General features: G+C 59.7%; 42 protein-coding genes and 2 tRNA genes (2 of these 44 running past the window's edge). 7 read left to right on the plus strand and 37 right to left on the minus strand.

All coding sequences use genetic code 11. The features are described from left to right. From BN3789_RS07000 to BN3789_RS07025, 6 genes are all read right to left on the minus strand, one after another. Positions 1-5,703, minus strand: the 5' portion of a protein-coding gene (locus BN3789_RS07000; protein WP_161938983.1) for an S-layer homology domain-containing protein. It extends 1,317 nt beyond the left edge of the window; the window shows 5,703 of its 7,020 coding nt (coding positions 1-5,703); the start codon lies at positions 5,701-5,703; the stop codon falls past the left edge of the window. A gap of 314 nt (positions 5,704-6,017) precedes the next feature. Next, positions 6,018-7,499: an S-layer homology domain-containing protein gene (locus BN3789_RS07005; RefSeq protein WP_066832088.1), complete on the minus strand. Its 1,482-nt coding sequence runs from the start codon at positions 7,497-7,499 to the stop codon at positions 6,018-6,020. 276 nt (positions 7,500-7,775) lie between these two features. After that, complete coding sequence (locus BN3789_RS13240; RefSeq protein WP_079989165.1) at positions 7,776-8,981, minus strand: LuxR C-terminal-related transcriptional regulator; 1,206 nt, start codon at positions 8,979-8,981, stop codon at positions 7,776-7,778. A gap of 450 nt (positions 8,982-9,431) precedes the next feature. Beyond that, positions 9,432-9,504 (minus strand) — tRNA-Ala (locus BN3789_RS07015). 128 nt (positions 9,505-9,632) lie between these two features. After that, positions 9,633-10,946: a diguanylate cyclase gene (locus BN3789_RS07020; RefSeq protein WP_161938984.1), complete on the minus strand. Its 1,314-nt coding sequence runs from the start codon at positions 10,944-10,946 to the stop codon at positions 9,633-9,635. Between the two features lie 248 nt (positions 10,947-11,194). Continuing rightward, on the minus strand, positions 11,195-12,292 hold the full coding sequence (locus BN3789_RS07025; protein ID WP_066832090.1) for an isocitrate/isopropylmalate dehydrogenase family protein: 1,098 nt from the start codon (positions 12,290-12,292) through the stop codon (positions 11,195-11,197). Positions 12,293-12,616: 324 nt separating this feature from the next. On the opposite strand from BN3789_RS07025, the gene BN3789_RS07030 reads away from it, so the two are divergent. Next, positions 12,617-12,689, plus strand: a tRNA-Ala gene (locus BN3789_RS07030). A 387-nt stretch (positions 12,690-13,076) separates the two neighbouring features. Here the strand turns inward: BN3789_RS07030 and BN3789_RS07035 are convergent. From BN3789_RS07035 to rplS, 20 genes are all read right to left on the minus strand, one after another. Beyond that, positions 13,077-14,189 carry an IS110 family RNA-guided transposase gene (locus tag BN3789_RS07035; protein WP_066832091.1) on the minus strand — a complete coding sequence of 371 codons (1,113 nt, stop codon included), beginning with the start codon at positions 14,187-14,189 and terminating at the stop codon, positions 13,077-13,079. Between the two features lie 289 nt (positions 14,190-14,478). Then, the gene (locus tag BN3789_RS12700) at positions 14,479-16,710 is read right to left on the minus strand and encodes an S-layer homology domain-containing protein (RefSeq protein ID WP_154018722.1); all 2,232 of its coding nucleotides are present in this window, start codon (positions 16,708-16,710) and stop codon (positions 14,479-14,481) included. Between the two features lie 167 nt (positions 16,711-16,877). Next, complete coding sequence (locus tag BN3789_RS07055) at positions 16,878-17,447, minus strand: haloacid dehalogenase-like hydrolase (RefSeq protein ID WP_066832099.1); 570 nt, start codon at positions 17,445-17,447, stop codon at positions 16,878-16,880. Between the two features lie 145 nt (positions 17,448-17,592). Then, positions 17,593-19,296 carry a proline--tRNA ligase gene (locus BN3789_RS07060; protein WP_066832586.1) on the minus strand — a complete coding sequence of 568 codons (1,704 nt, stop codon included), beginning with the start codon at positions 19,294-19,296 and terminating at the stop codon, positions 17,593-17,595. Positions 19,297-19,429: 133 nt separating this feature from the next. Beyond that, positions 19,430-20,494: a flavodoxin-dependent (E)-4-hydroxy-3-methylbut-2-enyl-diphosphate synthase gene (gene ispG, locus BN3789_RS07065; RefSeq protein WP_066832101.1), complete on the minus strand. Its 1,065-nt coding sequence runs from the start codon at positions 20,492-20,494 to the stop codon at positions 19,430-19,432. 71 nt (positions 20,495-20,565) lie between these two features. Continuing rightward, positions 20,566-21,933 carry a M50 family metallopeptidase gene (locus BN3789_RS07070; protein WP_066832103.1) on the minus strand — a complete coding sequence of 456 codons (1,368 nt, stop codon included), beginning with the start codon at positions 21,931-21,933 and terminating at the stop codon, positions 20,566-20,568. A 26-nt stretch (positions 21,934-21,959) separates the two neighbouring features. Continuing rightward, a complete protein-coding gene (dxr, locus tag BN3789_RS07075) occupies positions 21,960-23,144 on the minus strand; it encodes a 1-deoxy-D-xylulose-5-phosphate reductoisomerase (protein ID WP_066832105.1) in 1,185 nt (394 codons plus the stop codon). Further along, positions 23,141-23,932: a phosphatidate cytidylyltransferase gene (locus tag BN3789_RS07080; RefSeq protein ID WP_079989193.1), complete on the minus strand. Its 792-nt coding sequence runs from the start codon at positions 23,930-23,932 to the stop codon at positions 23,141-23,143. The genes dxr and BN3789_RS07080 overlap by 4 nt, the downstream gene beginning before the upstream one ends. A gap of 119 nt (positions 23,933-24,051) precedes the next feature. Beyond that, on the minus strand, positions 24,052-24,840 hold the full coding sequence (locus BN3789_RS07085; protein WP_066832106.1) for an undecaprenyl pyrophosphate synthase: 789 nt from the start codon (positions 24,838-24,840) through the stop codon (positions 24,052-24,054). Then, complete coding sequence (gene frr, locus BN3789_RS07090) at positions 24,841-25,374, minus strand: ribosome recycling factor (RefSeq protein ID WP_066832108.1); 534 nt, start codon at positions 25,372-25,374, stop codon at positions 24,841-24,843. A gap of 2 nt (positions 25,375-25,376) precedes the next feature. Continuing rightward, positions 25,377-26,099, minus strand: a complete 723-nt coding sequence (pyrH, locus tag BN3789_RS07095) for a UMP kinase (protein ID WP_066832110.1) — start codon at positions 26,097-26,099, stop codon at positions 25,377-25,379. A gap of 119 nt (positions 26,100-26,218) precedes the next feature. Then, positions 26,219-27,097, minus strand: coding sequence for a translation elongation factor Ts (gene tsf / locus BN3789_RS07100; protein ID WP_066832112.1), 879 nt, complete (start codon positions 27,095-27,097; stop codon positions 26,219-26,221). A 51-nt stretch (positions 27,098-27,148) separates the two neighbouring features. Further along, on the minus strand, positions 27,149-27,925 hold the full coding sequence (gene rpsB, locus BN3789_RS07105; RefSeq protein WP_066832114.1) for a 30S ribosomal protein S2: 777 nt from the start codon (positions 27,923-27,925) through the stop codon (positions 27,149-27,151). Between the two features lie 267 nt (positions 27,926-28,192). Then, positions 28,193-29,113, minus strand: coding sequence for a tyrosine recombinase XerC (locus BN3789_RS07110; protein WP_066832116.1), 921 nt, complete (start codon positions 29,111-29,113; stop codon positions 28,193-28,195). Further along, positions 29,114-30,454, minus strand: a complete 1,341-nt coding sequence (gene trmFO / locus BN3789_RS07115; protein ID WP_066832118.1) for a methylenetetrahydrofolate--tRNA-(uracil(54)-C(5))-methyltransferase (FADH(2)-oxidizing) TrmFO — start codon at positions 30,452-30,454, stop codon at positions 29,114-29,116. It lies immediately after the preceding gene. Positions 30,455-30,505: 51 nt separating this feature from the next. Then, positions 30,506-31,435: a DNA-processing protein DprA gene (locus BN3789_RS07120; RefSeq protein WP_229254252.1), complete on the minus strand. Its 930-nt coding sequence runs from the start codon at positions 31,433-31,435 to the stop codon at positions 30,506-30,508. Further along, complete coding sequence (locus BN3789_RS07125; protein WP_066832126.1) at positions 31,419-32,948, minus strand: YifB family Mg chelatase-like AAA ATPase; 1,530 nt, start codon at positions 32,946-32,948, stop codon at positions 31,419-31,421. Before BN3789_RS07125 ends, BN3789_RS07120 begins: the two co-directional genes overlap by 17 nt. Continuing rightward, entirely contained in the window at positions 32,945-33,421 is a 477-nt protein-coding gene (locus BN3789_RS07130) for a YraN family protein (RefSeq protein ID WP_066832128.1), read from the minus strand. The genes BN3789_RS07125 and BN3789_RS07130 overlap by 4 nt, the downstream gene beginning before the upstream one ends. 176 nt (positions 33,422-33,597) lie before the next feature. Continuing rightward, the gene (locus tag BN3789_RS07135; protein WP_066832130.1) at positions 33,598-34,386 is read right to left on the minus strand and encodes a ribonuclease HII; all 789 of its coding nucleotides are present in this window, start codon (positions 34,384-34,386) and stop codon (positions 33,598-33,600) included. Between the two features lie 114 nt (positions 34,387-34,500). Continuing rightward, on the minus strand, positions 34,501-34,842 hold the full coding sequence (gene rplS, locus BN3789_RS07140; protein ID WP_066832135.1) for a 50S ribosomal protein L19: 342 nt from the start codon (positions 34,840-34,842) through the stop codon (positions 34,501-34,503). Between the two features lie 241 nt (positions 34,843-35,083). Here rplS and BN3789_RS07145 point away from each other — a divergent pair, with 241 nt between their 5' ends. The 4 genes from BN3789_RS07145 (at position 35,084) to BN3789_RS07160 (ending at position 42,204) form a co-directional block, all read left to right on the plus strand. Then, the gene (locus BN3789_RS07145; protein WP_066832137.1) at positions 35,084-37,633 is read left to right on the plus strand and encodes a hybrid sensor histidine kinase/response regulator; all 2,550 of its coding nucleotides are present in this window, start codon (positions 35,084-35,086) and stop codon (positions 37,631-37,633) included. Between the two features lie 180 nt (positions 37,634-37,813). After that, complete coding sequence (locus BN3789_RS07150) at positions 37,814-40,408, plus strand: hypothetical protein (protein ID WP_066832139.1); 2,595 nt, start codon at positions 37,814-37,816, stop codon at positions 40,406-40,408. 184 nt (positions 40,409-40,592) lie between these two features. Continuing rightward, positions 40,593-41,594: an IS1/IS1595 family N-terminal zinc-binding domain-containing protein gene (locus tag BN3789_RS07155; protein WP_066828416.1), complete on the plus strand. Its 1,002-nt coding sequence runs from the start codon at positions 40,593-40,595 to the stop codon at positions 41,592-41,594. Then, positions 41,575-42,204: an EAL domain-containing protein gene (locus tag BN3789_RS07160; RefSeq protein ID WP_079989168.1), complete on the plus strand. Its 630-nt coding sequence runs from the start codon at positions 41,575-41,577 to the stop codon at positions 42,202-42,204. The genes BN3789_RS07155 and BN3789_RS07160 overlap by 20 nt, the downstream gene beginning before the upstream one ends. Before the next feature lie 192 nt (positions 42,205-42,396). On the opposite strand, the gene BN3789_RS07165 is transcribed toward BN3789_RS07160, so the two are convergent. After that, positions 42,397-44,925: a chemotaxis protein CheB gene (locus BN3789_RS07165; protein ID WP_066832142.1), complete on the minus strand. Its 2,529-nt coding sequence runs from the start codon at positions 44,923-44,925 to the stop codon at positions 42,397-42,399. 384 nt (positions 44,926-45,309) lie between these two features. On the opposite strand from BN3789_RS07165, the gene BN3789_RS07170 reads away from it, so the two are divergent. After that, on the plus strand, positions 45,310-45,759 hold the full coding sequence (locus BN3789_RS07170; RefSeq protein ID WP_066832143.1) for a hypothetical protein: 450 nt from the start codon (positions 45,310-45,312) through the stop codon (positions 45,757-45,759). Between the two features lie 60 nt (positions 45,760-45,819). Here BN3789_RS07170 and BN3789_RS12375 read toward each other — a convergent pair whose 3' ends face one another. The 10 genes from BN3789_RS12375 to BN3789_RS07220 form a co-directional block, all read right to left on the minus strand. Further along, positions 45,820-47,625 (minus strand): S-layer homology domain-containing protein, encoded by a 1,806-nt coding sequence (locus BN3789_RS12375; RefSeq protein WP_079989170.1) that lies wholly within the window; start codon positions 47,623-47,625, stop codon positions 45,820-45,822. 38 nt (positions 47,626-47,663) lie between these two features. Next, entirely contained in the window at positions 47,664-49,076 is a 1,413-nt protein-coding gene (locus BN3789_RS07180) for a glycosyltransferase family 2 protein (RefSeq protein ID WP_079989171.1), read from the minus strand. Then, complete coding sequence (locus BN3789_RS07185; protein ID WP_066832146.1) at positions 49,073-50,284, minus strand: HEAT repeat domain-containing protein; 1,212 nt, start codon at positions 50,282-50,284, stop codon at positions 49,073-49,075. The genes BN3789_RS07180 and BN3789_RS07185 overlap by 4 nt, the downstream gene beginning before the upstream one ends. Then, positions 50,281-52,536 carry a glycoside hydrolase family 113 protein gene (locus BN3789_RS07190; protein ID WP_187119127.1) on the minus strand — a complete coding sequence of 752 codons (2,256 nt, stop codon included), beginning with the start codon at positions 52,534-52,536 and terminating at the stop codon, positions 50,281-50,283. The genes BN3789_RS07185 and BN3789_RS07190 overlap by 4 nt, the downstream gene beginning before the upstream one ends. Positions 52,537-52,545: 9 nt before the next feature. Then, positions 52,546-52,878 (minus strand): CotH kinase family protein, encoded by a 333-nt coding sequence (locus tag BN3789_RS12710; RefSeq protein ID WP_161938985.1) that lies wholly within the window; start codon positions 52,876-52,878, stop codon positions 52,546-52,548. A gap of 49 nt (positions 52,879-52,927) precedes the next feature. Then, positions 52,928-53,137, minus strand: a complete 210-nt coding sequence (locus BN3789_RS12715) for a hypothetical protein (RefSeq protein ID WP_147569601.1) — start codon at positions 53,135-53,137, stop codon at positions 52,928-52,930. Between the two features lie 35 nt (positions 53,138-53,172). Next, a complete protein-coding gene (locus BN3789_RS12720) occupies positions 53,173-53,934 on the minus strand; it encodes an IS1/IS1595 family N-terminal zinc-binding domain-containing protein (protein ID WP_161938986.1) in 762 nt (253 codons plus the stop codon). Between the two features lie 184 nt (positions 53,935-54,118). Then, positions 54,119-55,324 carry a CotH kinase family protein gene (locus tag BN3789_RS07210; protein ID WP_066832154.1) on the minus strand — a complete coding sequence of 402 codons (1,206 nt, stop codon included), beginning with the start codon at positions 55,322-55,324 and terminating at the stop codon, positions 54,119-54,121. 15 nt (positions 55,325-55,339) lie between these two features. Continuing rightward, the gene (locus BN3789_RS07215) at positions 55,340-56,023 is read right to left on the minus strand and encodes a DUF4956 domain-containing protein (RefSeq protein ID WP_066832162.1); all 684 of its coding nucleotides are present in this window, start codon (positions 56,021-56,023) and stop codon (positions 55,340-55,342) included. A gap of 12 nt (positions 56,024-56,035) precedes the next feature. Next, positions 56,036-56,731: a polyphosphate polymerase domain-containing protein gene (locus BN3789_RS07220; protein WP_087199144.1), complete on the minus strand. Its 696-nt coding sequence runs from the start codon at positions 56,729-56,731 to the stop codon at positions 56,036-56,038. 331 nt (positions 56,732-57,062) lie between these two features. On the opposite strand from BN3789_RS07220, the gene BN3789_RS07225 reads away from it, so the two are divergent. Beyond that, a protein-coding gene (locus BN3789_RS07225; RefSeq protein WP_066832172.1) for a GGDEF domain-containing protein crosses the window boundary here: on the plus strand, positions 57,063-57,671 show its 5' portion. Its footprint extends 504 nt past the window's final position; 609 of the gene's 1,113 nt are visible here — the first part of the coding sequence; the start codon lies at positions 57,063-57,065; its stop codon lies off the right edge, out of view.

The raw sequence follows: 57,671 nt of genomic DNA on the forward strand, positions 1-57,671 counted from the left end.
AGGGGTCGTATCGTCGGCCGAGCGCACCGCGACACCGCCGCCGAACGTGGTGGCGGAGTTGCCAGAGATCTCTCCCCCGTACATGTTGAACGTGCCGCCACCGAATACGTAGACGCCTCCGCCGTAGCCCTCATCGCCCGTGGCCGTGTTGCCGGAAATCTGCCCGCCGTGCATGTGGAATGTGCCGTAGACGCCCACGCCTCCAGCATAGGTGTAGGTTTTGCCGTCCTGTGTGTACGAAAGGCCGGTTTTGCCACTGATGGTTCCGACGTGGGAGTAATCGCCCGTGGACGAACTGCCCGAATCGTACAGGTTGAGCGTCGAGCCCTCGGTGACGATGATCGCGCAGGTGTCGGAGTTAAGTGAGTATCCGTTAAGGTCGAGATTGACAGTCGCGGCTTGCGAGTCGGTACCGATATACAAGGCGTTGGTCATAAGCTCGACGTTATGCTGTTGCGCGATGTTGGCGACTGACAGGTCTTCGGTAAGCTTGTACGTACCTGTTTTGAGCGATACGGCATCGATGCTTCCTTGGGCATCATCGAACGCTTTGTCGAGCTGGCCGTTCAAGTCCTTGTCGTCGACGTCCCCTCCCGTTTCCTTTTGCTTGAATGAAGCCGTTACGGTGACATCGGATGCGGGCATCTGGAAGGTGAAACTGCCGTCATCCTGTTTGGCCGGGGAGATGGCTGTCCCATCCTCAGCGGAAACGCTGACGGATTCAAGTTCATAGCCTTCTTCCGGTGACGCTGTGACGGTTACGAGAGCGCCCTCTTGTGCTTGATCGGGGCTGACGGCGACCGTGCCGTGTTCGATGTCAGCAGCGACACTCACCGTAAATCGTTGTTGTTCTGGTTCGGGAAGTGTTACCGCAACCTCGTTGGAGACTGCCGAAGCATCGTGGTTGTACGAGGTCAGTTGCAACGTGTAGCTTGCTCCCTGGTCCAGGTTCGTGAGCAGATACTCTGATTGCGTCGACTCGATGTTGAAGGGGGAACCCTCGATGGGTTGGTCGGTGTCGGTTGCAACGGACAAAGAGTAACCGGTGATGGCGGCACCATTGTCTGTCGATTGTGTCCAGCTCACGTCGATAGTACCCGGCTCGGTCCCCGCAACGGCGCTGAGGATTGGCTCTGATGGCGTGATTGCGGTAAAGGTGACCACGATGTATACGTCAGCGTTGGGCATGGTGAAGCTATAGGAGCCATCCGTCCCGGGTGTCGCAGTGATCGTGTTACCGTCGCTCGTGATCGTGATCGAGCTCAATGCAAAGCCTTCGGACGATACGGGTTTCACGGTTACGGTTTGGCCGGCCGAGGCGGTCTGTGCAACGGATACCGTTCCGCCTTCGGCTTGCTCAACGTTGATGGCATGCGATTCGGGTTCAGGCTCCGTATAGGAGATCGCATACCAGGCGGGAGACCCCGTCGCAACAAAGGCGACGGCAGTATCGGATTTCGTCGCGTCGATCTTAGTGGCATCGCCCGTCTCAGGATCGATACGGTGCACAGAATAGGTACCGGTTTTGGTACCCGAGTCTCCAGGCAGCGTAAACGTGATGGTCTGGTCTGCGGCATCGGTGGCCGTGGTTCCTCCGATAGGATCGGTCGGCGTGAGCGCAAAGGCAGCCTCGAGCACCGTGTCGCCATTCTCCGCGATGCCGATTGCCTGCTCGATCAGCTCCTGCTGCTCATTGGTCAATGTGGACCGGACCCACAAGGTGCCATTTTCAGATTCGGCAAGCGCATCAACCATCTCAAGCTCGAGGTCGAGGAAGAGGTGATCCCCCTCACTAGGCTGCTGAGCCTCGACGCGGATGCTAGCGGACTCCCCTGCCTCCGTGGTCCAGAATTGCAGGTTGATGGCAGATTGATTTTGAGAGTCCATGCCGCAGTGTTTAAGAATTCTGCTCGCATCGTCTATTGTTTGCACAGAAGAGATGGTTGCGCCGTTCAGCAAGCTTGTCAGATCGTATTGGCGCGAAACGGATGGACCGGCAGGGACCACGATGCGTCCTGTTTCTTCTACCGCCTTTTTCGTTGTGATGTCACGAGTCGTCTCTGCGGCGAACGAGCCTTTCTTCCCGTCTGTTGCCTCTACGGCCTTGAGGCGCTTGTAGAGGGTGTACGATGTGTCAGGTTTAAGCCCTTCCCACGTGATGGTGATGCGGGTTTCATCAGAGGTCTGGCTTGCCGGTTCGACAGTGTTTTCTCCAAGCTTCAGCTCGTAGTCGGCACCGTCGCTCGCCCGGTCAACGATGCGGATGGAGTTGTACGAGATAGTCGGTCTGATGAGATCGTCAAGGGAGACCGAAGGACGATTCGGGATGTCGATCTGTGTTACGGCCTCGGTGTCGTTGCCGGCAGATTCGTAGCGGGCATAGAGGCTTTGCTGCCGCTCGGATGCACCTGAGATGTAGTTTGAGATCGACACGGTACGATCTGCGCCGAGAGCGAGCAGCTCGGTGCAAACCTCATTTGCATACAGGTTGACACCCTCAGGCACTGTGAGTGTTTCTGCGGCGTATCCGATGGTGAAGGCGCTCGGATCGGGCAGCAGGTTAGGCAGCGTGATGGTCGCCGTATTGGAATTAACGGTCTCAAGTTCTGTACCGCCGCCGGCTTTCCAATGTACTTGGAGGGTCACCTCGTAGGTTTGTCCGGGTACGAGAGCGGTGTTGTCTACAGTATTCATTTCGTAGATCGATTGATCGGCTGCGACGGTGGCAACCTCAATGGAGCTTCCCGTAGCGTCAGCCGGCTTGGCGATAATCGTATAACTATCGATAGCGGCGCCGTTAGTGTCGGCCAACGTCCACGAGAAGCCGACAGTAACCGACTCGTATCCTTCTCCGTCACGCCGTGCGCTGGCAGAGAGCGTGGGTGCCTCGGGCGCAGCAGCGGTCGTGGAGATATCGATGGAGGAAATGGCTGAACGGAAGTTTCCGGAACCAGAGTTACTAGCCTCGCGGCGTGCCTGGAGCGTGTAGGTTGTGGAGGGCTCGAGGTTGTCGAACGTGATGGCAAGGGCTCCATCTGCATCGATGCGTTTGACTTCTGCGCCATTCGCTAGCAGGCGATATGATACGTCTGAATCGCCGGTGAAGGAGATGCTTGTCGATGTGACCGTGGGTGTCAGCCCTTCAAGCGCAGGAGCTGCCGGGCGCGCGGGAATGTCGACTTCGGTCACGGACTGCAAATCGGTAGGATCCGCCGTCGCATACCGTGCATAGACGCTCGTTTGGGTGTCGCCGATCAGATCGGTGATGCTGATGCTGAGCTTGGAAGAGTTCTCGTTTAGCGGCTGGATGCACTCTTTATCTGAATAGAGGTCGACGCCGGCGGGGAACGACAGGGTTTCGTTCACATAATCGATGGTGAAGTCAGACTCGTTTGGAGACTCAGATACCGTCATGAAGGTGACCGGGGTGCTGAGTGCATTGCTTGTCGATTCTTTCTGGACAAAGACGTACGAAGACCCCGACTTCAGGTTACTGAACGTGGTGTTCGTCTGCCAAGCGGAGTTCTCCCCTACGAGTTGGTACTCATAGCCTGCTCCAGCGTCCTGAAGCGTGATGCTGGTCGTGGTGCGGCTTGCGAGCTTCGGGGCGGCAACCGCTGTTTCGCTCGATACAACCACCGCCTCGCTCGTGACGCTTCCCTTGAAGAAACCTTTGCCGGAAATAACGCAGTTGATGATGGCGTCCCTGTCGCTATTAGTCAGCGAGTAGGTGTTCATCACCGCGCCGTCGATGGGCTGCCCATTGCGATACCACGTAAACGTCAGGCCATTAAAAGATCCGTCATACGCAGTCTGCGCTGCTTGAGACGGTTTCAATCCGCTCAGGTCGACCTTAAGCGTCGTACCGGGTATGACGGAGCCCTCAAGGGCTGTGCCGCTGGCGTCCGTCAGCGCGATGCTGCCCGTAATGCCAACAGTGGGAGTAGCGTAGAAGCTCTCGACGCCCGATCCAGTAATGGCAAATTCTTTGTCGTTGGTGTCGACATTGGTCAGCGGTTCGCCAGCATAGTTCAGGGTTCCATTTTGAGCGTCGATGTCCGTTGTGGCCACAGACGCGTACCCGTAGCCGAGCTCACCGATCTTGCTTCCGTTTGAGGTCGTCACGGCCCCAGGAGTCTCCATTGCGTACGGCGCGTACGTTCCGGAGGCGTCTGCGAGCACCATCGTCGTCTGGACCACGTTGGTCTTGGGAGATGATACCGTGCCCGCATAGATGGCCATGGAACCCGACTTCGCGTTGATGATCGGTGTGCCGGAAATGGTGACCGAGCACTCATCGCGCAGACCGGAAGCCTCAACAATAGCGGTCTCCGCTTCTGACTCGCCGTTGATGCCGAAGAGATCCAGCATCGAACTGAGCAGGCTCAGGCTCGAAGTCCCTCCCCATGTGATATCTCCGGCGCCCACCTCAATCTCGACGCCGTCTTCAGGCACCTTGTTCGTATAAACTTTCGCCCCCGATCCGATGGCAGCGGATGCGATACTCGTCGCAGTGACGTTGCTCGAATCGGAGATGTAAATGCTGAGATGGCACGCGTCATCTATCTGTGTCGAACTGCTCGGATTGATCCACGGCATGCCGATGGCTGAGCCATACGTGCTTGCCGCCTCGACGACGCTGTTCTCGATTTTGATGGACGGGTTCTCGATGCCCATATCTTCATATCGGCCGTACAACGAATCGCTCGGGCCTATTGCCGCGGATCTTTTGCTCTTTGCATGAACCTCAGAGTCTTTGATGATGATCTCCTGGAAGGTACCTCCGAGGCATCCGGTGAGGTTCGCGTTGATTCCGTATACCGTGCTGCCCTCGATGCTGATGGTGTGCGAGTTGCCCAAGACCGCGGTTCCGGCGTTTCCCTCGAACACGTTCGCGTTGAACGCTATCGTCGAGTTCTTGATGGCGATGGACGACGTGGAGAATTCGTCCTGAGAATCATCGCTTCTCAAGTAGTCAAATGAGGTAATCGAGCTAATGCCGTCTATCGATGAATCTTCAATATGGATCTGGTTGGCGATGAAGTTCCGATAGTCGTTGCTTACATCAGTCTCTGTGCACTCGATCGCCGCATCGTGGACGGTGAGTTTGTCGCACGTAATCGAGCCATCGAGCGTAATGCTGCCTGACAAGGTCAAATCGATCTCGTCATTAATGAACCCGAGGTCGAGATGCGCGATCTGGCTGGCGGCGGAGATATTCAGGGAGTCATAGGCTGGGTCAACAACCAGCCGGTCAATCGCACACATGCCGTCGTATACCAGTGAGAGTGTGCCTGTCGCGTCTCTGAAGTTAATATTGGCGGAGTTGTTGAAATCTTTCAAGATGAGGCGGGTGTTACAACCTTCAACGGTAAGGGACACCCTATTCGTGACGTTCGGATTGCCTACGACCGTAACCGTTGAATCCGCAGCCTGCGGTCTGACAGTCACATACAGAGTGTCTTCGGAAAACTCATTGAGTTTTGTGAAGTCAAGGATCGAATCACCTTCGAGATCTGCAACGACTGAATTGACGTCGTCAGTTCGTGTAAACGAATACGTTGTGGTGCCCGAGACCCAGTCGGTTGAGACGGTGTACCCTTTGTCGGAGCCGTCTGCGGCAAACGCAAGGTTCGGAACACAGACGATCATCGTCAGCACAATGGCGAGCGTACGAATGATTCTGCGTATCGACATGCCCATTTCGTCATCCCCCTCGAACATGGTGATTGTCGGTAACATTTTCACGCCCACAACGCATTTGCGCATCACCCGTTTATCAATTGTTATGGGTGATGCTGTGAAAGGCGAAAAGGGGGTCAATGATACAAAGTGGGCAAAATGGCACGCTAACAGCTTCTACGGACCCCCTCTAGCGTGCTAAATCGCCCACTATGTGTCATTGACCCCCCTGTTGGCACGGGTATGGTTAAGCTTCATGTCGTCGATATAAAAGCCGCCCCGACCGGACAGCTCGATCAGGGCGGCGGAATCGCGATATGGCGTTGGCAGAGACGTTACTCGCCGGCGAGCAGGTTCATCATGAGGCCTGCAAGCTCCGCACGGGTGCAGGCGCGGCCGGGCTGGAGTTCACGGGTGCCATCCTCGAGTTCATAGCCGTTGATGATGTGGGAGGCAACAGCCCAGGACAGGGAGTCGGACGCCCAGTCGGACACGGCGTCCGCGTCAGGGAAGGCGCTGAGATCCGTGCGCGGGGTCACGTCGACGCCGAGAATCGCCGCGGCGTTCATCAGGACGCATGCGGCCTGCTCGCGCGTGAGCCACGCGTCGGGGCCGAAGGTGCCGTCGTCATAGCCGTTGAATACGTGGACGGTGAGCGCCCAGGCTACGGGTGCGGCGTACCATTCCTCAGGGTCGCAGTCGTCGGGCAGGATGGAGGTGTCGACGGCAGGTTCACCAGCGATGCGGTGGAGCACCGTTGCCATCTCGGCACGGGTCATGGGGTTGTTGGGGCCGAAGGTGTTGGAGCCGTCGTCATAACCGGTCATGGTTCCGGTGGTTGCTGCCCACATGACGGCGTTATAGAACCATTCGCCTTCGGGGACATCGGCAAAGCCGACACCGGGTTCCGGATCGGGGTCGGGAGTGGGCTCCGGATCGGGGTCTCCAGGCGTGAGGGTATCGATGACGGCGTCCACGGCGGCGGCGATGATCTGATGGCCGTGAGCGTTGGGGTGGATGTCCAGATTGAAGTCGGTCATGGAGGCGAACGACGCGTTGAACGGATTGTTCTGGGAATCGCTCAGGACTCCGTACACGTCGACTACGGTGTACGTGCTCGAGCCCGCTCCGGCGGAGATGATGCCGTTCAGGGCATTCGCGGCGGTCTCGAAAGCGGTGTTGACGGGTGCGACGTCGGGGTTATCGATGAAGCTGAAGGGATTGTACTGATTGAGCACCAGGATGGTCGCATCGGGATTCGCCGTCTTGAGCGCACCGATGATACCGGTGAGGTTCTGCGAGAACGATGCAAGCGCGTCGGCAGCCTGCTGTGAGGTTGCGAACTGCTCGATAAGGGGGAGCAGCGCTTCGACCATTTCGGGATCGGGGTCCTCGGCGGCAAGGGCGGTTGCGATCAGCTCAGGGGTGACAGGCACGCCGAGCATGGTGCCGTACTGGTCGGCAAGATACATATACAGGGCGTTCAGCAGATCGTTGCCGCCAACGGAGATGGTGATGACGTCGGCTCCGGCAATCGCAGGGTACGAGGTGTTTTCAACGTCGGTGACAAGGGCCAACACCTCATAGGATGCGGCGCCGTCGACAGCGAGGTTGGTGGTGTCATACCCCTGCTGATCGGCAACGAGGCTCACAAAGCCCTCAGTGGCGGGGTCGGCCAGGCCGTAGCCGGTGGAGATGCTGTCGCCGAGCGCGACATAGCTCTCCGCTTCTGCTGCTTGCGCGCGAGCCGGCATGAAGCCGACTGCAAGAACCAGGGCGCACAGCACGCTGAGCAATCCGAGGAACCGTTTTCTCATGGGTTACTCCTTCCGTGTCGATATGACGGGAGGCCCTGCGCAGCCCGACTGCAACGCTGGGCTCCTCAACAATATTTTCATATCTGGAAGAATCCTCCATCACCCATTTGAGAAGAAAAATGGGTGGGTTGGTTGCAGCGCATTCTGCCGGACAAACGGCCTAGGCAGCTTCCCGGGCGGCGTGCCTATAGCGTACCGTCGGTAGTGCAAATCGGGGACGTACCTGTTGCGTGCACAAATGCACGCAACAGGTACGTCCCCGATTTGCATTCATTGCTAGCGGAGGAGGTGGGCGGCGAGGTCTTGACGCCTTTTGACGCCGAGCTTTCTCAATACGATTGAGATGAAGCTCTTCACCGTGTTGGGGGAAACGCCCAGATGCTCTGCTATCTCCTGATTGGTCCAGCCGCGCGCTGCGAGCATGGCCGCAGCGAACTCCGTGGTCGTGAGGTTGTCTGCCACCTCTTCGCCGGTATCCGGGTTGTGGATCCGTCTCCAGCCGGCGGAGAAGCGGTAGGTGATCTCGATGATGCGCCGGAAGTCATCCGGCCAAGAGGGTTTGATGACCGCTTCGAGCATACCGCCCAGCAGGCCGTGATGCTCGCCCAGCGGTTCGATGAGGTCGTCGGGTCGGGCAAGGTTCCATGCGGCAAGCAGATGACGCTTCGCATCCTCGACGCGACGTAGGGCCATGAGGTCCATGACGGCGATAAGGTGCAGGTAGATAGCCGGAATGGGATAGACCTCGTCCATCATGGCAAATGCTCCGAGGGCAAGACCGAGACTTGTCTCGTACTGGCCGTCCAGGTAGAGCCGGTGTGCTTCGACATAGCAGGAGAACATACGCAGACCGGACGGGAGAAGCGGAAGCGTTTCGCGGGCGGAGGGAAGTCCCTCTGGGTCGGGAAGGTGCAGCAAGACGCAGGCGGTCCGCGTGATGAAGGCGGCCGTGGCGCTCAAAGATCCGTCCAGGCCTTTCTCCTTGCTTGCGGCCAGAGATTTCATCGCGTGCTCCAAGACGGTTCGCGCCTCATCGATCTCCCCCAGCGCAAGGCTTGCATACGAGAAGATCAAGCAGCACGAAAGCCTGATTTCGAGATCTGGAGATGAAAGGTTCTTGCGGGCGAGTTCGGCTGCGCGCCTGGCGTCCCCGGTAAAGTAGGCGAGCTCGGCGAGCGCGACGTCCCGGCGCTCCCCCGCTTCGAGAGAGTCTGCATATGAGCGCGCGTGGCCGAGTTTGAACGGAGCGTTCATCAGAGGCATGAGGTTGGCGCACGTGCTCGGGGTTCGACGTTTGGGCACGGGTTGCGGGTCGATCGAGGCGCTGCGCGGGTCTCCTGGCTTTACCGTGCCCTCGGGGATGCGCCAGGTGCGGGAGAAGCGCTCAGCCCCATCGATGCGGCCCTGGGCGCAATAACGCTGCACGAGCCGCTCGGATACACCCCATCGGCGCGCGGCCTCGCCCACCGTCATGTATTTCATGGTGCCTTCCCCCCCTTATGGCCGCCAAGAGCATGCGCGACCGTTCTCTTGCCTGGGAGAAGCATAGCAAACTCCGTTCGCACGAACGAACACTTTGCCGTTAACGGAATGCGCGGGTTGTCTATTGGGGCGAACTTGTGCGCGTGAGGGATGCTTGCGCCCGGGCTTTCGGTCGCGCCCGCGCCCCGAACGGGGTTCGATCCACCGAGGGCGGTAACGAAAAAGAGTCCCTACCGAGGTAGAGGCTCTTAGAAATCCGAGGGTGGAGACGAGGGGGATCCGCGGTCGCCTGCGCGACCGCACCCGCTTCGGCCGCTCTCGCGGCCTCGCGCGCTCCGCGGCGACCGGCTCCGCCGTTCACACGCTCCGCGCCCCGAACGGGGTTCGATCCCCCGAGGGCGGTAACGAAAAGAGCCCCTACCGAAGCAGAGGCTCTTAAAATTCCGAGGGTGGAGACGAGGGGGATCGAACCCCTGACCTCTTGACTGCCAGTCAAGCGCTCTCCCAGCTGAGCTACGCCCCCGTGGTGCGAGAGATACTATACGGGACGCGCGCGGCGAATGCAAGCGGAAATTTCAACTTTTTCTCGTGCGCTGGGAAACGCCGCCGGAACACGTCGAGAAGCAGATGACAATCCCGCTTGTCCCTCACCTACTGCCGACGCCTGCGGTCATGTAGCTTGGAGCTATAGAATGCGCTCTTATCGCGGTACATGAGCCTGTCCGCCTCGTCGAATTGCTCGAGGATACTGCACGGTTTGCTTCTCCAGGAGCAACCGACGGCGATCTCGATGTCATCGTCGTGCATGAGCTTCAGCGATTGCTCGACCTGACTCCTGAATTCGTCTTCGTCGGATTCGGAATCGATGACCACGAACTCGTCTCCGCCGATGCGGAAGGTCGACCCTGAGAACGCCTCAGAGATATGGCGCGCGGTTCGGCAGATAAGATCGTCGCCCGCCGCATGGCCCTTCTGGTCGTTCATGGCTTTGAGGCCGTTGATGTCGAAGTACGCGATGCCGAGTTGCTCGACGTCGGCATAGTTCTCGTCATCGAGCTCCTGGCTAAACTTAGTGCGGTTGTAGAGATGCGTCAACCCGTCCTCGTAGCTCATACGCGCAAGAGACTTCTCGACCATGATGCGCTCGGTGATATCGAAGACGATCTTTTGGATGATGTCGCCCCGCTCATCGGACGAGATGAACGTGTTGATGGAATTCACGAATATGGAGTCGCCTCCCTGGCGCCTCACCTGGCAAACCGCGGACGCCTGGTCACCCGGGACACGGAGTCCCTCCATAAGGTCAGCGAGACGTTTTGCATCAGCTTCTACCATGAAGGGGCAATACCCCGCGCTCCAATCGATGTGCTGTACATCGTCAACAGAAATCCCCATGAGGTCGGCAGTGCCGCGATTGGCGAACAATAGCTCGTATGCTCCGTCGTGTTTGCGCGCGAATCGAATGATCGAACATGGGACCGTGTCATAGATGCTGTTGAGGACCATGGACTGGCTGTCGATCTCGCGCTGCTTCTCCTTGAGGCATTTTTGGAGGTAGTCGTAGGAATGCTTCGCCATGGCGGTCGGAAAGCCGACGTCGCCGGGGACCATCTCGACATACGGGTTCGAGAGGTGCAGGTGGTTGCATTTGAGCTCGCCGTCGATCTTGCGGAACACGGTCGTGATGCGCTGGTGAACGCGGAGGTAGATATTGGTCGATGGGTCGGTTGTCACCCAAAGTCGCCCTGAGCAGACGTAGATGCCATCAGCGACCTCGATGACGTCGTAATGCTCGTCGGTCAGGTTGCATTTAGGCACCTTCCCGGCGAATTGACGAAAGACGTTCAATACGTTCTCGAGGCCGGTGCAGTACTCCTCCTCCCCTGCTCCGACCCAGCTGAACGGGTCGGCGAACGAGGCGGTCACGGCATCGACATCGTTCTCATCGTAATGCTTATGCAGCATGGCGCTCGTAAGGCGAGCCGCAGCTTCTTTGTCGCGCTGGATCTCAGATTCGCGGGATTCCATCGGGACCTTTCATTCACGTGTACACATACGTTTGTCGGTACTACGTACCATACCAAAGCACACGCACCTTTCGCAGCAAGTCGCTTGAGGGTGTCGAGAAATCCACGCGAAGATACGTTTTGTGATGGGGCCATTGTTGCCCATGCTGACGCAACGGAACGTCATGGGCAACAATGACGACCGGGTTAGACGACCATGCGGCTGAGCGCGTCGATGACCTCATCGGTGAATTGGGCTGTGCCCACGGCGCCATCGTATGAGCCGGTTAGGGCGCGGCGGACGTCCTGCGTGACCGAGGCTCCTGAGCTCAGCGTCACGCGCACGGCAGCGCGGATGCGCGCGGCAGCGGTGGCCTCGCCAAGGTGATCGAGAAGCATGCATGCGGACAGAATCTCCGCCGTGGGGTTCGCTACGTCCTGTCCAGCGATATCGGGTGCGGAGCCGTGGGTCGCCTCGAAGATCGCGCATCCGTCGCCGATGTTGGCTCCCGGGGCCATGCCGAGACCGCCGATCAGCCCTGCGGACAGGTCGCTCACGATGTCGCCGTAGAGATTGGGCAAGACGAGCACGTCGAAGTCTTCGGGATGCATGACGAGTCCCATGCATGCGGCATCCACGATCTTATCTTCGAAAGCGATGTCCGGGTACTCTGCGGCAACGTCGCGGGCGACGTGCAGATACAGTCCGTCGGTGCACTTCATGATATTCGCCTTGTGCACTGCCGTGACCTTCTTGCGGCCGTTCGCGCGAGCGTATTCGAACGCATAGCGCACGATTCGTTCCGAGGCTGCGCGGGAAATGGGCTTGATCGAAATCGCCGTTTGGGGTCCGAGCTCCTTGCCGGTCTGCTTCTTCACGGTATCGGCGATGGCGCTCGCCCCCACGGAGTCGGCGTCGAACTCTATGCCCGCGTAGAGATCCTCGGAGTTCTCGCGGATGATGACGAGGTCCACGTTGTCGTAGCGCGATCCGTCTCCGGGCATGGAGGCGCAGGGGCGCACGCAGGCGTATAGTTTGAAAGCATGGCGAAGCGCGACGTTGACGCTGCGGAAGCCGCTTCCCACGGGCGTGGTGATCGGGCCTTTGAGGGCGACGCCGTAGGTGCGGATCGCGTCGATGACGTGGTCGGGCAGAGTGGTCCCGTATTGATCGATGACACCTGCACCGGCTTGGACTTCATGCCAGCTGATGTCAACACCGGCGGCGGCAACAACGCGCTGGGCGGCGCGCGTGATCTCTGGTCCGATACCATCTCCTGGAATCAATACGACTTCGTGCGTCATGTCGACCTCCTCTGGCTCCAGTCTTTGTTGTTCATGCTGTTCTATGCGTGAGATAGCTATATGCATCTTATTTGAGCTGAACAAGGGGCTGCAAGCAACGTAACAGGTTGTTTGTTGTTTCTCTTGTGTTCGAGTGCGGAGTGCGACCGTAATGTCTCATTGCGTTGAGGTGGTGGATCCGACGAAACGGTTGAATTCGGTATCTTGGGAGGTTGGATTTGGACTAGGCGTTGACACATCCACAAAACGTGGAGGCCTCTTCACATTTTCAAAATTGGGTCTTGCGCCGAATCTGATTTTGGGCCATTATATCTCTCGCACCACGGGGGCGTAGCTCAGCTGGGAGAGCGCTTGACTGGCAGTCAAGAGGTCAGGGGTTCGATCCCCCTCGTCTCCACCCTCGGAATTTTATGAGCCTCTACTTCGGTAGGGGCTCTTTTCGTAATATGAGAAAGCCATTGTCAAGAGGCATGATGCGGCAGGTCCGGAAATTCCATTCCGGACCTGCGCTTATTCCAGCCGGGAGGGCCCGCGCGGATGCTCGTTAGTCGTCGCTCGCCTGGCAAGCTAATATCCGCGGGCTCCTGGCGCGGCATGCGGGTTCGGTATGTCGCCGCGCACCACCGCATTTCGATTCTCCGTCCGGGGCCGTCGGTCGAAAAACCCTTGGAGTCTTTCTTCTCGGGCGCGGCCGTCCGGCTGCCCATCGGAAAAGTCGTGAGCCGGCCCCGGCGATGCGTCGAAGCGCGGGCCCTCCCGGCGGGAAGGCGTGTGGTCCCGGGCGCTACCCGAGCGTCCCCTCGGCGCTCCTGCCGATCTCCCAGACCCAGCAGGCGAGCTCACGGGCGACCGCGACGTTGGCGACGCACGGCCGCTTGCCGGCCGCGCGCAGCGCCTCGTGGCGGGCGCGCAGCCTCCTCGTGGCGTCGGCCGCCCTGCCCCTGATGCGCGGGGGAACGTCGTAGCCGGCGGGGGCGGCCTTGGGCTTCGGCGAGCACGAGGCGTAGTGCCATGCCGCCTCGACGAGCGCCCGCCTGGAGGCCGAGTTGCCGGTCTTGGTGATGCCGCCGGTCGCCTCCTTCTCGCCGCTCGAGTGCTCGGACGGCGTGAGGCCGAGCCAGGACGCGTAGGCGCCCGCCGTGGCGAACCGGGAGAAGCACCCGGCCTCGGTCGCGAGGCAGAACGCCGTGACGGCGTCGACGCCCTTGATGCACGACAGCGCGCCGACGACGCCGGCCCACCGCTCGGAGCGGGCCTCGGCGAGCACCAGCTTCTCGAGGGCGCGCTTGTCGGACTCGGCGCAGCGCACGCAGGTGGCGTAGTGGTCGAAGGCGGACGCCGCGGCGGGCTCGTCGGGCCTGAGCCCCTCGGCCCAGCGCCAGAACGCGCGCGTCCAGGCTCCCCGCCTGCGGCCGAGCGCGTCGGTCTCGTCGAAGACGTGGCCGCGCCGCAGCAGGAACTTGGAGAGCCGCTGCCGTGCGCGCTGCAGGTCCTCGCGCGCGTCGTCGAGCGCCCGCGACAGGTCTCGGGCGGCCTCGGCCTCGGCGGGCGGCACCCACACCTCGACGACGTTGCGCGTGGCGAGCAGGCGGGCCAGGAACGCCGCGTCGCGCCTGTCGTTCTTGCGCCTCTTCTCCGCGGCGGGCTTCTGCATCCTCGACACCGCGCCGACGGCGCAGTCGACGCCCAGCGCCCTGAGCTGGCGGCAGAGGGCGAAGCCGGTCGGCCCGCTCTCGTAGACCGCCTTGGGCTCCTCGCACCCCTTGATCCAGGCGGCGATCTCGCCGGCGTCGGTCCCGAAGGACCTCTGCACCACCTCGCCGGTGAACGGGTCGAAGGCGCATGCCGACACGGAGCGCGCGTGTACGTCGAGCCCGATGGAGGTAACATGGGTCATGGGGAGCCTCCTCCCATGCGTGCGGTACGGCGGCACCGCAGGGTGACAGATACAACACCATTGTTCCCGCCCAGCCCGCGACCCGGCATGCCGCGGGGAGGCTTTCCCCTCAATGGCTTTCTCATATCGTCTTTACGGGTTGTTTGGGGACGGGTTCGTTTCAACCCATCGGACACGAAGCGTGCGAACGTTCGCATTCCGGCCTAATTGATGCTTCTTTGAACAATGAGGAATGGGCCGCGCCCCATATGAAATGGAGCGCGGCCCGGTTGTTATCTGCGAGCTGAGCCTACTGTGCGAGCACGCCCGCGTTCACAGCGTTCTCCATCATTGCGGCCATCTCGGCACGAGTGATTTCTCGGACTCCTTGAAGCGAGCGGGTGCCGTCCGGGTTCTCCACGCCGTTGACGACGCCCTGCTGGACCGCCCACGCAACGGCCGGGCGGGCCCATTCGGATACGGACTCGGCATCAGCAAAGTCATCGAGGACCGAGAGGTCGGCATCGGACAGGTCGGCAGCCATGGCCTTGGCAACCACGGCGCAGAACTGCTCGCGGGACAGCGCGTCGCCGACGCCGAACGAGCCGGTTCCTTCGTAGCCGGTCATGATGCCGTTGGCTACCGCCCAGTTTACGGCGTCGGTGTACCAGTCGTGGGACACGTCGGAAAGGCCGGAGTCAGAAGCACCGGGCTCGCCGCCAAGGTAGTTGTAGAGGACCGCAGCGGCCTGCTCACGGGTGAGGATGTCGTTAGGACCGAAGTCGCCATTGTCGTACCCGTGGAAAACCCCGTTATCGATGGCCCAGTCGACGGAGTCGTGGTACCACTCGTCCTGGTCGATGTCGGGGAATTGATGCGTGGTGCAAAGATCTCCACCGTCGCAGCCAAAGACGACCTCGACCGTGACGCCGCCCTCAGGCATCTCGAACGTGACGTTGCCGTCCTCATCGGTCGTGGTCTCGACGCGGTTGCCTTCGGAGTCAGTCACGATGACCTCGCGGATCTCCTGGCCGGGCTCGGGCTCGGTGACGATCGTGGCGGTGTCTCCAACAGGGACGGGCTCAACGGAAACCGATCCGCCGTCGGTTGCGGGCACCTCGACGTCCTCAACCGGGTCAGGCTCAGGCGTCGGCTCGGGGTCGGGATCCGGGGTTGGCTCCGGGTCAGGATCGGGGGCGGGCTCTTCGGTTTCGTCAACAAGCTTGATTACTGCGCTCAGCCATGGTTCAACAAAAGCTGTACCGGACATATTTGCGCATATCGAGGCATAACCTTCAGGTGTCTTATGGTCTGCACCTCCTGTTGACACGCCGTTGTGGTGTGTTTCCCATGCACGATATGTTGCAAAATCGATGGTGTACGTACCATCTTCATTCGGAGTCGCTTCAATCCAATTTAAATCGCTTGGGGTTGTTCCAGGGGTGATGGAGCTGGAGATGTCGAAACGCGATTTTCTGCTAAAGATAAACTCATCATTATTTCCGATATCATCAGTCAGCGCGTAGACCTTTTTTCCTTCAGGTACTTCAAATGTTGCCGTTACGTGACGAATCGAAACACCCGGGTCATCTTCGGGGAGCGGCTCATTGCTAATCGTGCAGTTATTGGTATAGAGGTAATCAAACGATCCGTCATCGTTCATGATGGCAAGCTGCATACCGGTGTCGATGCCGAAGACCAAAGGAACGTTTTTGGGGATACCAACGAGCGCAAAGCCGTCCTGAACATAGGGAGTCACATCGAGATAATCAGTCGAATAATGCTCGGTATGGAAACCGGTAATATCATAGCCTTGTATATAGACGCTTTGATCGTCCGTTAGCATGGGAATCGATGTGGAGTCCACCATGATCCCAACGACTTCAGGGGTAAAAGTTCCATAATCAACGGTTCCAAAGTTTTTGCAAGTCAAAGTGGTTGTCGTATCAATTTGATTCTCAGGGTCGTCCCATGCTTGCGTATTCGCGAAATTGAGGTTGTCTTCGTATCCTTCTTTCCCATTCTGGCTGTCGATATATACCTGCATGGTATCGGTCGCATCGGTCAGATGGTACTGAGGCAACACGTACACAGGTTGGAGTACTATGGAGTTGATTATTTTACGCTGAGTGTAACCGATGTAGTTGCCAAAAGGAAGCGAGGCGGTGCCTTCGGCAATTTCCTCAGGTGTAACAATAGTCGTTCCAAATACATCACATTCAGGATCTTCCTGCGGGTACACAATGTAGTACGCAGGGGCATGCCCTTCAAATTCCAGTGCCTCGAAGGATTCGATTTGGAAGTGTTCGCCGTCTTCCAGGACAGTCAGCTGATAGGTCTCAACTACTTTACCGCAGTAGTTTCGCATCTCGGCAGCATGCTCCGTCTTAGCCGCCTCATCTGCGATGGCGTCCTCTGCATATGCCGTGACAGGGAGTGCGGGCTGCATACCAAGCGTCAGCCCGAGTCCTGCTGCGATGAATGCAGGTATTGCTCTTCTGATTACCTTGCTTGATGTTGCCCAGTTGTTTCGTTTCTGCATTGTTGCTCCTTCTTTCCGCAATGGACGAAGTGAGCTATCCGGCCGTTTGGAACTTTCGGACTCCTCACGGCATACATGAGAAACCAATTTTCGCTGAAGTTGTTGCGCAACAAAGACAGATGGGCGATTTAACTGCCCTAGCGGGCGGTTCTCTCCCTAACAGCCCTCTACCCCGCCTCGTACGGAGTAACGCTGTTGCCCTTTACCAGAAACGCCTTCTTGGCATAGCGCATCATCGGCAGGTCGACCAGGTTGTCGGTGTAGTACTCGTCCGGGATGACATCGTCGCCAAAGGCCTCTTTGAACGCCTTGACCTTGTTGTCGCCGAAGTTGAGGTGGATGAGCTCCAGCGTCTCGTAGTCGATCGTGGAACATATGCAGCAGGAAATGCCGGTGCGCCTCATGAACTCATCCATCGTGTAGTTGAACGAGGCGGTGATGATCACATCGTCGGGCCTGGGCGTGTACCAGGGCTTGATCTTATGCATATGGCTGTCCCAAAACGCGTTCACGACGGTCGGGATGTCGTCAAACGATGTCAGGAACTGATGGATGTACTTGTTGATGGCCTTCTCGATGTCCTCGCGGGAAGACTTCGACCGCTGGTAGCGAATCAGGTGATAGATCACAGGAAGGATGTAGCGAATGTTGCGGGGCGCAAACCTGAGCGAGAACAGGTAGAAATCGAGTGGGCTCTCGCCATCGTAGATGGTGTTGTCGAAATCGAGCACGCGCATGCGAAGCCTCGACCCCTCTCCTTGATTTGCTGAGCCCCCGCCCCGTTATGATACGGCTCGGAGCGATGCGCGCCGCTGAGTGCGCATCGCTCCTGACACAGTGTTTACAATGCCCGCCGGTCCATCCTACCGATGGGCGCATCGCTTATCGACGCTCGGAGCGAACCGTCTCGGCGAGCTTGGCAACCACCTCGTCGAGGGCGACATCCTCGCGCTCGCCGGTAGCGCGGCACTTCAGCTCAACGGTGCCGTTCTTGATACCGCGCTTGCCAACGATGAGCTGATACGGAAAGCCCATGAGGTCGTTGTCGGCGAACTTGACGCCAGGCCGCTCGGCGCGGTCGTCGAACACGACCTCTACGCCTGCGGCGGCAAGCTCGTCGGCAAGGCGCGCGGCCTCATCGAATGCCTCGCCCTTCTTGTCGAGCGCGATGACGCTGACCTCGAAGGGGGCGATGGAGGTCGGCCAGATGATGCCGTTCTCGTCGTTGTGCTGCTCGACGACGGCAGCGAGTGTGCGCGAGATGCCCACGCCGTAGCAGCCCATGAGGAACGGCTTCTCCTCGCCGTTCTCGTCGGCGAAGGTGGCCCCCATGGCCTCGGAGTACTTGGTGCCGAGCTGGAAGACCTGCGAGACCTCGATGCCGCGCGCACCGGCCAGCGGCTTGCCGCAATGGGGGCAGGGGTCGCCGGCGTGCACGGTGATGAGGTCCGCCCACTCGTCGACGGTGAAGTCGCGATCGGGGCAGGCGCCGGTGAAGTGGTAGTCGACCTCGTTGGCGCCGCAGGCCCACTTCTTGGACGTGCGGAGGTTCTCGTCGACCACCAGGCGGATGCCCTCGGGCAGGTTGACCGGCCCGATGAAGCCCTTATGCAGGCCGTTGGCCTCGAGCTCCTCGTCGGACATCATATGGTAGGCGCCGAAGAGGTGCTCGGCCTTGCACTCGTTGAGCTCGTGATCGCCCGGGACGATGCACACGACCGGGGTTCCGTCCTCCGCGATGAGCGCAAGCGACTTGCGGGTGCCGTTCTCAGGGAAGCCGAAGAACGCGGCCACGGCCTCGATCGTGCCGAGGCCGGGCGTGTGGACCTTCTGGAGCGTACCGTCGCCGGGGCCCTCGGTGACCTCGACGGAGGTCGTTGCGGCCTCCTCGTCGGCAGCAAAGCCGCAGTCGTCGCAATAGACGAGGGCTGCCTCGCCGGCATCGGCAAGCGCCATGAACTCGACGGAGGTGTCGCCGCCGATCTGCCCGGAGTCGGCGACCACCGGCAGCGCGCGCAGGCCACAGCGCTCGCAGATGTTTGCGTAGGCCTGCTTCATGTCGTCATAGATCTCCTGCAGGGATTCCTGGGTGGCGGAGAACGAGTAGCCGTCCTTCATGATGAACTCGCGCCCGCGCATGAGGCCGAAGCGGGGCCTCATCTCATCGCGGAACTTGTCCTGGATCTGGTACAGGTTCACGGGAAGCTGCTTGTAGCTGCGCAGCTCGTTCGTGATAAGGTCGGTCACGGTCTCCTCGTGCGTGGGGCCGAGGGCGAACTCGCGGTCATGACGGTCGGTGACGCGCATGAGCTCGGGGCCGTAGGCGCTCCAACGGCCGGACTCGCGCCAGAGCTCGGCGTCGGTGAGGATCGGCATGAGGAGCTCCTGTGCGCCGGCTGCATCCATCTCGTCGCGCACGATGGCCTCGATCTTCTTGAGCGAGCGCCACGCGAGCGGCAGATAGGAATAGAGGCCGGCTGCCTGCTTGCGGATCATGCCGGCGCGCAGCAGCAGGCGATGGCTTGCGAGCTCGGCCTCGGCAGGATCCTCCTTGAGCGTGGGCGCATAGAGATTTGACATCTTCATGACGCGTTTGGTGGCAGACACGTTTTATCTCCTCACGATGGTCGTTATATACACACGGCATGCATCTTACCGCACGTGGCGGGCATGCGGCTATGCAATCGGGCACTCTCCCCTTTTGCGCATATTACGGGCATTACAACCGGTCGATCTCCGCCATGAGCTCGTCGACGATGCTCTCCTCGTCGATCTTGCGGATCACCTCGCCGTGGCGGAACAGCAAGGCGCTGCCCTTGCCGCAGGCGACACCGACGTCCGCGTCTCCCGCCTCCCCCGGTCCGTTGACGACGCAGCCCATGACGGCGACGGAGATGGGCTTGGTCACGGTCTGCAGCCTGCGCTCCACCTCCTGGGCGATGGGAATCAGGTTCACCTGGGTGCGTCCGCAGGTGGGGCAGCTCACGAGCTCCGGTCCACGGCGACGGATGCCGAGGCATTCGAGGATTCCCCATGCCACCGGCGGCTCTTCGACGGGATCGGCAGTGAGGGATACGCGAAGGGTGTCGCCGATGCCCTCGGCAAGCAGGATGCCGAGCCCTACGGAGCTCTTGATGGTCCCTTGGCGAACCGTCCCCGCCTCGGTCACGCCGAGATGCAGCGGCACGTGGGGCAGCTCGCGCGAGAGAGCCCGATACGTCTCGATGGTCGTCGGAACGCTGTGCGCCTTGGCGGAGAGCACGATGTTCTCAAAACCGCGGTGCTCGAAATGCTCGACGAACCTCATGGAGGAGGCGACGAGCTTCTCCGGCTGGGTGAGGTCCTGGCGCTCGGCGATATCGCGCTCGAGCGAGCCGGCGTTCACGCCGATGCGGATGGCGGCTCCAGCTTGACCCGCAGCGTCGATCACCGCGTCGACCTTTTCCCACGAACCGATGTTGCCGGGGTTGATGCGCAGCTTTGCGGCTCCGGCCTTGACGGCGCCTATGGCCAGGCGGTAGTCGAAGTGGATATCGGCCACGATGGGCACGGGGCTTTCGGCGCAGACCTCGCGAAAGCTCTCGAGCGCATCTTCGCGCGGCACGGTCACGCGAACGATATCGCAGCCGGCGGCGGCAAGAGCGCGAACCTGATCGAGCGTTGCGGCGGCATCGGCGGTGTCGGTGCACGTCATGGACTGCACGACGACGGGAGCGCCCCCGCCGATCGGGACCGACCCGACCATGACCTGACGGGTGTTTTGGCGCGGTAGCTTGGTATCCATGGGTCTCCTTATCCCCTGCGAGCAGGCGAGGGCGAACGTACGTCTCCCTTGTCGCCCATCACGAGAGCCTGCTAGAAGAAACGGGTGATGTCCTGTTGGAGCATGTAGACGAACAGGGCCATGAACAAGGCGACGCCCACATAGGACAGGATCGACCTGATGCGCAGCGGCACCTTGCGACGGGTGATGGCCTGCACGACCTCGATTACCAGTTTACCGCCATCGAGCGGGGGGATGGGCAGCAGGTTCATGAGGCCGACGGAAAGCGAGATCAGCGCGGCGAACGTCAGGTATATCGCCGGGCCGCTTGCGGCAGCCTGGGCGGACATGACCGAGATGCCCACGATTGACGTCGAGCTGCTGAGGACCTCCATGGTCTGCGTAGGCACGAGCAGGGAGATGACGCCGGAAACCGTCTGGTAGATGTAGTCCGCTGAGACGAAGAACGAGTCGATGGGATTGAGCGTGAAGTTCTCGTAGGGAACGTTGATGCCGATGAGGCCCTCTTCGTCGGGGGCGATCTCGACCGTGTGCTGGGAGCCGTCCCGCTCGACGTCCAAGGAGATGGTCGCGCCGGGATCGGTATCTCCGGCGGCCTGAAGCGCGGTCACGAGCGCCGTCCACGAATCGGTCTGCTCTCCGTTGACCGAGATCACCACGTCGCCCGATTCGAGACCGGCCGCATCGGCAGGAGAGCCCTCCACGACCGATCCGATCCGGTTGACATCGACGGGAACGTCGAAGCCGATGATCGAGTACACGCTCATGAGCAGGAGAAACCCGAACACGACATTAACGGCGATACCGGCGACGAGCATGAACGCGCGCTTGAGGAACCCGACGCCGGCATAGGTCCGCGACCGCTCGTGCTCAAAGAACGCGCCTTGTCCCATCGGGGGCTCCCACGCCTCGCCCTCCCCCGTCGCATGGGCGGCATCGAATGCCCGGCCGTCGTAGACGGTGTTCCCTGCGGCATCGCGCGGCAGGGCGGCGAAGGTGCCCGCCTCGTACTTATCGCGCTTTCGGTCGTCGTCGGCGAAGACGGGGGCAATGGACCCCCACCCCATGAGCTGGATGCAGGCCTCCTGAACGTCCTCCGCGTCGATTCCAAGCTCGAGGGCGAGCTCCTCCACGGTGACGATTCCATGGCGGTGGATGGAGGCGAGCACGTCGGGTGTGCTCGGGATATCGAGGTCGTCCATGCCGCAAATGGCGGCGTACCCGCCAAGCAGGATGGGAGTGACGCCGATCTTGGTACCCGACCGCCTCAACGTGGTATGGAGGTTGAACCGGCAGGGCATGCCGAGAAAGAATTCGGTCACACGGATGCCGCAGGTGCGCGCTGCAAGGAAATGACCGCCCTCATGGATGAAGATGAGGATGGAGATGGTGACCAGGCCCCAGAAGACCGTTGATACGACACTTATGAGCATATCCATATGAGACGCCTATCGACGCGTATGCCTTACGATCGCGCGGCACAAGCCTCCGCCGCACGGCGCCGTGCCCACCGATCGATGTCGGCAAGCTGCTCGAGCGATTGGACGGGCTGGACATCGTGGTCGTCCATGCAGGACTCCACGATGCGGTCGATATCGGTAAACGAGCACGTCCCGTCCAAAAACGCCGCAACGGCGACCTCGTTGGCCGCGTTGAGCACGCACGGCAGGGTGCCCCCCGTACGACCCGCGATCTCTGCGAGATGCAGGCACCGGAACGCACTCGTATCGGGCTCTCCGAAATCAAGGGAGCCGAGCGTGCGGAAATCGACGCGTGGCGCCGGCGTCGACCACCGATCGGGATAGGAGAACGCATACTGGATGGGGATGCGCATGTCCGAGGCGCCCAGGTGGGCGATAACCGATCCGTCTTCGTATTCCACCATGGAGTGGATCTTAGACTGGCGCTGGATGAGCACGCGGACAAAATCCATATCGACACCGAACAGATGGCACGCCTCGATGCGCTCAAGGCCCTTGTTCATGAGGGTTGCCGAATCGATGGTGATCTTGGCCCCCATGTTCCAGGTGGGATGAGCGAGCGCGTCGGCGACGGTGACCTTCTCGAGCTGATCTCGGCTGTATCCGTAAAACGGGCCGCCGGAGCACGTCAACCAGATGGCATGGGCCTGATTCGCGCGCTCGCCGAGGTAGCACTGGAAGATCGCGGAGTGCTCGGAGTCGACGGGTAGGAGCTGACCGGGTTGAGCCATCGGCATGAGCAGGTCGCCGCCGACGACCAGCGACTCCTTGTTGGCCAGGGCAAGCTGCTTTCCGGCCTGGAGAACGGCTGCGCTCGCCGCGAGGCCCGCGGCGCCGACGATCGAGACGAGCACGCAGTCGACGTCGTCGGATACGGCAAGGTCGACTGCGGCCTGCGCCCCGAAGGCGCATGCGCATCCGTCGGGAAGATCTTGCAGCGCAGGGTCGCCGTCGCGGCGCTCATCGGTCACAGCGACGCGCTTGACGTCGAATTCCCGTGCTGCGGCGACGAGTTCGGCTACCCGGCTATGGGCGGTGAGGCCGACGATCTGGAGCTTGTCGGCATGCTGGCGGCACACATCGAGCGCCTGCGTGCCTATGGATCCTGTGCAGCCGAGTATGGCGATGCGCTTGCGGCCGTCTTCACCGCACGTTGCTGTAAAGCTCATAGGACGCCTCCGATGTGAAGCAGCAGGTACGCGGTGATGCATCCGAAGATCAGCGAGTCCGATCGGTCGAGCATGCCGCCATGTCCGGGAATGAGGTTGCCGGAATCCTTGACGCCGACGCCCCGCTTGATACGGGATTCGATGAGATCACCGAACACGCCCAGGACGGAAACGATGAGGGCGGTGACGATGGCGAACCACAGCTCGAGGTCGTACAAGCCGGTCGCCCATAGGATGAGCCAGATGATGACGGACCCGAACAGGCCGCCGACAAAGCCCTCCCAGCTCTTGTTGGGAGAGATCTTGGGAACCATCTTGTGCTTCCCGATACGGCTGCCCACGAGATAGGCGCATGAGTCGCTCACCCACAGCGAAGCGCAGACGCCGATCGAGAGCAAGGCGCCCTCGAAGCCCGGGAGCGCGTCGCGGGTGAGCACGATGGCGGACATCATGAACCCGGTATAGATGGGCCCGAACGCCGTCACGGCCACATCGGCGATGCGCGTGCGGGGCGAGTAGACGTACCAAAGGCCCATCGAGAGCACGAGGATGAAGATGAGGGCGGTGAGCCACAGCGGGTCGACGAGCGCGGAAAGCGGGAACAGGAACGCGGCGGCAAGGCCCAAAAGCTCGTTGGGAACCTTGCCGTCGAGCCGCATCATGCGGTAGAACTCGAAGCAGCACAGCCAGCTCATCGCGGCGACGAAGATGGCCGTCGGCATCGTGCCGAGCAGCAGGCAACCTATGAACAGAGCGGCATAGATGAGGCCGAAGCCCGTGCGGACCAGAAGGCCGTGCAGCCTGCCGCCCTTGGTCGTTTGAGAGACGGAGCCGCCCTTTGCGGACGGCTCGCGGTCGGTGTTGTCGTGGATCTGATCCAACGGTACTCCTCATGGGTCAGGACGCATCAGTTCGTCTTGGAGAGGCCTCCGAAACGCCTATCGCGTCCTTGGTACGCCAGGATCGCGCGAACGAGCTCCCAGCGGTCGAAATCGGGCCAATACGTATCGGTGATGTAGAACTCCGAGTAGGCGATCTGCCAAAGCAGGTAGTTGGAGACGCGCATCTCGCCAGACGTCCGGACCACCAGCTCGGGGTCGGGAAGGCCCGCGGTGTAGAGCTGGTTCGCCACGCAGGACTCATCGATGGCGTCGACGTCGAGATCTCCGTTTTGGACGAGCCGGGCGATGGAGCGCGCGGCGCGGGCGATCTCCGCCCGGCCACCGTAGTTCACCGCGAGCGCCAGCGTCATGCCGGTGTGGTCGCGGCATGCCTCAAGGCCGTACTCGAAGACCTTCCGCGTGCGCTCGGGCAGCGCGGAGATGTCGCCCAGGAACATAACGCGGACGTTTTCGCGCTTGAGGAGCGGAAGCTCATCGATAAAGGTCTTGGCGAACAGGTGCATGAGCACATTCACCTCGTGCTGGGGGCGGTTCCAGTTCTCGGTCGAGAACGCGTAGGCGCTCAGCACGTCGACACCCAGGCGCACGGCGGCGGTGATGACTTCGCGCAGGGAGACGATGCCCGCCTTGTGCCCCTCGGTGCGAGCGAGGCCGCGCGCGGTCGCCCAGCGGCCGTTTCCGTCCATGATGCAGGAGATATGGCGCGGGATGCGCGCCATATCCAGCTGGGCTATATCGAGATCCGCCGGAGCGTCGCTGAAGTACTCAGCGAACTTGGCTTCATCGTAGTGCACTTAGATCTCCATGACCTCTGCTTCTTTGGCCTTCAGCATCTCGTCGATCTTCTTGACGTAGTCGTCGGTGTGCTTCTGGACCTTGGCCTGCTCGCGACGCACATCGTCCTCGGTGAGGTCCTCGTCGCGCTCAAGCTTGTTGTTGGCGTCGCGACGGATGTTGCGGATGGCGACCTTGGCCTGCTCAGCGAGCTCGCGGCACTCCTTGACCAGCTCGCGACGGCGCTCCTCGGTGGGAGCGGGGAACGGCAGACGGACGATCATGCCGTCAGAGGAGGGCGTGATGCCCAGGTCGGAGGCGGAGATAGCCTTGACGATGGCGTTGACGAGCGCCTTGTCCCAGGGCTCGACGACAAGCATGTGGGCCTCGGGCGTCTTGACGGCGGCGACCTGCGTGATCGGCGTGGCGACACCGTAGTAGTCGACCGTGATGTCGGACAGGATGTTGGCGTTGGCGCGACCCGTGCGCACCTTGGCGAAGTTGTGCTTCAGGTTCTCGAGGGTCTTGTCCATGTTGTCGGTGATATCGGCCATGATTAATCCTCCTGAACGACGACGGTTCCAACAGGCTCGCCCTTGAGGGCGTTTTTGATATTATCCTCGCCCTCGATGTTGAGAACGATGAGCGGCATGCGGTTGTCCTGGCACAGGGCGGCTGCGGTGGAGTCCATGACCTGCAGGCCGCGAACGAGCACCTCGTGGTAGGTGATCTGATCGAAGCGGACGGCGTCGGGGTTGGAGACGGGGTCCTTGTCGTAGACGCCGTCGACCTTGGTCGCCTTGAGCAGGCACTCGGCGCCGATCTCGCATGCGCGCAGGGCGGCGGCGGTGTCGGTCGTGAAGTATGGGTTGCCCGAACCGGCGGCGAAGATGACGATGTCGCCCTTCTGGAGATGATTGATGGCGCGGCGGCGGATGTAGGGCTCGCACACCTCGTTCATCTGGATCGCGCTCATGACGCGGCACGGCGCGTCGAGGCGCTCGAACGCATCCTGCAGCGCAAGGGCGTTCATCACGGTCGCGAGCATGCCCATGTAGTCGGCCTGGGCGCGATCCATGCCGTTGGCGGAACCGGCGAGACCGCGGAAGATGTTGCCGCCGCCGACCACGATGCCGACCTGAACGCCGTCGTCGTGGAGCTGCTTGACCTGGCGGGCAAGACGCTCGGTGACTTCGGGGTCGATGCCGTAGCGGCCCTCCCCCATCAGCGCTTCGCCGGAGAGCTTAAGCAGCACGCGTTTGTAGAGGTACTCAGACAAGATGTCCTCCTTCAATCGTCAGACTGCACCCATTCTAGCGAATAATGGGTGCCGCGCCCACAAAAAAGCAGGCCACAGGTCGAAACCCATAGCCTGCTTGGTCATCATGAAACGATGAACTAGTTAGCGGCTTCGCCGGAAACCAGACGGTCGAACGCGACGACGCGGACGTTGTCGCCGACCTCCTTGGAGACCTTCTCGGCGTACTGCTTGATGGACATGCTGGAATCCTTGATGAACTCCTGCTCGTTCAGGACGAAGCCCTTGAAGAACTTCTCGAGACGGCCCATGGCCATCTTCTCCTGAATGGCCTCGGGCTTGCCGGACTCGGCAGCCTGAGCCTTGTAGATGGAGACCTCGTGCTCGACGACCTCGGCGGGCACGTCCTCGCGAACGGCGCTGATCGGGGCCGTGGCGGCAACCTGCATGGCCACATCGTGAGCGAAGGACTTGAAGGCCTCGGTGGAAGCGGTCTCGGGCTTGTCGAAGGCGAACTCAACGAGAGCGCCGATCTTGCCGCCCATGTGGATGTAGCTGGCGACAGCGCCGTTGGCCGGCTTGCGGATGGCGAAGCGGGTGATCTTCATGTTCTCGCCGATGATGTGGATCATCTCGGTGAGGGCGTCCTGGACGGACTCACCGTTCATGTCGCACGCGAGCAGGGCGTCGACGTCGGCAGGCTCGGTGGTGCAGGCGACCTGCGCGACATTGGCGACGAAGCCGGTGAACTTGGGGTTGGAGGCGACGAAGTCGGTCTCGCACGCGACCTCGGCGAGCGCACCCTCGGTGGCGTCGTCGGAGATGTATGCGGCGACTGCGCCCTCGTTGGTGTCGCGACCGGCCTTCTTGGCGGCAGCGGCAAGGCCGTTCTTGCGCAGGATGTCGACGGCGGCATCCATATCGCCATCGGCCTCAACGAGAGCCTTCTTGCACTCCATCATCGGGGAGTCGGTCATCTCGCGGAGCTGCTTGACCATAGCGGCGGTGATCTGAGCCATGTCTGTTCCTTTCGAACTCAATGATGAACGAACGTTAGGCTATAGGGTTACTTACTCGGCAGCGGCCTCGGTCGCGGGCTCGGCAGCCTCAGCGGCGGCCTCGGGCTCGGCGGTGCCGGCCATCTCGGCCTCGGAGATCTGCTCCTTGCCGGTGCCAGCGAGGCAGGCGTCGGCGAACAGCTCGCACATGAGGGAGACGGCGGAGATGGCGTCATCGTTGCAGGGGATGCCGTAATCGACCTCGTCCGGATCGGAGTTGGTGTCGATCAGGGCGACGACGGGGATGTGCAGGCGCTTGGCCTCCTTGATGGCGTTCTCCTCGCGCTTGGTGTCGATGACGAACAGAGCGGCGGGCAGGGACTTCATGTCACGGGCGCCACCCAGGTTGGTCTGGAGCTTGGTGAGCTCCTTGCCGAGAACGGCCTGCTCCTTCTTGACGCGCAGGGCCATGGAACCGTCAGCGACCATGGCCTCGAGCTCCTCCATGCGGTTCATGCGGGAGCGGATGGTCACGAAGTTGGTGAGCATGCCGCCCAGCCAGCGCTGGTTGATGTAGGGCATGCCGGCGCGCTCGGCGGCGGACTTCACGGCCTCCTGGGCCTGCTTCTTGGTGCCGACGAACAGGACCTTGCCGCCGTGGGCGCAGGTGTTCTTCAGGAAGGTGTAGGCGCGGTCGGCCTCGACGATGGTCTGCTTGAGGTCGAGGATGTAGATGCCGTTGCGCTCGCCGAAGATGTAGGGGCGCATCTTGGGGTTCCAGCGACGGGTCTGGTGACCGAAGTGGCAGCCGGCCTCGAGAAGGGTGCGGATATTGATCTTGGTAGCCATGGATAACCTCCTGTGGTTCGCCTCCGCGCAGGCATCCGACCTCGCTGGCCACCTGGGAAAATGCTACCGTGCCCCCAGGCACCACGGCTCAGCGAGTAGCCGCGCGTGTGTGATAGATACGTTGCCCAGTTGAGCAACCCGCAGAATAATAGCAGGGAACGGCTGCGGTGTGGAGGGGAAATTCTCCCCTGCCTCATTTTCCCACGCGACATGCACAACGGACCGTTTGACGGAGCGGGCGGCCTGCGGCAGTCGCCCTCCTTTGAGTCAACTTCGGGGGTGCGCCTGCTTGAGGGCGCCCTTGAGCCGCTCGGGGGTGAGGTGCGTGTACAGCTGCGTGGTCGACAGGCTCGCATGTCCGAGCAGCTCTTGGACGCTGCGCAGGTCCGCGCCGCCTTCCAGGAGGTCGGTCGCATAGGTGTGGCGCATGGCGTGCGGCGTGATATCGGCGGGAAGGCCCGCGCGGCGCACGAGCGTCTCGAAGCGGTACCGCAGCGAGTCCGCGCTCATGGCCCGTCCGCGCGATGAGACGAACAGTGCGCGCTCCGTCTGCGGATCACCCGTCTTTGAGCGCTCGAGCAGTCGGGGGCGCGCATCGAGAAGGTAGCGGTCAAGCGCCTCCCATGCGCGGCGGTACAGCGGGACGATGCGCTCTTTCGAGCCCTTGCCGAACAGCCTGACCGTGGCGTCGCCTCTGTTCAAGCTGTCGAGCGTGAGGCCCGCGAGCTCGGAGATGCGCGCGCCCGAGGCGTAGAGCACCTCGAGCATCGCCCTGTCGCGGATGCCTTCGGGCTTGGAGCCGTCGGGGATCGCGAGCAGCTCGTCTATCTGCTCGGAGGTCAGCGCATGCGGAAGGTTCTTGGGGATCTTCGGGGACGAGATGGCGGCTGCGGGGTCGGATTCGATCACGTCCTCGGCCGCGAGCCATGCGTAGAGGGAGCGGATGGAAGACAGGTGCGCGGCGATCGTCTTGGGGGCGTAGCGCGCCTCCCTCAGCTGCGCAAGGTAGCGTCTCAGGTCGCGAACGGAGACGCGCAGGCCGTCGAGGCGCGACCGCTCGACCCATGCCGCATACGCGTCGAGATGGGATGCGTACGCGCGCACGGTTTGCGGGGACATGCCCTCCACGCGCTCGATATGCGCGCAGAAGGCCTCGACGGCGCCGCGGATGTCCTGGATCCGCTCCATCTAGCGGACGGGCCCTCGGCCGAACAGGTCGGGCCTGCTTGCGCAATAGGCGGAAAGGTCTTTTGCGGCCCGCTCGGCATAGGCGGCGTAGCGGTCTCGCTTGGACCTGCGGCGACCGTCCTCAAGCGGCGGCACAAGGCCGAAGTTGACGTGCATGGGCTGATAGCCCGACGTGGCCGGATCCGTCGCATAGGCCACGAGCGCACCGAACGCGCCGGTGACGGGAAGCGAGACCCCGTCGATCCCCTCGAGATCCGCATAGGTGTTGAGCGCGGCGAGCAGGCCCGATGCGATCGCCTCGGTGTAGCCTTCGGTTCCCGTGATCTGACCCGCCAGACGCACGGAAGTCCCGGGGATGCGGAACGTCCGGTCGAGCACCTGGGGCGCATCCACGAAGGTGTTGCGGTGCATGACGCCGTAGCGGAAGAACTCCGCGCGCTCGAGTCCGGGGATCATGCGGAACACGCGCTTCTGCTCGCCGAACGTGAGGTTCGTCTGAAAGCCCACGAGGTTGTAGGCGGTGCCCTGCGCGTTCTCCGCACGCAGCTGGACGGCGGCCCAAGGACGCCTTCCCGTGCGCGGATCGGTGAGGCCGACGGGCTTCATGGCGCCGAACCGGATGGCATCTTTGCCCGTGCGAGCGACCTCCTCGGCGGGCTGGCACGCCTGGAACAGGTCCCCTCCCTCGAAATCCTTGAGCACGACGCGCTCGGCGTTGACGAGGGCGTCGATGAAGGACTCGTATTCCTCTTTATTCATGGGCGCGTTCAGGTAGTCGCCCACCTGGGCGTCATCGTAGCGGGACTGCCTGAACAGGATGTCCATGTCGAGGGTTGATGCGTCCACGATGGGCGCCGCCGCATCGAAAAACGAGAGGGAGTCCCCGCCCACAAGGTCGATCACCTTGGAAGAGAGCGCCGGCGAGCAGAGCGGACCGGCAGCGATGACCACCGCGCCCTCGGGAATATCCGTGACCTCCTCGCGCACGACGGTGATCAGGGGGCGCGCGGCGACTTCTTGCTCGACCAGCCGGGAGAACTCGGTCCGGTCGACGGCGAGGGCGCCTCCTGCGGGAACGGCCGCGCGCTCGGCGCACGAGAGGAGAACGGAGCCCATGCGGCGCAGCTCGTCTTTGAGCAGGCCCGCAGCGGAGTCGGATCGGGTTGATTTGAACGAGTTGGAGCACACGAGCTCGGCGAGATGACCCGTATGGTGTGCGGGAGAGGAAACCTGGGGGCGCATTTCGTACAGGCGCACCGCTATGCCCCGATCGGCAAGCTGGCAGGCGCACTCGCTGCCTGCGAGACCGCCGCCCACTACCGTGACCATCTTGTTCTCCATTGCGCTCCCATCGATCGTTCATGATGGCGCCCGCTTGCGCGGGCGCGGGTTCTACCTATTGTGCATGATGGCACCTCGAGCGTGAAGTGCGCGTTTTGTGGGCGCGAATCTCCCATCGATGATGCGCTCGATCCTTCCTGTCATCTGAAGCCCGCTCAAGACGTTCAGGCAGCTGACGGCATCGACGCCGAGCATCGCCGCGATCTCGTCGATCCGCATGGGGTTTGCCACCAGGGCATCCAGTATTCGACGCTCCGTCTCCGACATCCCCGACTCCTCCGCGGGGCCGATGCGCGAGAACCTCAGGGTTTCGAAGATCCGCGAGACGGCGACCTCGAGAGACTCCTCATCGACGATGATGGTCGCCCCGACGGAAATGAGGTAGTTGGATCCGCGCGATTCGGGCGACAGGATCGAACCGGGCACGGAAAGGATCTCTCTGCCGAGCTTGTTGGCCGCATCGGCTGTCGAGAAGGTGCCCGACGGCATGCCGGCCTCGGCGACGAAGACGGCGCGCGCGAGTGCGGCGATGATGGCGTTCCGCTTGGGGAACGCGTAGGGGCGCGGCTGCGTCCCCCATCGCTCGATCGAGACGACGGCGCCCCCGGTCTCGAGGGTCCGCTCGATCAGGCGGGCAGACGATGGCGGATAGGTGACGTCCGCCCCTGTTCCGAGGACGATGACGTGACGTCCTCTTTCAGCGAGGGCGGCCTTTCCCGCCGCCTGGTCGCATCCCCGCGCGCCGCCCGAGACGACCGTGATGCCGGATTGCGCCGCCACGGTTGCCGCCATCTCGGCGACGGCGATGCCGTAGGGCGTCGGCTTGCGCGACCCGATGACCGCGAGGCCCGGGTCCTCCAGGACGTCGAGGTTTCCCCGGACATAGAGCGTCTCGGGAGGCTGCGACAGGTCGAGCAGGCTTTTCGGATAGCGCGTATCCGATGGATGGAGCTCATAGCGCGTGTCAGGCAACTTCGTCACCGGTCCTTCCTCTGAACATCGATGCCTCGAGGACATGCGTCTGCCTGACGTCCTCGGACTCCTCGATGTCAGCGATCGTTCGGGCGATTTTGCTCAGGCGCACGATGCCTCGTCCCGTGAGATGGGCGGCACGCGCGATCTGGATGAGCGCCGTCTCTCCTCCGCCGTCCAGGCGGTAGGCGGCGACCGCGCCGTCAAGCGGCCGTTTGCTCCGTCCGAGGTCCTCCGGTTTCCCCTCATGGTCTTCACGCCAGGTCCTGAACGCTCGTCCGCGCTCGACGATTTTGCGAAGGTCGGCAGACGACATACCCTCTGCCCCCTTCACGACCAGCTCCGGATCCGGACGCATGACGTCGATGCATAGGTCGATACGGTCCGCCAGGGGGCCCGAGAGCTTCGAGAGGTATCGCTCGATGGCATGTGGCGTGCAGGCGCAGTCGATCTCCCGGTCACCGAGGTATCCGCACGGGCAGGGGTTGCTGGCCGCCAGCAGCTGGAACCGCGATGGGAAGGAGTATGCTCCCTCCGCGCGCACCAGCCGCACGACACCCGCCTCTATCGGCTGGCGTAAGGTCTGCAGGACGCCCGTCGAGAACTCTGCGAGCTCGTCCAGGAACAGGACGCCTCCGTGGGCAAGGCTGATCTCCCCGGGGTGCACGGGCCTGCCGCCCCCGATGAGGCCCGCCGCAGAGATGCTGTGATGAGGGCTCCTGAACGGGCGGACTCCCCTGAGGAGGCCATCGACCGCCTCCCCCATGACGGAGTGGATGCAGAGCGCCTCCTGCTTCTCCTGCTCCTCGATGGGCGGCAGGATGCTTGTCATCCGTCGCGCGAGCATGGTCTTTCCTGCTCCCGGGCTGCCGACCATGAGCAGGCCGAGCTCGCCTGCGGCCGCTATCGCCATACCGCGTTTCGCGACTTCCTGTCCCACGACATCGGAAAAATCGGGCTGCGCTCCGGGATGCTCGATGCCCGGCATGCTGTGCGGATGTCTCTGGACGGCTTCTCGAACGCCGATACGTAGCGACCCGATGTGCGAAAGCGTGAAATGGTCGACGGAATCGAGCGGAACGTGCTGCTCATTGATCGCGGTCACGAGCGCCAAGCCGGACGCGCGGGCGAGCAGCTGATAGGCGACCTCCCCGCGCACCGAGCATACCGAGCCGTCAAGCGCGAGCTCTCCAACGAGCAGCGTGTCGTCCAGCCCGACTTCGGGAATCTGGTGGGACGCCGCGAGAATCGCCACGGCGATGGGAAGATCGAAACCGGACCCGCTCTTGCGCATATCTCCCGGCGCGAGATTCACAGTGATGCTCTTCCGGGGAATCTCGAAGCCCGCGGCACGAAGCGCGCACCGGATGCGTCCGCGGGCCTCGAGAACGCCCGAGTCGGCCATGCCGACGAGCGAGATGCCCGGCATCCCTTCGGCCATGGAGACCTCGACGGTCACCGGGTACGCCTCGACGCCGCGTATGCAGGCCGCATGCACCGCGTAGACGCCCGAGCCGCTCATTGCTGGCAATCCCATTCAAATGCGGAGACCAGATGCTCGATCTCCGCGAGGAACCCGGGGCGAAGCGTGACCGCTATCACGTCGAAGCGCAGCGCGAACACGGGGAAATTTTCCATCTGGTAGCGTGCAGCGATGCGCTCGTAGCGGCGCTGTTTGCGCTCGTCGACCGCGAGCTCGGGGTACAGGCAGTCGTCGTCGGTGTGGTTTCTCCTGGTTTTCACCTCGACGAGCACCACCTCCTCGCTATCCGGGTCGAACATGACGAGGTCCGCTTCGCCTTCCGGACAACGGTAGCCCTGGCACATCGCATCGTACCCCTGGGCCTCTAGATAGGAGCAGGCAAGGGCTTCTCCTAGATAGCCGAGCTCCTTCGCGGTGAACGTGTCGATCATCTCGGGATCTTCGGCGCACGCGTTGATGAACTCCTCGTGCGTCTTGAATCTGTTCTGGATCCGATGCTTTCGTTTGCCCATGGCTGCTCCTTTCTATCAAGAGGTGAAAGGAGTATGGAGATGGGGGCGCGCCCGCCGTCCTGTTGACGTTGACGAGCGAACCGGCGAAACCCTATCCGCATCGTACAGACGGCCAACGATCGAGGTCGCAGCGCGCTTGAGGTCTCATATTCAGTTGCTGGGCTTCACGCAGCCTTCTAGAAGAGCCGCGCGGTCTCGAGAAAGTTTCCGCAGAAGCTGACGCGATGGATGGGGCTGAGCCCATGTTCCTTGATGGCGGCGATATGTTCAGGCGAGGCGTACCCTTTTGACTGGGCAAGATGGTAGCCGGGGTATTCGCCGTCGAGCTCGACCATCATCTCGTCACGGGTGACCTTTGCCACGATCGATGCGGCGGCGATGCAGGCGACGGTGGCGTCCCCGTGCACGACATCGCGCTCGTTAGGTACGGCACCGAGCGGGTTTCCATCCATGAGGACGCAGTCGGGCGTCACTCCCGTATCTTCAACCGCCCCCGCCACCGCGCGCCGCAGGCAGCGCGCCATCCCGAGCTCGTCGATCTCCGCGGGTGGGATATGACAGATGCCGATGGCCGTCGCGACCTCTGCGATACGGGCGGCAAGCAGCTCGCGCTTTGCCGGAGACAGCTGCTTTGAGTCGTTGAGGCCCCAGATGACCGGATCTGCCGGCAGGCAGACGGCGCACACGGTAAGCGGCCCTGCAACTGAGCCCCTTCCGACCTCGTCGACCCCCATGATGACGCCCTCCCCACCGAGGTCGCGCATGGTGCGGTACATGTCGATGACGCGCTGCCGCTCAGCGAGCACTTTCTCCCGGCGTCTCGCCGCGCGCTCGCACGCCTTTTGAACTTGGGAGCGCGGGTCGTCTCGATAGCGGTCGAGCAAGGAGGGAATCTCTTCGATCGATGCGCTTGTCAGCTCTGCCGCGATCTTGGTCGCGGGAAGCGAGCTCGTCATATTTGCCATGCCAGTTCCCTTCGATCGGCAGCCCCATTGTACTGTCCCAGCCCCGCCAAAACGTCGCTAAAAAAGAGGGCCACCCCGAAGGATGGCCCTGTGAGATGCCGGATTGAAAAATCCTTAGCGCTTCTCGGGGATGCGAGCAGCCTTGCCGACCTTGTCGCGGAGGTAGTACAGCTTGGCACGACGGACGCGACCGTGACGGACGACCTCAAGCTTGGCGATCTTGGGGCTGTGCAAGGGGAAGGTACGCTCGACACCGATGCCGAAGGAGATCTTGCGGACGGTGAAGGTCTCACGGGAGGAGCCACCGCTCATGCGGATGACGTCGCCCTGGAAGACCTGGATACGCTCGCGGTCGCCTTCCTTGATGCGATAGTGAACCTTGACGTTGTCGCCAACGCGGACCTGCGGGATGTCCTCGCGGATGTCCTGACGCTCAATTGCGCGGATGTAATCCATCTTCTCGATCCTTACTCTTACCAGAGGTGCCGCTGAGTGACGACACATGGGTTGAACAAACGAAATTATTATACGCAAGCATGTGGTGAACGCAACACAAATTATGTGGGGCTTCGATGGTGACGAGACGCCCCGGCGCGTCGGTTTGCCGCGGAAAGTCGCAGACATCTCGCTTACGCTCGCACGAATGTAGGCCATACTGTACATGAATGACTTGATGAGCGCTCCGACTGGAGGAACCATGGCACAGCAGAAGACGCGGGTCCGCAGCATCCGCATCGGTTCGGTCGTCCTCTTGGGGATCGCTCTGGTTGCGGCGATCGTGTGGGGATCGGTGCTTGTCCGCACCCAGATGCTCGAGAACGCAAAAGAGCTTGCGACGCGCCTGGCGACCAGCTATGCGCAGCTGGCTCAGACGCGCCTGAGCTCGTTTGAGCAGTTCTTGAGCTACAGCGCGAGCCGAATGGACGAGTTGATCAGTGACGGCGCCGACGGCGCTCGGATGCAGCGATGGCTTGAAGGGTTCAACAGCGGCATGGCTTCCACGATGGATTCGGAGATGGCCGACCCCTACGCGGTCATCGACGGCACCATCATCGCCGCGAATCCATGGGAAGGCGACGAGGACTTTGATTACAGCCAGGCCTCTTGGTATCAAGGTGCCTTGAACGCGCATGGCGCGGTATATGCGACGGATGCCTATACGGATACGATCACGGGCGGAAGCATCATCACGCTCTCTATCGCCCTGAGCGGTTCGGGCAATGTTCTGGCATTCGATATCCAGCTCGACGAGTTGGGAGCCGTTGCCGCGCAAAAGGCGGCTGACAGCGGCATGGGCTACGCCCTGTTCGACCGAAACGGAGAGCTTGTCGTGAGCAGCGGGTTGCTGAGCACGGAATCCTCCGAATCGTCCGAGTTTCTCGATCGTCTGAGGGAGGAGATCGACACCGGAGTCCTCGATCAAAGCGACGCGTCCATCGCCGGGCCGGACGGCACGAACCTGAGCGTCTTTTTCACGGAGCTCGATCCGGGCTGGCTCTCCGTGGTCACGATACCCACGATGTCGCTTCTCATGAACGGGATCACGCCGGGGTTCTTCGCCCTCATCGCGCTGTGCGCGCTGCTGCTCGGGGTCGTGATCTACACGGTGCTGCGCGAGCGCAAGAGCTCGCGAGCCATGCACGAGTCCGAGGACATCATCCGCATCCTCGGCAACACGTATTTCGGCATCTACCGCATCAACTACCTCGATCAGACCTATACGACCGTCAAGGCCTCACCTGATACGGCGGCCGCCATGGGAAAGTCCGGAACCTATGCTCATTTCATGGATGAGATGCGCAAGGTGGTACAGGAGGAGACCTTCGAGCGGTTCGCCGAGAGCTTCTCGTGCGAGAACATCCAGCGTCGCGAGCAGGAGGGCGTTACCGAGTTCGGGGGCCGCTACCTCAGGCGATTCGGCGACGAGTATCGCTGGGTGAGCGTCGCGAGCATCACGAACGCGGAGATCTCCAACGGCGAGGCCATCATCTGCTTCCGTGCTGTGGACAACGCCATGCGCGAAGAGATGCAGCGCCAGAAGCTCCTCGAAAGCGCGTTGGAGACGGCGCGTCAGGCGACGAGCAGGCAGCAACGGTTCTTCAGCAACATCTCGCATGACATGCGCACCCCGCTCAACGCCATCGTGAACCTCACGCAGATGATTCGGAGAAACCCGGATGATCGCGAGCAGACGATGCGCTGCCTTGCACTGCTCGAAGAGGCTGGCAACCAGCTCGTGACGCTCGTGAACGACATCCTCGACATCTCCCACATCCAAAACGCCGAGCAGAGCACGCTCGATCTGGCGACGGTCGACTTGGTGGAATGCGCGCGGACGTCGGTCGAGCTCGCTCGACCTCAAGCCGAGCAGGGCAATAAAGTCATAGAGCTCCATTCTGCCTGGCAGTCCCGTTGGGTGCGCGCCGATTCGAAGCGACTGGGGCAGGTACTCAACAACCTCATATCGAATGCCTTGAAGTACAGCCTGGAAGGGGCTCGCGTCGATGTGACCCTGAGCGAGCCCGACGCGCGCGAGGACGATTCGCGCAAGGCGCGGCTGTTCCAGATTGAAGTTGCGGACACCGGGATCGGTATGACCGAGGAGTTCCTGGGACGCATCTTCGACCCGTTTGCGCGTGAGACTATGTTCGCGCCGCGCGGCGTGGTGGGCACCGGATTGGGCATGCCGATCGTCAAGAACCTCGTCCAGCAGATGGGCGGCGACATCGCCGTCTCAAGCAAAGTCGGCGAGGGCAGCGTGTTTACCGTGACGATTCCGCTCGAGATCGCATCGTCTCCCGAGAAGAAGGCCCCCGATGAGTCGACGGAGCGCGGCAAGGCGGCAGACGAGGACGCCGTGTCGTTTGCGGGCAGGCGCGTGCTGGTCGCTGAGGACAACCTGACGAACCAGATGATCGCCGAGGCCTTGCTCGGAGCACTCGAGATCGACGTCACCTGCGTCGACAACGGCAAGCTCGCTCTCGAAGCGTTCCGCGAAGCCGATGCCGGCGCATTCGACGCGATCCTCATGGACATGAAGATGCCCGTGATGGATGGAGTGGCCGCCACGCGAGCGATCCGCGCACTCGAACGTCCCGATGCGAAATCGATTCCCATCATCGCGGTGACCGCGAACGCGTTCGCGGAGGATGCCGCTGAGGCGCGCGGCGCGGGGATGGACGGTTACGTGACGAAGCCGATTGACGCTGCCGCGCTCGCGCATGCGCTCGAGGAGGTGTGGCAATAAACGATGAGGTCACTTTACCTTCCGCCCTGTCTTGCGTTCGTGAAAGAACCGACCCATCCGAAATGCACCATTTCGGGAACAGGCAGAGCGAGTAAAATGGTATATGCGCATATTTCCAGCGTGTTCCAGCTGCCAACATGCGCCGGATGAATCCGGTTCTGATCTCGGAGGTGCATACTGTTGGCAGGGATGAACCAACACATCAATCTCGAGAATCCCGAAATCCTGCGTTCATGGCTCGAGATGGCCTTGATGAGGACCGATAGCGAGCTGTGGGTCTACACGCCTTCCGATAAGCATCTAGACGTGTATGGGTTCAACGAGCAGGGAGAAAGCATCCATTCTGTTTTTGAAGATGCCCCTGCTTCGTGCATTGATGGTGGCCATGTCCACCCTGATTCCATCGAGGACGTGAACTCCCTTTTCCGGGCCATCGATCAAGGGCGTGAGCGTGAAATCGTATCCGTTCGCTTGAAGCAGCCGTCGACGGGGGATTTCGCGTGGTGTTCCCTCTCCTATCAGCTTCATGTATCTGAGGATGGCACTGTCGACTATGCGGTTGGCATGCGCTCGGCGCCCCGTTCGGCATTTGAGGATCGTTTTCCCGTAAAGGGAACATTTCCCGAAGCGCTGTACCCTTACCTCATGCGTTTTGGTCAAGCGAACATCTCGCGTGGCAGAATGCGATTATTGTTGCGTCGCGACGAGCGTCGGGTGCACTTGCTTCGCGAGATTCCTTATGCCAACGCGATTGAAATGGGTGCCGCCACGCTCTTCTCTTCGAATGATCAGACATCGTATCGTGAGTTGTTGGATCCCTGCCGTCTTGTTGAGCGGTACCAGGCAGGAAGACGCTGGTCGGTCGCACGCTATCGCATGGTAGGCGCCGGCAGCACCATAATGAACGCGCGCATTGCCGTATGCGTCAGCATGCCAGAACAGGGCGATGACCTTATCGCGTCGATCTATGTGAACGCATGCGATTCGCGTTCGAACTGGGAGGCCAAATCCGAGATTTCCGCTGTTCGAGATCGGGAAACGCAGCTGTACTCGCAGGGCTATGCCAAGCTGCTCATCAATTCGTTGATGGGCGACGAGTCGCAAAATGATGTGTGTGCCATTTGCGCAATTGTGCTGGATGGAGCCAGCGGTATTTCAGAGAACCTGCGGGCGGATCTCATAACGGCAATCGGCGTCTTTATGAACACCGATTGCATCGCGTATTTGTACAACGAGACCACGATCGGTATCTTCTTTCCCAAGATTCCGTCCTCTTCGGCGGTCAAACGTCGACTGACAGGCGTGTTCAAGGCGGTGCGGGACAGCTTCCGTGATGCAGATGCCACCTCTTCAGAGGCGCTCGCGTCAGTACGGCTGATCGCATCGACGGTTTTCGGTTTCCTACGCACCTTCGATTTCAACGTCGCAACACTCAATGCATACGAAATGGCGTTGAAGCACACGGCTGAATCAGCTAGTGAAGATGGGGATGTCGTCGATGACCCGTTAGCGCTGCGCGACCTGACCATGGTGCAGCAAACGGTGCGAGCGGACATGTCCGATATTCCCGATATCGACTCGCTGAGCCGCGAGGAGCTTGTCGCCTACGCGGAGACGCTGCGCGCCATGCAGGATGCTGAGGCTCCCTCGCAGGCAGTCTACGTTGCACTGAGGGCCGCGGGGTTGTATTACCGGGCCCGCAGAGCCTATGTGCTCATGATGCCCAAGGATGACGAGACCATGACGGTGCTCTACGAGTGGACGGCGCCTTCAATCATGAGCATCCAAAGCCTGTTCTCTAAAACGCCTGCCTCGCGCTTTCCGTTCATTTTAGCGAATGTGGGTTCCGACAGACCCGTATTCGTATCGCACAGGCACTCGGCCTCTCACCCTGATGGCTCCGAGAATCAAGATCCATGGAGGTTCTCCATCATCCCCATCTCCCATGCCGCAGCCTGCGCGATGGCGCTGTGCATCGATGGCCCTTCAGACCATCTCAATTCCTGGTCGCTCGCTTCCTGTCTCGGCGGCCGCATTTTGCATGAATGGATCAGGTTGACGCGGGCGTCTCGATCGAAAGACCCGATGGTTCTTGCGTCTGATTTCTCCTTGCACGATGACCGCGATCTCGAGATGATGCTTGCTCGATCCAATCGCAACCCTTGGGGCTCCGCAGGCATGCTTGTCGTTACCCTCGCGGATTTACAGGATGTATCGAACGAAATTGGATTCAAGGGCGTATTCGATCTGTATATCAAAGTCCGCATGCTGCTCACCTCACTGTTTGGAGAGGAGCTTGTCTTCCATACAAGCGATATCGAGTTCGTCGCGCTCTCCCCCAACCAACCTTATAACAGCTTTATCCAACGATGCGGCCAAGCGCGGCTCGCCTTGCACAGCCTGCATCCGGACTGGTTCTCACTGGGAAGCTCGTGGTCGGATAACTCGCGCGACGTCTACGGAATCCTCTCGGAAGCGCGCGCTGTCGCAAAACGGGACAACTCCCACAAGGTGAGGATAGGACATCGAAACGATCATGGGGCGAACGATACCGAGCAGACGTCATTCCCCTTGCCCTTCACTTCGCCCCGTCCACTTCAAGGCGGATATACCATCTATCTGCAGCCGAAAATTGATATGCGCACCGGAGCCCTTGTTGGCGCAGAGGCGCTTGCCAGGTCTATCGGCAGCGACGGTGTGGTCAATGCCCCGGCGAGCGATATTCGTCGACTAGAGGAAGACGGAACGATAAGCGAGCTCGATTACTTCGTGTAAAATGATCTTTTGCACAGTGTGGATAGATTCGCCGTCCCGACTGCCTCGGTCGTATAATCCGAGATGACATAGCACGCCCGCGAGAGCGTCCCGCGGGGTGCCGCGCTCTCGCGACGTGGTGGTCCGGATCGCGCGGCATCCCGCGGGACGGGATCGGACCACCACCATGCGCGCAAGGAAGAAGATGCCCTCGGCGTCCGCGACGCCGTGGGACGGCGTCCCCGAATCGGACGTCACGCCCGCCCAGGCGCTCGTCGCCCGGGCCCACCGCGAGGCCTACGCCGCCAGGCACGCCCCGACCGCCGGGGACGCGGAGTTCCTCAACGGGTACGAGCGGGCATCCTGCCCGCGGTGCGCGTCGCCCGACATCGTGCGCGACGGTTTCGACTCGCGCGGCGTCAGGCGCTGGGCCTGCCGGTCCTGCGGCAGGACGTTCACGCCCGCCACGGGGACCATCTTCGAGGGGCGCAAGGTGCCGGTCTCGGATTGGTGCGAGTTCGTCATCCAGCTGCTCTCCTTCGACAGCGTCCGCGAGATAGCCCGCTCGAACCGCAGGTCGCCGACCACCCCGCCCTGGTGGCTCGCCAAGCTCTTCCTCGTGCTCGACGGGATCCAGGACGGCACCGTCCTCTCCGGGCGCGTCCAGATTGACGAGACGTACTACCCGGTCCCCGCGGCGGAGGCCGAGCGCAACGCCGACGGCTCCCTCAAGCGGGGCCTGTCGCGCAACAAGCTGTGCATCGCGGTCGCGACCGACGGCCGGGGCCGGTCCGCCTTCGAGCCGTGCGGACGGGGCAAGCCGAGCGCGCGGAGGGCGCTCGCGGCCTACTCGGGCCACGTCGCGCGGGGCTCGACGCTCCTGCACGACAAGGAGAAGTCCCACCGCGCCCTGGTCCGCGAGCTCGGGCTCGCCAGCGTCGAGTACGACTCGAGGCGGCTGAAGAGCCTGCCCGACCGGGAGAACCCGCTGGCGGACGTGAACCGGCTGCACTTCCTGCTGAAGTCGTTCCTGGACGCCCACAAGGGCTTCGACCGCGCCGACCTGAAGGGATGGCTCGACCTGTTCAGCGTCATCGCCAACCCGCCGTCAGGCGCCATGGAGAAGGCCGCGATGGTGCTCGGTCGCGCCATGGAGTGCCCCGGTACGCTGAGGTACCGGGACTTCTATGGAGGAGGCCGCAGCTAGGCGGCATATATGGAGTCAAATCTATCCACACTGTGCAAAAGAGCATTGCTTCGTGTTTGATGCGATGCTTGCCACCATGAACTCTTGGAAAAGCCGGGGCATTACCATTGTGCCCATCTCGAGCAACTTTTCGCGCAACACGCTGCTTGGCTCCACGGCGTTGGCGTCGGTGCTTGCGATTCTAAGCAGGTATCCGGAGATACCCGTCGACAAGGTTGAAATGGAGATCACCGAGGCCGCGATCGACCTGGGCAACCATACGCTCTCTGAGGTTGTCGAGCGATACCGTTCTCTAGGTCTGCGCGTCGCTCTCGACGATTTCGGGTCGCATTACTCAAACGCATCGGTGCTCGCAAACGTGCATTTCGACACGATCAAGCTCGATCGCAGCCTCATCGGCGACCTGCCGGGCAACGAGGTGAGCCGCTTGCTCGTTCGAAACATCGCGGATATCTGCAAGAGCCAAAACATGTGCTGCATAGCGGAAGGCATCGAGTCGATTGACCAAGCGCGAGCGTTGGTCGAAGAGGGCTGCAACATCTGCCAGGGCTTCTACTACGATCGCCCGATGCCTGTCGAACTATTTGAGCGGAAGTATTTCGAAGTGTAAGGGTCGCTGTCCCGTACGTGCGGCGCCGTCATTGAAGTCCTGCTTTGCAGTGGAGGCTCGGAAGGTGATTTTTCGGCAATTCTCGGGGCCGGAGCCTCCACTAGAGAGCGTGGGACATGGATCGGATGCGTCCATGCTCAACTGTGCTAAATGAATAGGCCCGGGATGCATATACTTCCCGGGCCTTTGCTGCTATGCGTGCGCTCGCGCTTCGCTACCGAGGCTGTCGATGATGGTGATGACCAGTCCCTTGATGGTGTTGTCCGTCGTGCGGTAGGGCGCGATGCGCAACGTGTAGTGACGGCCGTTCATCGCTGTGATCTCGCGGTCGATCGGCGTGAGGTTCTTGAGAACGGTTTCCGCGTCTCCCACGATGTCCTCATCGGGGAAGCTATGGGCGAAGATCTGTATGGGCCTGCCCACATCGTGATCCATCAACTGGAATTCACGACCAACGTACTCGGTGAACTTTCGAATGTTGAAGTTCTCGTCGATGAACAGGATGCCGATCATCGTCGAGGACAGGAAGTTCGAAAGGTCGTTCGTCGTCATGGTGAGCTCGTCGACTTTTTGCTGGTACTCGGAATTGACCGTGTAGAGCTCCTCGTTGACCGACTGCAGCTCTTCATTCGAGCTCTGCAGCTCTTCGTTTGCGGTGAGCAGCTCCTCGTTTGCCGCCTGAAGCTCCTCATTGACCGTCTCGAGCTCACCGATGGTGGACTGCAGGTCGCTTTGCGATTCGCGCAGCTCGCTCTCAAGATCGGCGATGCGGCGGGCCGCAGTGGCCTCGATGTCGTACTTCTCGACGATACCCGTCTGTCCCATGGTGTCCTCACGCTGCTCGACGAACAGCATGGCCGTGAGGTCCGCGTCGAGGTTGCCCGGCATGGGAATGGGCTGCGCAATAAGGTCGATGACCTTCGGTCCCAAGGGGCAGTCCACGCGGATGCCCTCGTAGGTGACCGCCTCGTGCTCCGTGCGGCAGCGCGACAGCGCCGTGGAGGCCGCGAGGCTCAGGTCGCGGTTCACGATCGTGAACAGGTTGAACGTGGCCTTGCCCGGGGCGATGCTCACGAAGTCGAGGTAGTTGCCGAAGAAGTGGATGACGTCGTTGTTCTCGTTGATGATCACCGACGCGGGCAGGAAGCGCTCAAGGTAGTTGGTGTAGATGTTCTCGAGCCCGTAGTCCACCGTGCGCGAGCCCTCGGGCACGGTATGGCGCGTGGGCACCGCCTGGACCGTGGGGATGTTGAAGGCCGTTGGCGTGGGGCTGTCGATCTTGCCGGCACCGTTGTGGATGTAGATCTTCTCGGCCGAGCAGGCGGGCTGGAAGACGTTGGGGTACTCGTTGGCCGTCTCGCTCTTGCCCAAGAACAGGTAGCCGCCGTTCTTGAGCGCGGTATGGAAGATGGCGAACAGGCTGCGCTGTAGCACGGGCTGGAAGTAGATCATGACGTTGCGGCAGCAGATGAGGTCGAGCTTGCCGAACGGCGGGTCGGACAGCATGTTGTGCGGCGCGAAGATGACCATCTGGCGCACGTCTTTGATGATGTGGTAGCGCCCCTCGCGCTTCACGAAGAAGCGCGCAAGGCGCTCGGGCGTCACGTCCTCAATGATGCTCTCGCCGAAGACGCCCTTGCCGGCTTTCTCGATCGCCTTGACGTCTATGTCGGTGGCGAAGATCTTGACGTCGCGCTTGATCTGGAGCTCGTCCATGACCTCGCGGAACAGGATAGCCACCGAGTAGGCCTCCTCGCCGGTGGAGCAGCCGGCGCTCCAGACGCGGATGGGCTCGTTCTCGCCGGCGTTGCGCACGATGCTCGTGATGACACGGCTCTTCAGGACCTCGAAGTAGGCGGGGTCGCGGAAGAAGCTCGTGACGCCGATCAGGATCTCCTTGGCAAGCGTGGAGATCTCCTCCGGGTCGTCGTCCAGCACATCGGCGTACTCGGCGAGCGAGGAGGTGTGGGTGACCATGAGGCGGCGCTCGATGCGGCGCAGGATGGTGGAGCGCTTGTAGTAGGTGAAGTCGATGCCGACCTCCTGCTTGAGCGCAAGGTAGATGCGCGAGAGGCTCTCCTCGTCGCTGAAGGCGCCCAGGTTGTCCTCGGGCATGAGGTCGATATGGTAGCGGGCGAAGTTCACGATCTCGTCGGCGATCTGGCGCGGAGGCAGGACCCAGTCGACGAGCCCGGTGCTGATGGCGCTGCGCGGCATGCCGTCGAACTTGGCGCTCTCGGGCTGCTGGACGATGGTGAGGCCGCCGCTCTCCTTGACGGCGCGGATGCCGCTCGTGCCGTCGGTGCCGGTACCGGAGAGCACGACCGCCACGGAGCGCTCGCGGTACTCCTCGGCAAGGGAGGCGAAGAAGATGTCGATGGGGTGGTTCAGCACCGCATGGTCATAGTCCGACAGGCGCAGGCGGCCGCCGGCGATGGTGAGGTTCTTCTTGGGCGGGATGAGGTAGACGGTGTCCGCCTCGATCTCCGTGTCCTGCTCGACCTGCAGAACCGGCATGTCGGTCTGCTTGCCCAGGATGTCCGCCATAAGGCTGCGGTGGTCCGGCGAGAGGTGCTGGATGACCACGAAGCCCAGCCCGCTGTTGGGCGGAAGCGCTTGGAACAGCTCCTGCAGCGCCTCTACCCCACCGGCAGATGCACCGACTCCCACAACGAACGAGGCGGCGTTACGGTCCTTGCGTTTCCGTTTATCTTGCGCCATGAGCCCGACCTTTCTGACTGTATGACGTGTGCGGGCGAGTTCGGTACCGTCGAAGCAGGCATTCGTACACGTAATGACGTATTTACGGTTACTACCACTATACCTGTTGATAAAGCAACAACCCTCCGCAATTCGCCGATATCCGGTGGGTGGTCGCTCCATTCTTGATCCTGCTTCGCATACTTTATCGCTGCAGCAGTGATGGGGTTCAACCAATTCATGTCCCGGTGAGCATGGGAATTGGTCTTCTACGATGTCCACATCAATCAATTATCTTCGAAACCGAAGATTAACTACCTGTTTGAACACATGTATTCGTTCTGCTTTTGGTACCGTTATACTGTCATGTTGATATTAGAAATCGGTAAAGAGGAGGCGAATTAATTGCAGACCTGGATTTTGGCGCTCGTTGGCGTGCTTTTGGTTATCTGCATCGTATTGTGCGTCCTTCTTATTTGGGTGCTTCTCGTACTTAAACAGGTTGATTGGCGTCTGAACGTTATTGACGGCAAACTGATCGCTATCGATTCTCATTCAAATGGGCAGAATGGCGAACATCCGAAGCGCAATGATACGCAGAGGGAAGCGAATAGGGGCACCACACCCCGCAGCGGATCTGCCGCGGCACGAAAGCAGGCCATCGAGCAGGCGCAGCACGAGCCAAAGACCAACAACCAGTATGTCGACCCTCGTCCTGATGTCGTTCTTCGCGAAGGCGGTTCGGTTCAGACCGCACAAAAGGATGTACGAACCTCACGTATCATCAGGCGCGGCGGCAAACCGATCTACGACAAGAAGACGGATTCGATTGTCATTGAGACCATATCGAAGTAGCACCCCTAATTAACCAATCGGGCCCGAAGTACGGGCCCGATTGGTTCTACTATCTGATAGCTATGCAGCTATATCCCGACAGAATCGCATCATCATGGTTGCAAGCTGAGCCCTATCGAGAGTAGCCCTTGGAGCCAGATCTCCCGAGTCCATTCCCGTAAGAAGCTCAACATGCGTAGCCCATGTCATGGACTGTACCGCCCAATTGGATGTATCTTTATAATCGGGATACGAAGTGAATTTGCTGGAAGAGCAGGCCATGGAAACACCAAGCTTCTCTGCATACCTGTAAAGAATTACAACCATTTCCTCGCGAGTTATCGCACGTTCTGGCTCAAAGATTCCCTCCCCTATACCGGCAAGAACACCATTTTGAGCTGCCCAATTCAAGGGATTGTAATACCAAGCATCCTTCGGAACATCCACCATGAAAGCCTCGGAGCTTTCGACGGGGCTGCCCTCCAAACGATACAGAACCGTAGCTGCCATCGCTCTAGAAGCCTGAGTGAACGGTTCGAAGGTTGCAGGAGTTGTGCCGCTTAGAATGTTGTTGACGTAAGCATAGTAAACGGGACCCGCATACCAAGACTCTGGATCGACATCGTCATATGATGTGTAGTAACGAGCGATTTCCGAGCATTCAGAATCAGTTAATGCGAAGGTATCTACCAACCGGTTTACTCCGTTAGATACATCCTCAACAATTGCTTGATCAAGATACTCTTTTGCGGGGACACCGTCTAGTCGACAAGGCCTACTCATCAATCGAAGCTGAAACTCCGGAGAAGTCCCGTCAACGAAATAATTCAATTCGGTCTTTCTCGCGCCTGCACCAGCCATCAAGATTTCATAGTCTGTATTTGCAAGAATAATTCGGTCAGTTGTGCTGCTTCTTCTTGAATAAGGATAAGCCATGGTAGTGGGCCTAACGTGAGTCCAGCCCTCCATACACCTCAAAACAAGCTCATAATCTTCTTTAATTACTTCAGTGTATTCCTCTTCAGTCTCCCCTTCGACCATGTTTGCACCGTGCCTACCACCGTCGATAAAGTAATGAAGACCGTAGGTATGGGAGCACATATTGATTGTGCCACTTTCCTGCATCTCTTTGATTTCGTTCCACTCACAATATGGATCATCGTCATGGATACGGTCGCCACCAGATTGGACAAAATCCCAACCATCATCAACGCGTTTGCCGATGAGATTAAAATCGGCCTTCATTCGATATTTCGTAAGCAAGGGCCAGCAATGTGTATACACACCCCATGATCCATCATCAATTGAAATAATCAAAGGTTTAGCTGGTAACGGCTTAGATTTGTAAATGAAGTCAATTAAATCTCGAGAAGTTATGGTCGTATAACCTTGTTCTCTAAAGTAGTTCAAGTCCTCTTCGAAATCTTCAGGATGACATGAGTACTTATCATACGTCCAGCCGTTATCAATATCCTGTTCGGAGATAAAGTTATGGTACATGAGAACAGCCACAGGGAAAACCTTGCGAGCGTTCGTACCAGATTTAATAGCAGATGTCTCCCTACTTTTTTGACCTCGAGAATCAAGCTCACGAACCTTGTAATAATAGATATCAGGGTAATCGGCATCGTCGTCTCTATAAGAGTTCGACTCGGAAGATCCTATAATATCGAAAGGCCCGTTCGCGGATTGACTTTTATAGATTTCATAAGAATGGTCAGAACGAGATTCCCAGATAAGCACGAGATTATTGGGATCCTGCCACGTTGCACTTACGCTTTGGGAGAATGCGTCCACTGCAATTGCGGGCTTAGGAAGTGCTGAAGCTAGAGTGGCATAGCCAATTCCGGCAAGCACCGCCCTGCGACGAACTGGGATTTCTTTCATAGTTCTTCTCCTTCCATATTATATTTACGTATCAATGATTACGAAGCGCGCAGCTCGGTTCGGTCGGCGCGTTCCCATACGTTCTTGCGTTTACGATAGCCAACAAGTGCCAGCATGCGGACGACCGCAAGAATGAATCGCATGATGGTGACCTCGAAAATCGACAGGACGACAGCGCGGATGACGTCGGGCACCGTCAGACGCAAGTCCCTCGTCTGGACGCGTGAGAAGAACGCCGTCAGCGACATAACCGCTCCAAAGACCGCGTAGATCATGAAGAACACGATCATGAACGGAACGTTGATGAAATTGAACAGGAACGCGATGATGACCGTCAGGATACCGAACAGCTCGATTACCGGTGACAGAAGCTCATAGATAAGGAAGTACGTATATGAAAGCGTCGCGATGGTGCCGAACTTAAAGTTGGCAAACAGGCGCGCATGCTTCGTCATGACCTCAAATAGACCGGTATGCCAACGCCTACGCTGGCGGATAAGACCGCTGAGGTTCTCGGGAGCCTGGCTCCAGCAGATGGCATCGGGGGCATAACGGATTCGATACGGGATATCGTTGCCGCGGCAGAACACATGCAAGCGTGTGACGAGCTCCATGTCCTCGCCGACGGTCGTCGGGTCGTAGCCACCGATAGCGACGACCATGTCCTTCCTGAACATGCCGAATGCGCCGGAGATGATGAGGTTGCCGTTGAACTGATCGAGCAGGATGCGGGCAGAGAGGAACGAGCGGTCGTACTCGAGCACCTGCATGGCAGGGATGAGCTTGTGCGGCAGCGAGTAGGTCTGGATTCGACCGTCTTTCAGCGTGATGCCGTTTGCGGGACGGATAAGGCCGCCAACGGCGACCACGGTGTCGTCCTCGATGACAGGGGCGACGATCTCGCGCAACGAGTCGCGCTGCAACGCCGAATCGGCATCGATGCAGATGAAGTACGGATACTTGGAGATATTGATACCGGTATTCAATGCATCGGATTTACCGCCGTTCTCCTTGGAGACAAGCGTGATGGGAATGCCGTTGGCCTCCCCCACCCAGATACTCTTGATGGGTTGCGTCTTGATGCGGAGCTGGACCGGTCGCTCCATACGTTCGAGGAGGAACTCCTCGATGACCTTCTCGGCGGTATCATCCGTTGATCCATCGTCGACCACGATGATCTCATACAGCGAGTAATCGAGCTTCAACAGGGACGTTACCGAACTCGCGACGGTAACGCCCTCGTTGTGCGCGGGTACGATGATGCTGATAGGGACAAAGCAGTCCTTTGCGATATGGCTGCGGTACCGGGCCTCATGCTTGCGCTGGTTGAGCAGGGTTGAACCCACTGTTACCGATAGGAACAAGAAGGTTGCGTAGCCGATGAGATAGATGACGAAGAATACGCCGACTGCCCAAAGAAAGCCTTGTACAAATGCTGCAGCGGGACTCATGCGGCACCTCCGATGGAAACGGCGTCTCCCGACGCGGTAGGTTCAGACGATTCCGCCTCAGCCTGCTGCTGGGAACGGCGGCGCTCATTGTATTCTTTGCGCCTCTTTTCCATCTCCCAACGATAAAGCAGCATGTCGCGAGCATATCGGTCGGGGCCGTTGAGCACGTCCGCCAGGTCGGTCTCGAGATTCAGACCGAGCTTATACAGGCTCTGGGCGGCATTGAATCGAACATGGTAGACAGGGCTTCGCAGACAATTCTTGAGAGCGCGGATTGTCTTCGGGCATGGATACGATGCAAGCACAAGAGCCACAACCGCAGCGTACTCCCAAAGGGCAGCAGAATCGGAGCGCGCAAACCTGAGGAGAGTAGCAAGTGCGGGGTTCCACGGGTTGTGCATGAAGTAGCGAGCGCATGCCAAACGAAGATCAAGTTCCTCATCTTCGTCATCCATGATGTTCTTGATAAAGCGATAGCGATCCTCCGGGGCCCCTTCCTGGCCGATTCGCCCGGAGTCGGAAAGGCGTAGGAAGTTGATGAAGCAGACGCGCATCTGAAGTGAGAACGAATCGAATTCGGAGAGCAGCGCATCCGCGAGGTCGTCGCGATCGCCGGGGTACATGAGCAGCGTCTCGGAGACAAGTCGAGAGCTATGCTCCGACTCGATGCTGTCGAGCACGTGGACGGCACGCGAGATGTCCCTGGGCGAACCGATTTCGACAATCGCCTCAAGAGCATTCTGACGCGTGTACAGCGCATGGGAAGTAATGAAACCGGTGAACGCATCAATAAGTTTAGGATTGCAAGGCCGCGCTCGATACCAGCGCTTCGTGATGGCTGCATAATATGCCCTACGAAGCTGATCTCCTTTCGAGAAATAAGGTACAAGGTCCTCGAATACCGTTGATATGCCGTTGAGATAATGCTCGGAGGCCTTTGGTGAATCTTTATACAATTGCTCCATCGTGTAGTCGAACGACTCCATACCGGGAAGTCGCCTGAGCTTCTTGCGAAGCATGGCGCGATGCTCATCGGTTGGAAAATCGAGGTTACGAGCAATCTCCTCCTGCAACTCTTTACTGAGATACATCGTCTGCCGAGATAAATACCAGCTACGAATGCTTTCAATCTGAAGATACGACAGATTGAAGATGATCATCATCAGACAGATGATAGCGTAGAAGCCAATGATTACCTGAACACTCATGATTCATCACCTGACACAGCCTCAGCAGCGGCCTTGCGCGCCGCCTCCTCGGCGGCGGCGACTTCCGGACTGTTTTCTGCGAGCAGGGCCTCTGGGCTCACATCGTTAGCCCAAAGCTGCTGCATGATGAAATAGCTTTCCTTAAGGCGCTCGTGGTAGGTAACGGTTTCTCCCCAGCCGACCATCTTCTTGCTGAACAACGAGATGGTGTCATCCCCATCACCAATACCGATATACATGGTGTCGAGCGACATGTTCTCTACACCGTAGTGCTCGTAGTAGTCATCATGAATCTGCATATCCGACGGGTTCGAGAAGTTCAGCAGCTGCCAAGGGATCTTGATCTCGACGAAACCGCCTCCGAAACAAAAATCAGCAAGAGAGTTGTAATCTTTGTTAGCAGGATTAGCGTTGCCGTACGTCAACTTTCCGGTTTCATACGACTTGTAGAAGTACTTATCCGTGACAGGAATCTTGTCATCCGGAACGGCGTTCTTAATGACTGACGTGTCCGTCAACGTCTGGAGCAGCAAATCGATATGCATAAAGTTCGATGAATCGGAAGCCGGGATGTCGATATATGGGTCCTCACCGGTCATCGCACGAAGCTGCATGGCTCGGAGAACTTCGTATCGCTCTTGGACAAGGACACGGCTGTTATTCTTCCCATCGAGAACGATAAGGAAGTCTGCCGCTCTATCAAAGGTGACATGGGGGTTAATGGAAGTTTTCGACCCGCTCTTCTGTGTCGTGTCGATAGGCAGATAGAGCTTGGTGCCCTCGTTTACATCTGAGCCTTCGACCATGAAGTAGATGAACTTCTCATCGTATTTCATCGACAAGGTTCGCCCGTCGGAAGTACCGATGATGTCGTCTTCAGTCCACTCTTCCCTATCCTCATCGACATAGCTTTTGCTGCGATCGTTGCCCGGATCGAAGGACATCAATCCGAAGTACTGCTCATTCGTTTGGTAGTCGCTCCAGAACGGCGTTTCAAGCAGATCGACATTCGCCATGGTGTTCCATGTACGCTTGAACCATTCATCCTGCCAAGCGAACACGCAGCAACCCGAGCAGCCTGCAGTCATAATGTCGTCGTAGCAGCGAACCAGAGCCAAGCCCTGGTCGGACTCGCTCATGCTTCCCTGATTACGGTTTGTGTTTGCGTCTACCTGGGCCGAACCGCGCGCGCTCGGAATTCCGAACTCCGAGATTACCACTGGCATAGTGTGGTAATCGGCAAGAGTCTCAAGATAGGCGAGATACGTGTTGTTGTCACCGTACTTATCAACATAATTGGCGTACTGCGGCAGATACTGTAGATAATCGGGATAGTAGGGATAGATGTGGTACGAAGCGAACATTCCCGAAACGAGAGCATCTTCAGCAACGATGTTCTCCACATCGACCTTCGTGTACTTCTCGAAAAACACCTCGATGGCGCGAGGGTAATCGAAGGGGTCCGTGGTGGCCCAGTTGCTGAAAGCAAGCAGTCGCTGCTCTTTATACCGCGCCGCCTCGTAGTTCAACATGTCGTCGCCGACTTCGGCAAGCATGATCTCGAACGCGCTCGCATCAGACGTGGTGCTGATGTATTTGCCATGGTAGGAGCCAATGAGCTCGTTCGAGTTGTCGGTATAGGCGACAGTCGGTGCTTCCCACTCGACGCCGATGATATAGCCGAGAACCCACTCTGAGACGTCATATACGAACATACCCGATGCCGTAAGTCGGCCGAGCTCAACCCAGCGACGTCCATGAATGACGTCTACGACGGTTCGGCAGTCGGAGATGAAGCGGTCCTTGTAATCGGGATCGAATCCGTCCATATGGGAATTCTGGTTATAGTCGTCAATCCAGACGCCATGAATCAGATAGAGCGGGTCAGGGTTGTCAGTGTTATATTCCAGCAAGGCCTCATAGAATGATGGACTCTGGAGAATGTAGACGCGAACGGTATTCGCGCCCATCTCCTTGATGAGCTTGAACCACCTGAGATACGTATCCTTATCGATAGCATAATCGGTCGCGAAGTGACCCGGGATACCGATGCCCATATCGACGCCGCGAATCTCAAAGTCTTCCCAGCCGTCACCGGTGTTTATCTGGATTGTTTTATCCTCGGTCCGAGACCATGTTTCCAACGGGGCATTAGGATTGAGATCGATCACGATAGTGGTGCCGAAATACAGGAATGCGAGGAACATCGCCACGACCGTCATAACGGCGACCGAAATAATAAATCGTTTCACGGCACCTCCTTAGTGGTTGAATTTCTTAACAGCCGATTCGTGCGAATACTGACGAAGGTTCTCGATGTACCTATCAAGCCAAGCACCACGTGAAGTAATAAATGTCTTAAGATCTGAGACTGCTTCTTCAAAATTCTTTGGGCGTCTAGATTCAGGATCGATGGCGGTATCTTCAGGGGACTCCATCGCCCATCGATTAGCATCTCGCTGAACAGCGGGTCCAAGATAGTCAGCGACTTCATCGATCATTTGGAGCCAACTTTGATCAGACATGACACCTTCACGAAGGTCTCTATATCTGTCAATGACAAGCTTGCAGAACTGCTCATCTTTAAACAGCATACAATGCTCTTTTGCACAGTGTGGATAGATTTGACTCCATATATGCCGCCTAGCTGCGGCCTCCTCCATAGAAGTCCCGGTACCTCAGCGTACCGGGGCACTCCATGGCGCGACCGAGCACCATCGCGGCCTTCTCCATGGCGCCTGACGGCGGGTTGGCGATGACGCTGAACAGGTCGAGCCATCCCTTCAGGTCGGCGCGGTCGAAGCCCTTGTGGGCGTCCAGGAACGACTTCAGCAGGAAGTGCAGCCGGTTCACGTCCGCCAGCGGGTTCTCCCGGTCGGGCAGGCTCTTCAGCCGCCTCGAGTCGTACTCGACGCTGGCGAGCCCGAGCTCGCGGACCAGGGCGCGGTGGGACTTCTCCTTGTCGTGCAGGAGCGTCGAGCCCCGCGCGACGTGGCCCGAGTAGGCCGCGAGCGCCCTGGTCCGCGAGCTCGGGCTCGCCAGCGTCGAGTACGACTCGAGGCGGACCGGCCCCGGCCGTCGGTCGCGACCGCGATGCACAGCTTGTTGCGCGACAGGCCCCGCTTGAGGGAGCCGTCGGCGTTGCGCTCGGCCTCCGCCGCGGGGACCGGGTAGTACGTCTCGTCAATCTGGACGCGCCCGGAGAGGACGGTGCCGTCCTGGATCCCGTCGAGCACGAGGAAGAGCTTGGCGAGCCACCAGGGCGGGGTGGTCGGCGACCTGCGGTTCGAGCGGGCTATCTCGCGGACGCTGTCGAAGGAGAGCAGCTGGATGACGAACTCGCACCAATCCGAGACCGGCACCTTGCGCCCCTCGAAGATGGTCCCCGTGGCGGGCGTGAACGTCCTGCCGCAGGACCGGCAGGCCCAGCGCCTGACGCCGCGCGAGTCGAAACCGTCGCGCACGATGTCGGGCGACGCGCACCGCGGGCAGGATGCCCGCTCGTACCCGTTGAGGAACTCCGCGTCCCCGGCGGTCGGGGCGTGCCTGGCGGCGTAGGCCTCGCGGTGGGCCCGGGCGACGAGCGCCTGGGCGGGCGTGACGTCCGATTCGGGGACGCCGTCCCACGGCGTCGCGGACGCCGAGGGCATCTTCTTCCTTGCGCGCATGGTGGTGGTCCGATCCCGTCCCGCGGGATGCCGCGCGATCCGGACCACCACGTCGCGAGAGCGCGGCACCCCGCGGGACGCTCTCGCGGGCGTGCTATGTCATCTCGGATTATACGACCGAGGCAGTCGGGACGGCGAATCTATCCACACTGTGCAAAAGATCATTTTACAGCATATAATACCAATTGCGTTCAATGAGATAAAACTCATTAACAGGGGTTGGGTCTTGGTAGTTATTAAAAGTATTGTCGTAATCCCAAACTGGACCAAGAGTCACAAGGCCACGAATGTCTTTAAATAAGTAAGTGGAATACGCGCTGAAATCATCGTTAATTACAAACTCATTGAGCACGAACAGGTCAACGAAGCTTTCAACGTCAAGAGTTGTCCAATACCCGTATTGGGCAGTATCGTAGTCATATGAATACAGAGCCTTCTCCCAATCGCTAACATCTTGTTCAATGTACCTTCGCTGCGCCTCTGTCAATGTGGTTTCATTAGGATAAATAATATCCAGATAGTTGATAGACCTACGCGTATACAGGAGAAAGTCAGAAATTGTGGTGCTTGATGAGGCTGTTTCGTCAAGCGCAATGATATAGCTGGTTTCAGCTTGATTCGGATCAGATTCATTTATCTCAACACGACCTTCCTCCATCTTGATGGTGGAAACCGCAAGGTAAACGCCCTGATATTCATTATTAAGATAGAGTTCAAAGTATCGTACATCAGGAACATATTCACTCATGTATTGTCCTGCAATATTGTATGCAATATAGTTCCTCATTAACGACTTATCGACCGCTGGTCCATGCAAGGCCCAAGTTTCACTCTCCTGCATTCCCAAGAGGGGTAAGTTGTTGTCAGTCCCGTCTTCATTAATGAGAGTAATTGCAAAATTATGCTTATCAAACAATCGCGAGGAATTGCCTCTGACGCGAATAAGACAGTTGCTAGTCAAGTTAGGTTCATCGGACAGCCTATTCGCTGAACCTTCTGAATCAAATTGTTGTAAAGATGCAACAACCGTATCAGATCCATCAGCAGCAGGTTCAGGGACCGCGATCTTGTTTTCATCACGAATGACACGGCCGTCCGCATCGTACATCGGGCCGCCGGGAATCTTCTGGCCACCGGTGTCAATCGAGATGATGGGTAGATGCGTAGCGAAGGTGGCAGGGTCGGTATTCAGCGACGAGGCAGCAGCCTGATCCTCGGCAGAAAGATCAGAAAGCTGCTGCGACGTCTTATGCTGCAGCACGCGATTCTCGTATTCATTTCGTTCCGCAATCTCCCAGGTCGCGAAATGGGCGAAAACCGCTACGGCGATCAGCGCGAAACTGGAAAGAATGACAATGATACGTGTACGCATATAACCCCTGATATCTTAGCTGCCGATCTCGTCGTTCTGCGCGACGATGTTCACGTAATCGATGTTCTCGAGCTCATACAGACGGTCGGTGAGCGACGGTCCGCCGGGCTTCTGGGCGCGATCGAGTGCGCCCTTGCTGATCTCGTAGATGAGCTCAACGGAATCTTCAGTCGTATTCTTGACGCGCAGCGAAGCCTTGTTGCCGAGATACTCGTAGATACGACCCTGGACCTCGACCTCGCGGATCCGGGCGGCGCGCACGATGATCAGCGTGCGGACGTCATTGCGGATACGACCGAGCAGCAGCATAAGCAAGAACACGACGGCGCTGCCGACGGCAGCGGCCAGGAACTGCGCGACACCGCAGCAGATGCCGCAGATGATCGCCCAGAAGATATAGGTCGTGTCGCGGGCGTCCTTGATGGCAGTGCGGAAACGCACGATGGACAGGGCACCGACCATACCAAGGGACAAAGCGATGCTCGAGCCGATGACCATCATGACGGTGGTGGTCAGAACGGTCAGCGTCACCAGGTTGACGTTGAACTTCTGAGAGTAGATCGTTCCCGCATGGGAAACCCAGTACGAGAAGAAGATGGCGAGGCCCAGGCATGCTGAGATGATCACGCGTAGCGCGGCGTCCTCGAAACCGATAACTGAGGCGGAGCCCTCAAGCAGCTGATAAAGTTCCTGTCTCACGTTGTTTCCTCCCTAGAATTGATAACCCATGGTGATGTCACGGCTCAGACAGTACTTGCTCACTGAAAGCGGTCGCTTTGAGACCGAATTGATGGCGTCTTTGATGTAGCTCAGTAAGAACCCGTTGTACTTGACCTCGAGAATCACGTTGAACGGGTCGAGCACCGGATGCAAGCAGAGATTCTCATCGAACGGGTTGACGTTGGCCTCCGTGGCCCGCACCTCGGTATCGAAGGTAATGCGGATGCGGTTCTCCTTCGCCACAAACGCCTGGCGCTTGTACTCGACGATGGCCTTCGGCTTGTACCCATTGATGGTGATAAGTGAGTACATCTCTGACGCGAAGGTCTCGGGGCGCTGAAGCATCCAGCCCATATCTCCCTTGACCAGGGCCTGAGCCTCTTCACGATTGAGCGGAAGCGAACGCTTCATCTGGTCGTCACCCTGCTTCTGCTTGCATTCGAGCAGGGCGAAATCGCCTGCAGGATCGTACAGGCGCAGACGCACCTTACGGCGCGGATCGGTACCGAAGAGCTTCTCGACAAAATCCCGATCGTGCAGCGTGTCGAAGTACAGCGAGCGGATGCGGTACCCGCAGGAGCCGTTGTGCTCGTCTTCCTGCATGATGGCACCGAGCCGCCGCCTCAGCTTGACCGCGGTGACGGGATCGATGAGAAATTTCTTTTCCTGTCGCGTTACCTGGCGCAACGTCACTCCCCTATCCGGGGATCCGTTCAGGAGGTGCAACAAAGGGAGCATGCAGCCGATGCATGCCCGCAAATGACTTAATTGTCCGTGCATTCGGAGTTGGGCGCTTGGTCAGGGGTGCCGTCCCGCAACCTAGCGTACCTTGAGACTCCTGAAGGGAACCCGACCTATCCTTCCTCACATTTACCGTTCGTACCTATAAAATATAGCATTGGTTGAGCGCCCTCACACCAGATATGGGGACAATTTAAGTTTCAAACCCCATCGCTTGAGGGATACTATGTTGGTATCCCTGCCCATTCCGGCTTTCGTTGCCAAAAGAGATGCTTTCATGAAAGTTTCGGACTACATATTCAGTTTCCCGTTCGCACGCCTGAAGACCTACTTCCGTGAGGCGCGCGATGAGATCGTCGAGGCGAACCTGAGCTATCTTCGGTTCGCCTCGACGGCCACCTTGGTCCTGCTTATCCTGAACCTCTTCCTGGCGTCTCGCCTTATCCGAAACTGGACGCCGAGCGTATACCATATCGCGTTTCTGCCGGCCATGCTCGTGTTCAGCATCGTCACTTGGTTGCTGAAGAATAAGCGGGGCCTCTCGTCACGCGCCATCATGGTGCTCACCGTGGTGTTCGAGGTCGTCCTGTATGGATTCGTCATCGCTATCGACACGATCGGCTCCCCCGATGCGCCGAGCATCTTCGTGCAGCTGGTCTGCGTGGCGCTTCCCGCCGTTTTCATCCTGCCGCCGTGGATCTCATACGGCCTTGTGGGGTGCGCTGAGCTCGCCTGCTTCATCATGACGCACTTCAAGAACCCCTTTATCGCGCAGTACGACGTCTTCCAGCTGTTCGTGGGGCTGCTGTTCTCCATCTGCGTATCTCAGCTCGTGATGAGCTACAGGCTCGACACCTATGACATGAGGGCGAAGTACGAGGGCCTG

The organism is Collinsella ihumii (assembly GCF_900046475.1).
Classification (GTDB): domain Bacteria; phylum Actinomycetota; class Coriobacteriia; order Coriobacteriales; family Coriobacteriaceae; genus Collinsella; species Collinsella ihumii.

Excerpts from the sequence above, each read along its gene's own strand:
- BN3789_RS07005 (WP_066832088.1), bottom strand. The coding sequence starts at position 7,499 with ATGAGAAAACGGTTCCTCGGATTGCTCAGCGTGCTGTGCGCCCTGGTT.
- BN3789_RS13240 (WP_079989165.1), bottom strand. The coding sequence starts at position 8,981 with ATGAAATACATGACGGTGGGCGAGGCCGCGCGCCGATGGGGTGTATCC.
- BN3789_RS07020 (WP_161938984.1), bottom strand. The coding sequence starts at position 10,946 with ATGCTGCATAAGCATTACGATGAGAACGATGTCGATGCCGTGACCGCC.
- BN3789_RS07025 (WP_066832090.1), bottom strand. The coding sequence starts at position 12,292 with ATGACGCACGAAGTCGTATTGATTCCAGGAGATGGTATCGGACCAGAG.
- BN3789_RS07035 (WP_066832091.1), bottom strand. The coding sequence starts at position 14,189 with ATGACCCATGTTACCTCCATCGGGCTCGACGTACACGCGCGCTCCGTG.
- BN3789_RS12700 (WP_154018722.1), bottom strand. The coding sequence starts at position 16,710 with ATGCAGAAACGAAACAACTGGGCAACATCAAGCAAGGTAATCAGAAGA.
- BN3789_RS07055 (WP_066832099.1), bottom strand. The coding sequence starts at position 17,447 with ATGCGCGTGCTCGATTTCGACAACACCATCTACGATGGCGAGAGCCCA.
- BN3789_RS07060 (WP_066832586.1), bottom strand. The coding sequence starts at position 19,296 with ATGAAGATGTCAAATCTCTATGCGCCCACGCTCAAGGAGGATCCTGCC.
- ispG (WP_066832101.1), bottom strand. The coding sequence starts at position 20,494 with ATGGATACCAAGCTACCGCGCCAAAACACCCGTCAGGTCATGGTCGGG.
- BN3789_RS07070 (WP_066832103.1), bottom strand. The coding sequence starts at position 21,933 with ATGGATATGCTCATAAGTGTCGTATCAACGGTCTTCTGGGGCCTGGTC.
- dxr (WP_066832105.1), bottom strand. The coding sequence starts at position 23,144 with ATGAGCTTTACAGCAACGTGCGGTGAAGACGGCCGCAAGCGCATCGCC.
- frr (WP_066832108.1), bottom strand. The coding sequence starts at position 25,374 with ATGGCCGATATCACCGACAACATGGACAAGACCCTCGAGAACCTGAAG.
- tsf (WP_066832112.1), bottom strand. The coding sequence starts at position 27,097 with ATGGCTCAGATCACCGCCGCTATGGTCAAGCAGCTCCGCGAGATGACC.
- rpsB (WP_066832114.1), bottom strand. The coding sequence starts at position 27,925 with ATGGCTACCAAGATCAATATCCGCACCCTTCTCGAGGCCGGCTGCCAC.
- BN3789_RS07110 (WP_066832116.1), bottom strand. The coding sequence starts at position 29,113 with ATGGAGCGGATCCAGGACATCCGCGGCGCCGTCGAGGCCTTCTGCGCG.
- trmFO (WP_066832118.1), bottom strand. The coding sequence starts at position 30,454 with ATGGAGAACAAGATGGTCACGGTAGTGGGCGGCGGTCTCGCAGGCAGC.
- BN3789_RS07125 (WP_066832126.1), bottom strand. The coding sequence starts at position 32,948 with ATGAGCGGCTCGGGCGTCTACGCGGTGCATGCGGCCTGCATACGCGGC.
- BN3789_RS07130 (WP_066832128.1), bottom strand. The coding sequence starts at position 33,421 with ATGGGCAAACGAAAGCATCGGATCCAGAACAGATTCAAGACGCACGAG.
- BN3789_RS07135 (WP_066832130.1), bottom strand. The coding sequence starts at position 34,386 with ATGGCAAATATGACGAGCTCGCTTCCCGCGACCAAGATCGCGGCAGAG.
- rplS (WP_066832135.1), bottom strand. The coding sequence starts at position 34,842 with ATGGATTACATCCGCGCAATTGAGCGTCAGGACATCCGCGAGGACATC.
- BN3789_RS07145 (WP_066832137.1), top strand. The coding sequence starts at position 35,084 with ATGGCACAGCAGAAGACGCGGGTCCGCAGCATCCGCATCGGTTCGGTC.
- BN3789_RS07155 (WP_066828416.1), top strand. The coding sequence starts at position 40,593 with ATGCCCTCGGCGTCCGCGACGCCGTGGGACGGCGTCCCCGAATCGGAC.
- BN3789_RS07160 (WP_079989168.1), top strand. The coding sequence starts at position 41,575 with ATGGAGGAGGCCGCAGCTAGGCGGCATATATGGAGTCAAATCTATCCA.
- BN3789_RS07165 (WP_066832142.1), bottom strand. The coding sequence starts at position 44,925 with ATGGCGCAAGATAAACGGAAACGCAAGGACCGTAACGCCGCCTCGTTC.
- BN3789_RS12375 (WP_079989170.1), bottom strand. The coding sequence starts at position 47,625 with ATGAAAGAAATCCCAGTTCGTCGCAGGGCGGTGCTTGCCGGAATTGGC.
- BN3789_RS07180 (WP_079989171.1), bottom strand. The coding sequence starts at position 49,076 with ATGAGTCCCGCTGCAGCATTTGTACAAGGCTTTCTTTGGGCAGTCGGC.
- BN3789_RS07185 (WP_066832146.1), bottom strand. The coding sequence starts at position 50,284 with ATGAGTGTTCAGGTAATCATTGGCTTCTACGCTATCATCTGTCTGATG.
- BN3789_RS12710 (WP_161938985.1), bottom strand. The coding sequence starts at position 52,878 with ATGCTGTTTAAAGATGAGCAGTTCTGCAAGCTTGTCATTGACAGATAT.
- BN3789_RS12720 (WP_161938986.1), bottom strand. The coding sequence starts at position 53,934 with ATGCCCTCGGCGTCCGCGACGCCGTGGGACGGCGTCCCCGAATCGGAC.
- BN3789_RS07210 (WP_066832154.1), bottom strand. The coding sequence starts at position 55,324 with ATGCGTACACGTATCATTGTCATTCTTTCCAGTTTCGCGCTGATCGCC.